Raw genomic sequence first — 57,671 nt, 5'->3', positions numbered from 1 at the left:
TTCATAAGCTGCGCAAACCCAGCCGCTTCCGAGTTGAGCCACGCGACAGCTATGCCGATCAAGCAGGCGGTTTTGAATTTGAGTGCCTGGCCTACCCAGAGCAGTTAAAGTTCAAGCGGCAGGTCGTCTTAGACAGTCTGGCCAAATTTAAGCCGCGGGGATGGCAAAACTATGACGTACGCCCAACGATTGCCGCCCCAGAACAATACGGCTACCGCAACAAGGCGCAATTCCAAGTTCGCGAACAAGACGGTCATTTGATTGCCGGCTTGTACCGCGCCAACAGTCATGACGTGGTCGACATGCCAACATGTGCCGTTCAGATGCCAGGGACGATGAAGGCCATGCGCGCAATCGTCAAGATGTTGGATGAACTAAAGATTCCCGCCTACGATGAAACCAGCAACAGTGGGATCATTAAAACGATCGCGATTCGGGAGTCATTGGCAACCGGTGAGCTGCAGGTGACCCTGATTACCAATACTGCCAAGCTGATTCATAAGGGACCGCTCTTGGCCATGATCGCTGAACAGCTGCCTGAGGTCAAATCGGTCGAGCAAAACGTCAACCCTGGCGATACGCCGCTGGTTTGGGGTGAGCAAACGATTCATCTGGCCGGTCAGGAATACATTACCGAATCATTGATGGGACTTGATTTTCATCTCAGTGCCCGTTCGTTTCTGCAGCTGAACCCGGCTCAGACCGAAACGCTCTACGAACAGGCAGCCAAAGCCATGGAGCTGGGACCCGATGACGTCTTGGTGGATGCCTACGCGGGGATTGGGACAATTGGACTTTCCCTGGCTAGCCGCGTCAAAAGCGTACGCGGGATGGAGGTCATTCCAGAAGCCGTGGCCGATGCCAACAGCAATGCCAAGCTTAACGACATCCAAAACGCCAGCTATGAAGTCGGTACCGCGGAAGAAGTCATGCCGCGCTGGCAGGCTGAAGGATTCCGGTTCAATGCTCTAGTCGTCGATCCGCCGCGCACTGGTCTGGATGAGGCCTTAATCGAACAGATTCTTAAAGCCAAGCCTGCCAAGTTCGCCTATGTTTCCTGCAACATGTCGACCATGGCCAAAAACCTGGCACGACTTTCCAGCGTCTATCGCGTCGACTGGATTCAGCCTGTCGATATGATGCCGCAGACGCCGCGCTGTGAAGCCGTCGTCAAGCTCAGTCGCCGCTTCTAAAGATAATAAAAAACATGCAGTCCAGCTGGTGGCTGCATGTTCTTTTGTTGATGAATAAGGCTTTTTACGCATCTATTATTTGACTGCCTGCCACTGTTTCCAGGTTACCGCGGCACTGATATTGTCCAGATCGTCATAGGCGTGATCGCTCAGTTGCTGGAGCTTAGCCGGACTGCTTAAAAGCTCAACAACGGCCTTAACCATGCTGGCAGGATGATTCAGCGCGATCAATCGACCATTTTCATAATTTGCAATCATCTCGTCTGGACCATACGAAAAGTCGTAGCTGACGACTGGAACGCCATGCCCCAGCGCCTCCCCCATTGCCAAAGGCTGCGCATCGATGCGACTGGTATTGAGCAGCAGCTGGGCTTGATCAAAAGCAGCATCCAGCGGATATTGATAATCGGCAAACTCAACTGCATCATCAATCTTAAGGTCTTTGGCCAGCTGCTTGAAGTTAGCCGTATCATTAGGTGCACCATAGCCATAAAGCGTTAATTTCGCGTCAGGCACAGCAGCTTTGATTTTGGCAAACACTTGCAGCAATTGATCAGTCTGCTTGTCATAACCCAGGCGGCCGACACTGATCAGTTGGTTAGGCCGCCGGTCAGTCATTTTGACGCGCTTGGCTGCCTTTTTGACCGGTGTACCGTTAATCGTCAAAACACGTGCCGATTTGCCCAAGCGCTGACTCAAGACGCGTGCCTGGGCCTGCGTCATCACGATAATGCCATCCCAGCGTTGCAGATTTTCCGTCAGAGCGTTTTGCAAAAGGCTGTTCAAAGGCGCCTTCAATGGATCCTGGCCATCATTGACGTGACTCATCGGCAGCCACAGATAGCGATGGACCTTGGAATGCATGTGCAGAATCGGATCAATGGTAACAGCCGGCCGATCCGCGATAAAGACGTTGTTCTCGCCATGAGCCCGATTCAATTCATCCAAAAAGAAGGCAAACATTTCATTTTCACTGGCAAACCAATAATCCTGGCCATGCCAGTTTTTTAAAATATTAAGCGAATTGATCGGCGTGTTCTGGACCGATTTGACAAAGTAACGCTCCAGATACAGCTGACCATCGGGGCGATAGTAGCGGGCATTGAACTCATGATCCTGACCAAAGAACTCGTCAACAGCCTTAAAGCCCCGAATGTCATAAGTATTGCGCAAAGTCAGGCTGCCAGTCTGATCGTACCAGTCGATGTGATGAATCTGACCAATCGTCCCACCGGCAAAATAGATCGTTGCTGCCAAGCGGCCCCCGTCTCTAACCTCGCGAAAGTTGTTGCCCGTGCCGATCTGATAGTCGACGGCCAGTTTCAGGTCCTCGGTATGCAGCGGCTGGCCCTGATAGTCAGTAGTCTGGGCAAAAAAATCATATAGATTGGTCAGTTGGTCATTAGTGACGCCAAAACGCTGCATCGTCCGGTGAAGCACTGGATCAAAATCGCGCGTAACCAGCTGAGCCGGCGTCTGATGATCCTTAAACAGCTGCAGACGCTTTAATTCGGCATGTTCGACACTGGAGTTTTTCCCCAGCAGATACTGATTAACAAAGAAATCCATCAGTCAGCGACCTCCTTTGGCATATCATCAAGCAGCTCGTTCCATAGTTTCATGACATTGGCTGCCGAGTAACGAGCACTGTCTTGATAGGCATGCGCGCTAAACTCAGCCAGTCTGGTCTGGTTGGTCAGTAAGCTGATAATTGCCTGTGCCAAACCGTCAATATCGCCATTTTCCGTTAACAGGCCATCCCGTTGATCAATCACGACATCGGCTGGACCGTACTTGATATCATTGGCCACGATTGGCAGCCCATGCGACTGCGCCTCCACCAAAGACAGCGGCAGGCCTTCCGCACGACTGGGCAAAATCAATAGCTGTGCCCGTTCATAGACTGCATTGACATCGGTCGTATAGCCGCAAAAGGTGACTGAGTTCTCAATCTGCTCGGCACTGACCTGAGCTTTGAGCTTCTGGTCAAAATTATCATTGGCGTATCCCCAAAGCTCCAGCTGGGCATCAGGAACTTGCTGCAAAATCTTAGGCCACGCCTGCAATAGATGATCCTGCTGTTTTTCTGGTGAGAGCCGCGCTACCATCACGACCAGATCGCGCTGTCGCTTAGCAAAATCAACATGCGGCGCTGCCAAGACCTCATCAGCCACGATTGGTCCTGGAATCCGATAGATCTTGACGCCCTGCTTGCCAAAACGATCCTGGACGTCAGCCTGCTGCTGCGGCGTTAGAGCAATAATGCCATCCCAGTCCTTCAGATGATCCAATCCCCATTGATAGTTGTAGTTTAGCGTTGAGTGCAGCATGTCGTTGGGGTTATTGACATGATCATTATGCAGCTGCATGACGCGGAAAACGCGATGATGCATGTTTAAGACTGCCCAGCCCAATTCATAGACGCGATCCACGACCAAGCCCAGCGGACCGTCACTATTCAAGGCAGGATCCACGGCCAACTGATCATAGAAAAAGCGCGTCAATTCGTCAAAATTGGCAAACTGCCAGTCCTGACCACGCCAGTTAAACAAATGATAGCTGGTTGCTTTTTGCTGGCGCCGATCCTTAAAGTTCACCTTCTGCAGCGCCAACTGGCCATCGGGACGCAGATAGTTTTCCACGGCAATCTGACCATTCCAGTCGTACAGCTGTTCAACCGATGCAAATCCCCGATTGTCATACCAGACTACTTTCAACAGCTTGCCGAAATGGTCAAAATACTGCAGATTGATGATACTGCGATCACGATCATTGCGACGGCGAACGTACATGACCCGTGTCTTCCCATCATAATAGTTATAGCTGATGCCGTCTGCCTTGCGTTTCCACTTTGGATTCAGATGCAGATCCTGAACCTTGACGATCCGATGCGGCACCAGGCAGGCATTTTGAAAATAATCGAATAGATTGATAAAATCCTGATCCTTAATCCCAGCTGCTTCCACGACCAGATGCAGCTCGTTGGAATACTGCCGCGTCACGATCTTGGCTGGCTGATTGAATTTTTTAAACAGATTGAGTCGCTTGATTTGGGCGTGCTCAATTCCTGATTGATTGCGCTGAAGGTTATCATTTAAAAATAACAGCATTTTTTCACCCTTTTCTTTGCTCGCACTTACTGCTTAAGTTTAACATTTGAATATGAAGAAAGCATGATTGAACTGTTGACATTATTAGGTCCGCATTCTCAGTTATGTTATGATTAGTGGATAAACGTACAAAGGGAGGCCTGGACGGATGCAGAATCCATTTGGCAATAACAATCAAAATAATCAGGATTTTTTTAATAATCTGCCAATACCGCCAAACTATGCCAAGATCAAAAATGATGAGGGCGAAATGCGCATTGCCAAGGTAGGCTTTTCTTGGACCGTCTTTTTGTTTGGCCCGTTTCCAGCTTTGTTTCGCAATGACTGGTACAACTTCTTTTTAATGATCGTCTTGGATCTGGACTATGTTTTGGTCGGCCTGTTTTTCAAATGGAACTGGATGCTTGATTTCCCATGGCCAACACTGTTCTTCTGCTTCTTTTACAACATGATGTACTTTAGACATCTGTTCACCAAAGGATTCTATCCAGCCGATGAGCGTTCAAAAGAGCTTTTGACCCAATCCGGCTATTGGAAAGAAAAATATCGGCAAAAATAAAAAACGATAGCGAATCTGGCTATCGTTTTTTATTTTTAATTTTTTTATTTTTAATGACGAGCTGACCAAGCGGCGGGATCCTTGCGCCATTCATGCAGATCCTTCATTTGATTGCGGTCGATTAAATCAGTCTTTTCAGCAGTCTCAATCAAAGTCGTATAGTTGGTTACCGAGTAGTATGGAATGCCAAACTGCTGGAAGTTGTCATCGGCAGCCGGCAGTTCATAGGTGAAGACGGAAACCACGCCTACCACATCGGCGCCTTCTTTTTCAACGGCTTTAACAGCTTTTAAGACACTGCCGCCAGTCGAGATCAGATCATCAATCACAACCACGCGCTGACCCTCATAAAGAACGCCTTCCGTCTGCTTGCCCTGACCATGATCCTTAGGCTTGGAACGCACGTAGATCATCGGCAGGCCCATTTCTTCGGCAACCCAGGCCGCGTGGGGAATCCCAGCCGTAGCAGTCCCGGCAATTACATCAACGTCTTTGAAATGTTCGTTGATCAGCTGGACCATGCCTTCATAAATATTGCGGCGAACAGCTGGATAAGAGATCGTCAGGCGATTGTCAGTATAGATTGGCGAGTGCAGTCCGCTGGCCCAGGTAAATGGCTTGTCGGGGCTTAAAGTGATTGCTTGAATGTCTAAAAGATCTTTAGCAACGATTTCGGCTTGTGTTGACATATTTTAGTTTTCCCCTTCCATAAATGCTTGACGAATCGTCTGGTAGGCACTGACTGGATCTTCTGCCAGCGTAATCGGCCGGCCAACCACGATCCCATTGCTGCCCAGCTCGCGAGCCTGCTGTGGCGTAACGACCCGCTTTTGATCATCATGAACCTGCAGATTAGGTCGAATCCCTGGTGTGACGCACAGAAAATCGGGACCGGTAACTTTGCGAATCGCCTTGACTTCTTGAGCTGAGCAGACGACCCCGTCCAGACCGTTCTTTTCCGAAAGCTGCGCGTAGTTCTGCACGGCTTCGATCAAGCTGAAGTCAACGTGCTGTTCTTCATGCAGAATCCGATCATCAATCGAAGTCAGTTCCGTAATGGCCAGCAATTTAGGCATTGGACAGCCGGCCGTTTTGGCACCTTCTGCCAGCCCCGCCTTGGCTGCCTGCAGCATCTCACCGCCGCCAGCCGCGTGCGTTGTCACAAAGGATACGCCCATCTTGCCAATTGCCGTCATCGCCCGCTTAACGGTGTTGGGAATATCGTAGAGCTTTAAATCCAAGAAGATCTTAAAGCCGCGCTGCTTAGCTTCCTTAACGATGCCAGGACCAAACGCGTAGTACAGCTCCATCCCAATTTTGACGATCGGCGTGTGATCCGTGTCGTTAGCGAGTTCATCAAAAAGCTTCAATGCGGCCTGCTTCGTGTCAACGTCAATAGCCACCATTGGTTCAAATCGTTCCATTAAAATCGTACCTCATTCAGATCTGTCAGTTTCTCAATACCATAATAATCCATCACCGTCGGCAGCTGGTCAATAATCTTAGGACAGGCCAGCGGATCATGGAAGCTGGCCGCGCCAACCTCAACCGCATTGGCACCAGCCATCATAAATTCCAAAACGTCTTCTGGAGTCTCGACCCCGCCAACGCCAATAATCGGAATGTTGGAGAATTGGCGAACCTGGTGAATCATCCGTAGTGCAATCGGCTTTAAGGCTGCTCCAGAAAGCCCACCCGTGACGTTGGCCAGTTTTGGCTTGCGCGTCTTCAGATCGATTGCCATGCCGGTTAAAGTGTTGATCATCGTCAAGCCGGCCGCGCCACCATTAATTGCGGCTTTGGCCAGCGGAACGATGTCGGTAATGTTTGGCGTCAGCTTAACGTAGACCGGCACGTTAGAAACCGCTACGCAGCGCCGCGTCAAGCGTTCCAGCAATTCCGGATCGGTCCCCATTGCCAGACCGCCATGCTTGACGTTGGGGCATGAGACATTAAGTTCCATGGCACTGACGTAAGGCGAGGTTCCCAGTTTGGCCGCTACTGCTTCATATTCTTCCTCGCTAAAACCGGCTGCACTGGCGATCACTGGCAGTTCAGGATAGTTTTGCGCCAGCCATGGCAGCTTTTCTTGGACCACGTTGTCAACCCCGGCATTGTTCAGACCATAGGCATTCAGCCAGCCGGCAGATGTTTCACAGGCCCGTGGCGCAGGATTGCCTTTGCGTGGCTGACTGGTGGTTGACTTGATGACCAAGGATCCTAATTTGTTTAAATCATAGTTGCGGGCAATCTCTTGACCATACCAGCAGGTTCCGCTGGCAGGAATTACCGGATTCTTCAAATGCAGGCCTGGAAGTGAAACTGATAAACGACTCATAATTTTCCCCTTTCGAAAAAAGCATCAGTTGCTCACTTCAGGAGAGCACTGATGCTTTTTAAGGTCGGTTAAAAACCTCACCGCACCGTTTGACCCTCTCTGGAGTTCATTAAATGGCAACGCTAAGTTAGACTATTCAATTGAGATATCTTCATGACCATCGTATTCTTCGACCGCCACGTGTACCGTTTCATTAGTTGACGTTGGAATGTTCTTGCCGACAAAATCAGGCCGAATCGGCAGCTCGCGGTGACCACGATCAACCAAGACCGCCAACGAGATGCGCTTAGGCCGGCCCATATCCATCAAGGCGTCTAAAGCAGCTCGTACCGTCCGCCCCGTGAATAAAACGTCGTCGACTAAGATAACGTGCTTATCGTTGATGTCGACGCCGAGGTTAGTAGTCTTGACTTCTGGCTCAACCTTATGATCTGGACGATGACGGTCATCACGATACAGTGTAATATCAAGCGTTCCTACTGGTACCTTGACCCCTTCCAACTGTTCCATGCGCTTGGCAAGACGTTGGGCCAGGTAGACACCGCGCGTTTTGATTCCAACAAAGACCAGGTTTTCGACACCCTTGTTTTGTTCGATAATTTCGTAGGTAATCCGGGTCAGTGCCCGTTGCATGCTTGAACCGTCAACGATTTCATGAGCCATGAAGTTCACTCCTTTATTTTATTTGCTGAAAGAAAAAACGTCTCTTCGCACCAAAACGAGGAGACGCAACATTTATCCGTTCCTTTTCAGCCTCACGGGACCAAGTTAAAGGTGCTCATACTTTATTTGTTAGTGTAACTGCCTCAATTAGCAGTGTCAACCGCCAGAACCAATTCTAATCAAACCATAATAAAAAGATCCAACCATCAGCGACGGCTGGACCTGATTGATTGATTTGCCAAGGTCTAACCCAGCCAAGGATCATGCAGAATAATCGTCTGTTCACGGTCAGGGCCGACTGAAATCGTAGCCAGTGGCGTTTGTGACAGTTCACAGATCCGCTTCAAGTAGTTCTTGGCGTTTTCTGGCAACTCATCATAGCTCTTGATCTGCGTGATGTCGCCTTCCCAGCCCGGCAGCTCTTCATAAACCGGTTCGCAGCGATCCAGTTCAGCCAAGCTGGCAGGGTAGTAGTCGATTTCTTGACCATCTAAACGGTAGGCCTTGCAGATCTTGACCGTCTTTAAGCCAGACAAGACGTCAAGCAGGTTCAGACTCAGGTAGGTCATGCCATCAACACGACGGGCATGGCGCATGGCAACCGAGTCAAACCAGCCAACCCGCCGTGGACGACCGGTTACGACCCCGTATTCATGACCAACTTCGCGAATGTGGGCGCCAATCTCATCGTGCAGCTCAGTTGGGAAAGGACCAGCCCCAACCCGCGTGCAGTAGGCTTTGCAGATGCCAACGACCGTATCGATCTGGTTAGGTCCAACGCCCGCCCCAGTTGGTGCACCGGCAGCTCCAGAATTAGAAGAGGTAACGTATGGGTAGGTACCATCGTCGATATCCAGCATCGTACCTTGCGCACCTTCAAATAGTACTTTTTTGCCGGCATCCAATTCATCGTTAACCAACAGCGAAGTGTCGGTAACGTATTTCTTCAGTTCTTGACCGTACTCGTAATATTCATTAAAGATGTCATCGAATTCGAGCGGTTCAACATGATAGATCATCGTAAACAGCTCGTTTTTAGCAGCCAGGTTAGCCCGCAGCTTTTCAGCAAAGACATCGCGTTCCAGCAGATCGCACATCCGAATCCCAGTCCGCGCAACCTTGTCCATGTAGGTTGGGCCAATCCCCTTTTGGGTCGTGCCAACCTTCTTGTCACCCTTGGCTTCTTCTTGGCACTTGTCAAGCAGCAGGTGGTAAGGCAGGGTAACGTGGGCGCGGTTAGAGATTCTAAGACCATCCGTGCTGATGCCATTATCGTTTAAGTAATGGATTTCTTCGAGCAGCGCCTTAGGATTTACCACAACCCCATTACCGATCACGGAAAGCTTCTTAGCGCCGAAAATCCCTGATGGAATCAAGCGCAGAGCAAATTTCTTGCCATCAAAGCTAATGGAATGGCCGGCATTGTTGCCCCCCTGCGAACGAACGACGACATCGGCTTCCTGACTGAGATAGTCGGTCATTTTGCCCTTGCCTTCGTCGCCCCATTGACTGCCGACGATTACTACTGATGCCATTAATTAGTCACCTCATCCAAAATTTCTTTATGAGCACGTACTTACTTAATGATATTATACGATTTACCAAAATTTTGCAAGATATTAACCGAACGTTTTCAAAAAGTCTAATTAAAAATGTGCGTTTTATGCTTGACGCCATGAATTTGTTTGTGCATAATAGCTAAGGTTTAACGTATTACATTTTTACCAAAAAGGAGCCTTGACTCATGGAAACTTTTGATTACGATGACATTCAACTGGTGCCTAACAAGTGCATCATCAAGAGTCGCAGCGAAGCCGATACCAGCGTTAAGTTTGGTCCCAAGACTTTCAAGATTCCCGTTGTTCCTGCCAACATGGAAAGCGTAATTGACGAGGATCTGGCAATCTGGCTGGCCCAAAACGACTACTACTATGTAATGCATCGTTTCCAGCCCGAAGACCGTGCCGACTTTATTAAGCGCATGCACGATCGCGGCTTGTTTGCCTCCATTTCGGTTGGAATCAAAGATAGTGAATACGATTTTATCGATCAATTAAAATCCGAACATTTAGTCCCAGAATACATTACGATTGATGTTGCTCACGGACACTCAGATTATGTAATTAAAATGATTCGCTATATTAAGCAACAATTACCTGAATCATTCTTAACTGCCGGCAACGTTGCCACTCCGGAAGCCGTTCGTGAACTGGAAAATGCCGGTGCCGATGCTACCAAAGTCGGCGTCGGCCCTGGTAAAGCCTGCATCACTAAGCTCAAGACCGGCTTTGGCACTGGTGGCTGGCAGCTGGCCGCACTGCGTCTGTGCAGCAAGGCCGCCAGCAAGCCGCTGATTGCCGATGGTGGGATTCGGCATAACGGCGACATTGCTAAATCAGTCCGCTTCGGTGCTTCAATGGTTATGATCGGCTCGCTCTTGGCCGGTCATCAAGAATCACCTGGTCATCTGATCACCATCGACGGCAAGCGCTACAAGCAGTACTGGGGATCCGCTTCCGAAGTGCAAAAAGGCGCCTACCGCAATGTTGAAGGCAAGCAGATGCTGGTACCATTCCGTGGTTCGATTAAAGACACGCTGCTGGAAATGCAAGAAGATCTGCAGTCATCCATCTCATACGCTGGGGGCCGCGACCTCAAGTCAATTACCAAAGTTGACTATGTGGTCGTTAAAAACTCCATCTTAAACGGCGACTACTAAATCAAAAGGATCAGTCCAGACAAGGCTGATCCTTTTTTGTTGCAACAATTAAAAACAGCTGGCAGCGGTCAGCAGCAGCATGTACTTTGTCTCCTGCTGCCTCAGCATGACAGCAGCCAGTTTCTCAATCGCCAAGCAGTCGCGATTAATTTTTCAATCTTCGCGAAACTTATCAGCAACTTAGGCAGCTTAACGTGAGCATCGTAGCAAGCAATTCATCCACGTGCCTCGTCAACCATTTAATCAGCAATCTTATTTGATTGGCGACCGTTATGCAAAAAATTCTGCATATCATTTATGACAAAAATATCATCACCTACTTTTAAAAAAAGCGATGCCTAGTAGGTAAAAATCAATGTATATCGAATTAGGGATCCCTAACACTACCTATAATTTAACAAAGGCCCCAAAAAAAGTCGCCCCGCGTTTTGCGAGACGACTCTTTTTGCTATTGGTATTAATGCTTGGGAGACTTACGTCAGTGGATTTAAGGAGTTATTTTGAACTAGCCATCAACGATAACCGTGCCCAGCTTGCCAGCCAAGGCATCCTTCAAACCGCTCAGTGAAGTGATGATAGCTTCACGGTCTGGGTGATCCTTAACAAATGACATGCAGGCTTCGATCTTAGGCAGCATACTGCCGGCAGCGAATTCCTTTTCGTCGATGTACTTCTTGGCTTCGGAAATCGTTAATTTCTTCAGCGTCTTTTGATCTGGTTGGTTGTAGTGAACATAGACATAGTCAACCGCCGTCAGAATGATCAGCTTGTCGGCATCGATGTTGTCGGCCAACAGTGCACTCGTCCGGTCCTTGTCGATAACGGCTGGCACGCCTTGCAGACCATCATCAGTAAAGATAACGGGAACCCCGCCCCCGCCACCTGCGATTACCAGGTCACCGGCTTCGATCAGCTTGTTGATACTGTCGATTTCCAAGATCCGCTTTGGCAGTGGTGATGGAACAACTTGACGATAGCCACGGCCAGCATCTTCAACAAACGTGTAGCCTTTTTCCTTTTCGATTGCTTCGGCTTGTTCCTTAGTGTAGAAATCACCAACTGGCTTCGTTGGATTCTCAAAAGCCTGGTCCTTTGAGTCAACGGCGACTTGCGTAACCATCGTAACCACGTTCTTGTTCATCCAGCGACGGTGCAGTTCGTTTTGCAGACTCTGCTGCAGGTGGTAGCCGATGTAGCCTTGGCTCATCGCACCACATTCTGGGAATGGGAAGGCAGGTGCCTTGCCATTTTCAGCGGCATAGTTCATCCCCAGATTGATCGCCCCAACCTGTGGACCATTCCCATGACTGATAACTACTTGATTGCCTGAAGATACCAGGCTGATCAAAGACCAAGCCGTATTTTTAACCAATTCAAGCTGTTCTTCAGGTGTCTTGCCTAAAGCATTGCCCCCTAATGCAACTACTACTTTAGCCATATGCAGTTCCCCCTTGGTAATAGAATCAATTAATGATGTGGATGTTTAATTATTCACCAAGAGTGGCAACCATAACGGCTTTGATGGTGTGCATCCGGTTTTCAGCTTCGCGGAAGACAACGGAGTGCTTGCTTTCAAAGACTTCGTCAGTAACTTCCATTTCCTTAAGGCCAAACTTCTTTTCGATTTCACGACCAACTTCAGTGTCCAGGTTGTGGAATGCAGGCAGACAGTGTTCGAAGATAACGTTAGGGTTTTCAGTAGCCTTCATAACGTCCATCGTTACTTGGTAAGGCTTCAGCAGCTTGATCCGCTTTTCCCACATGTCGTCGGATTCACCCATGGATACCCAAACGTCAGCGTAGATAACGTCCATGCCCTTGACACCTTCCTTGATGTCGTTGGTTACGACGATCTTGGCACCAGTTTCCTTGGCAATTTCGTTAGCCTTGTCCAGCGTTTCCTTAGTTGGTTCAAGTTCCTTAGGCGTTACAACGTGGTATTCCATACCCATAACAGCGGCACCCAGCATCAGAGCGTTGGATACGTTGTCTTGACCGTCACCAACAAAGGCAAACTTGATGTCTTGGTAGTTCTTCTTCAGAACTTCCTTAGCAGTCAGAAAGTCGGCCAGAACTTGGGTTGGGTGGTCTTCATCAGTCAGACCGTTCCAAACTGGCACACCAGAGTACTTAGCCAGAATTTCAACGTTGCGTTGGGAGAAGCCACGGTATTCAATACCATCGAACATCCCACCCAATACGCGAGCCGTGTCCTTAACGGATTCCTTGTGGCCAATGTGAGAACCAGATGGACCAAGGTAAGTTACGTGAGCACCTTCGTCTTTGGCACCAACTTCAAATGAACAACGAGTACGAGTAGAACTCTTTTCAAAAATCAGAGCAATGTTCTTGCCTTCCAGACGCTTGCCTTCATTGCCCGTGTACTTAGCCTTCTTCAAATCTTCGGCCAGGTTCAGCATGTATTCCATTTCACGGGTGTTAAAGTCAGCCAGGGTTAAGAAACTGCGGTTACGTAAGTTAAATGACATTTTTAAGTTCCTCCTTCTTAATTACAGTCTCTATCATAGAAACCGTTTTCAGTAATCTTCACATTGATTCAAAATACTTCAAAAGAAAAATTTATTTTTTAGGTTATCTTAATCTTGATATATCAAGGAATGTAAACGCTATCTTATAAATATGCATTAAATCGGTGCATAAAACATCACCGCTCAAAAAGGGATGTTGCTGGTTAAATAAAAATGTTAAAATTCAAGAAGCATCAAAAAGTTTCCAAAAACTTCAATTTGAGAACGTTTATGCTTTAGGAGGTATTTTTATGAATTTTTACATTGCTGACGATGATCCAGATACCATTGATCTGCTTAGCGATTTGATTGAAAACGACTTTAACAATTCAATCGTTGGGGTCGCCGATAATCCTCAGCAGGCCTATGATGACCTTTTAAGGCTGCGCGTCGACATCATGCTGGTCGACTATGGCATGCCAGTAATGTCAGGAATTCAGCTGATTGAAAAGCTTAAAGCCGCCAACAGTCAGCCGCATTTTATCATGATGTCTTCGGTAAGCGATGCTAAGACGCGGACGGCTGCCTACCAGGCTGGCATTGACTTCTTCTTAGAAAAGCCAATCAACCTGGCCGAAACCAAGCATATTATTCGACTCATTGCCGGCTATACGCTGATGACCGACAAGCTCAACCGCATCTTTGAGCTGGTTGGCAGCAGTGCCCCCTATCATCTGCCACAGTCTCAGCAGCGGCAGCAGGTTGACCGCATCAAATCGATTCTGCGCTTTTTGGGCATCACGGCAGAAACCGGTTGCCAAGACATCATTCGCATTATTTCATTAATGGTGGATCAAAAACTGGGCTTCAGCGACATTGATTTTGCCAGCGTGCTGCATTTTGACGCCCACACCAAAAAAATCGTCTTTCAAAGAATTCGCCGGGCTTTAAAAGTCGGCCTCAACAATCTTGCCAATATGTTTTTGGACTATCCGGAAAACGAGATCTTAATGGAACATGCCAACAACCTTTTCGGCTACAAAAACGTCCATAATGAAGTACTCAAGCTTAAAGGCGTTCAAAACAATGGCGGTCAGATCTCGCTGCAGCACTTTTTTGACGGTCTGCTGCAGGAAAGCATCATTGAAAAATAGCCAAAATGGGACTCGACAGCTGCCGAGCCCCATTTTTTAGATCTCTTTTAATTCACGCGTAGCCACCAAATACAGCCACCGGTGCGCAACCTTTTGCCGTTCGACATTCTGCAGTGCGCCGGCGTACAAGTTCAGCTGCCCGCTGTAACGATCAACGATACGCTGCTCAGAACGTTCCTTAAGCGCTGCCGTTGATTGATCAACATGATCGGTCTTATAGTCAAATAGTTCCAAGCCATCATCACCGACAAAATAGCCATCAATAATCCCGTGAATCAATACGGGAGCATCCTCTTTTTCATCTGCCAGATTCTTAAAGAGCTGGGCGGCATTGATCAGCATGGAAAAAGGAGCCTCACGCCGCAGACTGGCCGCGTGCGCCAAAACCCGCCGACCAAGCTCAGTTTGATAAAAGGCCACGATGCCGTCAATATCAATGGCATCAGCCAGTTCATCGGTGCTTAGCAGCTGATCCATTCTTAGTTGAGCGATCGTTTGGCTAACCAGTTTGGCATCTACCTGACCACTGCTCAGATCAAGTTTTTGAAAGACCAGGTGCGTTGCCGTTCCGATTTCAGTTGCCGAGGGCTGATGTTTTTGAGTCGTCATAAACTTAGGCTGGGCAAAATCATCGCTGTGATACCAACCGCTTGTCTTGACCTGCTGCTGATCAAACGTCAGTCGGCCCATTTCACGATCATCAGGGTCCTGGACGGCAAACAGCTGCTTGATGTCGCTGACCGCTTGATAGGCCGTCGTCAACACTGCTTCAGGATGCGGATATTCCATTTCCACGACCTGCTTAAAGGCCTGCTGCTGGTTAGGCGTCAGCTGGGTTGCCGGCGCGGTCGTCTCCTTAGCCTGTTCGCCACGTTGCGCCGCCAGATCATCAAGCTGTTTTTGAACCTGCGTCTGGTTATAGCGCTGGGCAAAAAAATCACCTGCGCTGGTCTGCCAGGCGGCTTCATCATCGTTGGCTTCCATCCCCAGATCAGCCAGGTCAAAATCAGCTGCCCGCACCATTCCCATGCCGATCCAATCCAAAAACGAATGGGCATTGAGCCGAGCCTGGGAACCAATGACGGCAGTACTGCTCTGCAGGGCTTTTTGCCAAGTCTTGGCGGCCTGCTTCAATCCTGAGCGGCCAGTGCCTTCTTTGTTTTCATTGACTGAGCCTGTAATGATCAAACGCTGCTGAGCTCGTGTCAAGGCAACGTACAAGACCCGCAGATCCTCTGCTCGGCTGCTGGCTCTTTGGGCTTCAATAATCAGGTTGCGCTGCGGCAGGTCATAGAGAATCTGCGGCAATGCATCAGGTGCCTGATCCGCGGCCCGGCCAAGATACTTGATTCCCAAACCCGCGTTGGCATCAATAATCGCCTTGCCGTTTTCATCCTTAAAGCCATGCGCCGTGTCGATCAAAAAGACCACGGGAAATTCCAGCCCCTTGGCACCATGGATCGTCATGACGTTCACGGTATCGCTGGCAAGCTGCGTGGGAGCCTCGCCAAGATCCTGATTGCGTTTTTGCATGCGTTCGACAAACCGAATGAATTGATAAAGTCCTTTAAAGCTGCTTTCTTCATAGCCATGCGCTCGTTCATACAAGGCATGCAGATTGGCCTGCCGCTGCTGTCCCCCTGGCATGCCGGCCACATAGTCCAGATAGCCAGTTTCTTGATAGATCGTCCAAATCAATTCAACCAATGAACGTCGCTGGGCAATGTTATGAAACTCATGCAGCTGGTCCAAAAAGCGGGCCGTCTTTTGATGCAGCACGGCCAGGTCAATACCATATGGATGATCATCAGGCAGCTTTAAGTCATGGTAGGTCGTCACGAAACGCTCCAATGCCTGGAAATACTGATCATGCCGGTCATTGATGCGCAGATAGGCCATTTCCGGTTCTGTAAGCCCAACGATTGGCGAGCGCAGAACGGCAACCAGTGGAATGTCTTGGTATGGATTGTCGATAATCTTCAACAATGAAACGATCGTCCGTACCTCGGTCGACTTAAAGTAGTTTTCCACGCCATGAACGGTCAATGGAATATTCAATGAGGCAAACTCGTTGACCAGCGTGTTGTTGATTGACTTGGCCCGTTCCAAAAGCACGATATCGCCTGGTTTGATGTCACGATGACCGTCGGGAGCGTCGGGATCAAAAATCTGTTCATGATTGTCCAGCATTTGACGAATCCGCATGCCGACCATCCGCAGCTCGCCTGACTGACGATCAGCTTCATGACTGGCATTGGCGTCGTTGTCCTCAGCATTGGCATCATAGAGCATCACCTCAACTGGCTTGACCTGCTCTTTAGGATACCATTGCGCGGCAAATTTCAAATGAGCAGCCTCATCATAGTCCATCTCACCAACTTGATGATCCATCAGCTGACTGAACAGCAGGTTGGTAAAATCGGTCACGTTAGGCATGGAGCGGAAGTTTTCAGCCAGATTGATCAGCTCGCCTGGTGAATCCGGCTGCAGCTGATCTTCGCTGACAAACGTTTCATATTTATGCAGAAACATCGTCGGGTCGGCCTGCCGGAACCGATAGATCGACTGCTTGACGTCGCCAACCATAAACAGCCGGTTGACGCTTGGATCATGGAGCTGCTGGAGGATCTTTTCCTGCAGCGGATTGGTGTCTTGATACTCATCAATCATAATTTCGCGATAGTGCCGCTGCAGATTCTTTAAAGTCTGCTTACCGGCATTCGTATCAACCGTCAGAATCTGGTAGGCATAGTGCTCCAAGTCGGAAAAATCAAGCAGGTGCCGCTGCAGCTTGATCTGCTGATAGTTTTGGCGATACTGCCAGGCTACCTGAACCAACTCATCAACGACTTTCTTGGCCCCTGCCGACAGCTTGATCAGCAGCTTGGCATCCATAAAGTAGTGATCATGCAGGCTTTGAATCTGTTCGCGCAGCTCGTTGCGTGAATCCTTGATTGCATCGTATGCCGCCAATGCAGCCGTTTCATCTTTTTTGGGCCGGCCTTTGATCGTTGGAAACATTTTTTTGGTCAGTTGAGCGCTGATTGCGTCCCAAGTACCGGTTTCGGTCAGTTTCAGCAGCTGCTCTACCCGTTCGGCATCGTCAGCCAGCATCTGCGAAGTCGTCGTCAAGTCTGCTGCCTGAGCCTGATGAGTCAGCGTGACAAAATCAGCATGGATCTGCTTTAGTTCACGCTGCAGAACCGGCAGCAGCTGTTTTTGGTAAAAGTTTGATTTGGTCAGCTCTTCATCATTCAGCTCATATAATTTAGGCAGCTGCCAAAGCCAGGCATGCGGGTCGGCCTGCGCATTGGCAACTCGATCCAGTTCCATCACGATATCGCTCAATGCGTCATCACTGCGGTCGTTGACGAAATTCATCACCAGCCGCTCAAATGGTCGCTGGCTGGGATCTTCAATCAGCGCGTCTCTGGCATACAGTTCTTCTCTAAGATCATCCCAGACTTGATCTTGCAGCAGCGTCGTCTCGGTTTCATCAGTCAGCAGGCGAAACTGTGGGTCCAGATCAATCAAGTAGTAGTAGCGCTTGATCAGCTGTTGGCAAAAGGCATGAATCGTACTGATGTGGGCAATCGCCAGCCGGTTGATCTGATCGCGCAGATGACGGTTGTTGGCCTCTTTTTCCAAACGGCGCCGAATCCGCTCGCGCATGTTATCGGCGGCTTCGTTGGTAAAAGTAACCATCAGCAGCTGATCGATATTGAGATTCGGATCCTCTTTCAGCATTTTGATAACGCGGTCAACCAATACCGTTGTCTTCCCCGCGCCAGCTGATGCCGACACCAAAATATCATGGGTTCTGGCATCAATGGCTCGCTGCTGCTGTGGCGTAAACCTGGTATCACTCATGTTTTTCCCCCCGTGATTCTTGTTTCAGCTTTTCCTGCACGTCGCGCTCAGTTAGCAAAACGTCGCGATAGTTCTTTTGATCCAGCATTGGGTCGAAGCGGTAGATGTCTTGATAGTCGCTGTATTGCAGGCCGTCGCGCTTATCAAGCCGATATGGCCGCAAAGACGTGTCCCCCGCAAAAATCTGCGTCGCCGCGTTGACGATGCGTTCCTGATTACGCTGCAAAAGAGCGGCCAGTTGTGACTCATCAACCAGTGCCATGCCGCTGTTGGCCTTGATATTGCCGTTCTTAAAGGCACGCAGGCTCAGAATCTGCGGTTTGAAATTGTCAAAGCCCTGATCCAGATCATTCAGCAATTGCCGATCGTTCAGCAGGACCCCTCGATAGCGATGACTCTTTAATTCTTCAGATGCCAGACTGCCGCTGAGATCCTCCCATTTAAAGACAGGATTCTGCAGGTGCAGGTACAAAGCCCCGGCAATCTTGGCCGACTGCTGCTTCAGCTTGAGCTGGTGGCTGAGGCTGTTTAGATATGACAGCATCTGCAGTGCCAAGCCGTCGTAGGCCTCGACCAGATTAAACTGCTGATTGCCGGATTTATAGTCAACCACCATTAAATAAGGCTCCTGATTCAGCTCAACGGAATCAATCCGATCGATCCGGCCACGCAGATAGACCTTGTGACCATGATCAAGCGGATAGATCAATGGCGCAAAGCTCTGCTGCCCTTGATCGCTCAAGTCCATCACGCCGAATTTCTGTTCCGTTACCACGTTTTTGGCGCGCGTCAGCTTAGACTGATCACGCAAAACCTTCGTCATCGTTTCGACCAGACGTTCCAGCTGCCGCTTGCGAAAGGCCAATCGCTGATAGTTCTGCGTTAATTGAATCAACTGCGGCTGCTGATCAAAAGCCCAGGCCATTGCTTGATGGGTGAGACGCTGCAGCTGATCATCGGTCAATTGACGGAGTGCTAAGCCTTGCTCACTAAGCAGCCGCATGAAGCGATCCAGACTGTCATGGAAAAACGTCCCGGATTTATCGGCCGAGATTTCCAGCTCTTCTCGTTTTTGAATGCGCAGGCCATATTTAAGAAAGTATTCATATGGGTTGCGATAATAGTCCTGCAATTGAGAAATTGAGGCATACAGCGTGTCATGCTGCAGTGCGGGTGCTATTTTTCCTGGCCGTTCACCATTCTGCAGTGCCTGCGTTCGTGCATCCAGTGCTTCTGGATCCCATTGACCATACAGCCGTTCTGCCAGATCAGCCGGCAGCGGCGTCGTTTCATTGGTATAGTCAAGACTTTGCGCCGTCCAGTCGTAGCGCTTGACCTTTCGCGCCATCAGTTCGCTTAAAAAGTTCCAGGCCGCGCCCAATGGCTGATGATCATCCAATGCCTGCCGCTTAACCTGCATCAGCGTACCCAATACGGCAAATGGCGCACTGACAAACGGCCAGGCTGCGGTCGCGGTATCCTGTGGCTGAGCCATAAACGGCAGATCATCCTTGAGACGTTTCTTGTCGGCATCCCAGCGATCAAACGCCATCGCCAGATCAATCATATAAGGCGACATACTAAGCGGTTTTTCATCATTGCCGATCTGCGGTGCCGAAATGATCAAACGCTGGCGGCCGCTCATAAAGCCCAGGTAGTTTAAAAACGGCTCGTTGCTCATTTTTTCAACACCGCTGGCTGGCAGAAACTGTTCGTCATCCAGACAGGCATTGAGCAGCTCACGGTCCGGATCGCTAAGCAGTCCCGTAGCTGACTTGGCTTCCGGCATGACGTCGCTGGTTGCGCCCATCATAAAGACGACCTTGCGCGTAGTGGTTTGCACGATCCCGGTTTCCGAAATCACGACTTGATCCAAAGTTGATGGAATCTGCGAGTATTGCGCGGCCTCAAAACCAGCCATCAATAAATCGGCAAACTCATCAATTAAAAATGGCTGCTGCTGACCCAAGATCTGCACGTACTCATCCAGCAGATTACAAAAGACCTGCCAGACCTGCTGAGGTTCCTGCGCCCTTGCCAGATCAGACCGGCTGTCGGCAATCGACCATTCCTCCAGCCGCTTGACAACGCCGGCATTGACCAAAAAGCCGTACAGTGCCTTGGCTGCCGCCGCGCCGTTTTCTGCCTGATCAAGCTGGCTGAAAAATTTTTGCAGTCCGCTGACGTAATCCTTGACGACGTTTAATGGTGCCGAGGCATACTGATCTCGTTTCTGCATATCCGGATGGTGCCGCAGCTCTTCAGCATCTACGTTGGGATCAAAATGCCACCGCTGACTGCTCAGCCAATCATCACCCGTGCGGCCATATTGGAGACACCAGTTTTCCGTTTGATAGACGGCCTTTTGGAAATATTTTCGGGTAACCAGCCGGCCCAGATCATCATGCATTTGTTGCGGAATCAGCAATCCTGTCTTCAAAAGGTGCATCACGTCACTGGTTGCAAAATGACGCTGATAGACCTTAAACAGCGCCTCAATCAGATTTACCAAGGGATGATTGTTCATCAAGCGCTCAAGGTCATTAAAAATCGGCACCTCATGCGCTTTAAAAACCGATTCAAGCATCGTGGCATAACCGTCCAGATGGCGCGTCAAAATCAAGAAGTCCCGATAGCGGTATTTACCCGTGCTAACCAGCTGACGAATCTTGGCTGCGATCAGATTCAGCTCCGCCACGCGATTGGGGGCCGTAAAGAACTGAATGCTTTGGGAATCTTGAAGCGGCGCGCTCGGCAGCTCATTCAGCATCTGAGCCTGAGCCGCCAAGACCCGATCCAGCACCTGCAGATCCGCAGTAACGCGCGGCTGGTCGGCCATCACGTCTGCCAGCTGCTTGACGCCCGGCGTTTGCTTGGCGAATTTTGCCAAGCGATAGTACTGACGCCCTGATTCATAAAACAGATTATGCTCATCTGGCAGCTGATTTTGGTATGGGCGATCCAAAACCAGCGCGATCGTGGTCGCCTGGGCATTTTTGATCAGCGCTTGTACGATCTGCAGCTCACGAGCCGTAAACTGCGAAAACCGGTCCAGATAAAAATAGGCGTGCGACAGATCCTTTTGCTGCAGATACTTCACCAAAAGCGCGTCAATCTGACTGATATCTTGATAGTCGCCCAGAGCCTTCACGAATTCGCCATACACCAGAAAAATGACTTTAAGCTTAGCCTGCCAGACATCATCTAAGATCTGACGATTGTCTTTGGCCCAGGTCTGTGCACGTTCCATAATGGCCGCATAGTCAGTCGGTGCGATCCGAGCCGTCTGCAGTTCAGTCAGCTGCTGTGTCAGTTCCTTGATAAAACCTGGCCGCTTGATTTCGCCGGCAAACATCTGCATTTCATTTTGATGCTGGTTGACGATCTGGGCCGTCAGCATCGTCAGCCCCGTTGGCGAAAGCCGTGGTGCCTGAAAAGCCGGCGTGTCGCGCAGCAGATACCACGCCAACCGACTGAACGACAGTACCTGCACCTTCATCTGAGCATATGGCTGATCCGGATCCTGGTCAGCGGTATTTTTCAGCCGATTCAGTACTTCGATTTCGGTTGCAAACTTAATATGGTTGGGAACCAGGTAGAAGAACTCGCCTTTAGGATCAGCGGCCAGCTGCTGTTTCATTTCAGCCAGCAGCCCAGCCTGATGATCATCCGCGGCTGTCCCCAAAATAAACTTTAAGCTGCTCATTAAATCGCTCCTCCGTTTTGATTGATTGACTTAATTTTATCATGCACCCCCGCCGTTAAAGACCGCGACTGTCAATTCTATTTTTAATTATAATCAACAAAGATTGTGATTTTATGATCAATAATACCTCGTGTTAAGAATCCTTTTGATATCAACATTTCAAGCCGTTTTAAAATAAAAATCGCAAATTTTGATTTCTTGGTTGTCTTTGTCAGATAAAAGTGGTTTAATGTAATTGTTACTTAGTGAGCAATAACTAAGTCAAGGTTAGGACTTCCATCCCAATAAAGTCATCTTTTATCTCAAATTCAAATCTCTCTACTCCATACTTGGTGGTTTTTAATCGCCTCAATGATAACTTTTTTGATGTGTCAGTCCAGCTGACGTCCTAACCCGTTGAAATAAAAAACACGATGGCCAATCCCTGGTCATCGTGTTTTTTATTGTACCGCCCATCCAGCATTACAGAATCGGTGAAAACAGGCGCGATAACGTTTGCTTAAAGCGCAGCCATACTGGTTGAGCCGCGAACATTTCCGGCGTCATTACCTTACAGTTACGAATATCATTAACAAAGATCTGTTCTAGTTGATCCGTGATGTGATGGTCATACATAAAGGCATTGATTTCAAAGTTAAGCTTGAAACTGCGAAAATCGAGGTTGGCCGATCCAACTGAAGCCATCTTGCCATCTACGACCATGGTTTTGGCATGCAAGAAGCCATTTTGATAAAAATAGATCGTTGCCCCTTCGTTAGCCAATTGATGAGCATAGTACTGCGTGGCCCGGTAGACAAAGGGATGGTCCGGCTTGCATGGAATCATGATGCGAACGTCGACACCAGAATGAATGGCAATCCGCAAAGCATCCAAGACACTGTCGTCAGGAATCAGATAAGGCGTTTGAATCCAGATATGATCCTGGGCCGCGTTGATTAGCCGCAGATAGCCAAGCTTGATTTTTTCCAACGGCGATTCAGGACCATTGGAAACGATCTGCAAAGCGGTGTTGCCCTGTTTAACCGTAATCGGCGGAAAATATGGCCGATAGTGGATGATCTTGTCCTGGACGTGGCGTTGGGAGGCATTCCAGTCACGAATAAATCGCTGCTGCAATGAGTAGACGCCGCCGCCAATCACACGCAGATGCGTATCGCGCCAATAGCCAAACTTAGGCAGTCTTCCCAAGTACTGGTCACCTACATTAAAGCCGCCCACGTAGCCGATTTTGCCGTCAATAGTGACGATTTTTCGGTGATCACGATAGTTCAGCCGAAAATCAAACAAGTTGCTGTGCGTCATCAAGAAAGGTTCCGCCAAACCGCCATTTTGTCTTAAAGCATCATAAAAACTGCGCTTAACGCCCATCGATCCCCACGAGTCATATAAAACCCGGACCTCAACGCCTTCTGCTGCCTTCTGTTCCAACAGCGTACGCAGCTGATTGCCGATCTGGTCGTTATAGATCGTGTAAAACTCAATATGGATGCTTTTTTGTGCATTGGATAAATCATCAAACATCTTTTGAAACAGCCTTTGCCCATCCGTATAGATATCAACCTGATTATGCCGGGTCAAAAATGCGTTGTCGATGCTTTGAAACAGCATGATCGTCCGCCGATACATACGCATGGTCTGTTTTTTAGGCCGCGGCATATCCAAAAACTGCTTTTTCTGTTCTTCTAAGGCCGCGCTCAGTTCCAGTTCCGTTTGCGATTGGATCCGCTCCATCTTGTCCTGCGGCAGCTTGCGTCCCAAAAATGCATATAGGATAAAGCCCAGCACCGGGATTAGGGTTAAGACCAGCAGCCATGCCCAGGTCGCGGCAATATCGCGCTTTTCACGAAACACCGTATAAAGCGCGGCAATTTCATTGATTAAGATGATTCCCCAAATAATCAACTTGATAATCTGCCACGTCGTTAAAAGCATTGTTCTACCTTCCTTTCGCTTGCTTTTTTATTCTAACGCACCTTTTGATTCGAACCAACAACTTAATTGCGCTATAATTTTTCGAAATATAGTTAAATCTGGCAGTTATTGCTGAAAGGTTTAAAAAGGAATGAACAACCATGTTTGACTCAATGCCATTGGGAATCGGCCAGTATCATCTGTTTCATGAACTGTTCAAGACCAATCCGCGACTGGCGATTATCGTCTTGGCGCTGATCGTCGTTTTGGCCATCTACTTGAATCAACGCCGATAAAAAAGAGCTGGCTTTTTGGCCAGCTCTTTTTGATTTGCTTATTCAGCTTTTGGTGTCTGATAGTCTTTGTTTTCACTGATAACCAGCTTGCCATCCTGCATGTCGGCGCGCAGGTGCTTAACGTCCAGATGATCCAGATAGTAGTCGGTAACCTGGTCGCGAATCTGCTGTTCAACGACCCGCCGTAATGGACGAGCCCCCATTGCCTCATCATAGCCTTGGTCGATCAAGAAGTTCTTGGCTTCCTCGCTGACTGCAACGTCCATGCCCTTCTTAGCCAGGGTCTTGTTGACGTCTTTAAGCATCAGGTCAACGATTTGCTTAAGATCTTCTTTAGTCAGATGGTGGAATTCGACAATGGCGTTGAACCGGTTGAGAAATTCAGGACGGAAATATGGCTCCAGCCGCTTGGTCAGGCTTTCTTCCTTATTGTCGGCTGCCTTGATCATAGCATCGCTGGAGTAGCCGGCATTGGAGGTGGCAATAATGATCGTGTTCTTAAAGTCGACCGTATTGCCTTGTCCATCCGTCAGCCGACCATCATCCAGCACCTGCAAAAGCAGCGTAATGACTTGTGGATCAGCCTTTTCAATTTCGTCAAGCAGCACGATTGAGTAAGGATGACGACGAACCTTTTCCGTCAGCGTGTTGCTGTTGTCATCGTAGCCAACGTAGCCAGCCGTAGTCCCAATCAGCTTGGAGACGGCTGTCCGGTCAGCATATTCAGACATGTCCAGCCGAATAATATCGTCTTTATTGCCAAACATATCCAAAGCCAGCTGCTTAGCCAGTTCAGTCTTACCGACCCCCGTTGGCCCAACGAACAGGAAGCTGCCGATCGGACGATTGCCTTCATCAAAGCCGGCCCGGTTCCGCCGAATTGCGCGGGCAACGGCATCAACGGCTTCATCTTGACCGATGACCTTGCTCTTGAGGCGCCCAGCCAGGCCTTTAAGTCGTTCAATATCGCTGGCGCCCATCTTAGAAACCGGAATGCCAGTCAGCCGTTCTACCGAGTCAGCGACATCACTAGGCGTTGCCGTAACTTTCTCGGAAGCCGAGTGATCAGCCAGTTCTTTTTTCAGTTCGGCAATTTTGTCTTTGCATTCTTGAGCCTTTTGATAGTCTTCTTTTTCAGCGGCTGCGGTCTGTTCTTGTTCAATCCGCTTGATCTCAGCTTCAATCTCCTTGGCATCCTTGACTGGGTGCTTGGCTGCCAGGTGCGCGGCCGTCATGTCGACCAGGTCAATAGCCTTGTCCGGCAGACTGCGCTGTGGAATATATTGAACCGAGTAGTCAATAGCAGCTTTTAAGACGTTGTCAGGCAAGGTTACGTTATGGTGCTTTTCATACAGGCCCCGAATTCCCTGCAGGATCTTAAACGTGTCTTCCTTGCTTGGCGCGTTGACGACCACTGGATTGAACCGCCGCGACAAGGCTGCATCCTTCATGATCGTGTTGCGGTATTCATCCTGCGTCGTAGCCCCGATAATCGTAATCTCGCCTCTGGAAAGGGCAGGCTTCAAAATGTCAGACATCCCTTTTGAGCCATTGCCATCGCCAGAGCTGCCGGCACCAATGATCTGATGAATCTCATCAAAGAACAGGATCACGTTGCCGGCTTTTTTGACTTCATCGACCAGCTTTTGCATGTTTTCCTCAAAGCTGCCCCGGTATTGCGTCCCGGCTTCCAGACTGGAAATGTCGATACTGATGATCTGCTTGTTTTTAATTGCGGCTGGCACGTCGCCGTTGACGATGGCCTGGGCCAATCCTTCAACAACCGCCGTCTTACCAACCCCGGCATCACCGACCAAGACTGGATTGTTCTTGATCCGGCGGCTGAGGATTTCTGCAGTTTCTTGAATTTCTTTGTTACGGCCAATCACTGGATCCAATTTGCCAGCCTTGGCTTCTTCGGTTAGATTGCGCCCCAGCTTGGCCAGCATGCCGCCTTTTTTAGGTGCCTTCGCAGTTGGCTGCTTGACATCTGCTTGCGGCAGCTTGCCGGTTCTTCGATACTGAGCGTACTCTTCTGGGGTCACTTCACGTCCATTGATCAGATAGCGGCGATTTTCGGTATTAAAACCGTTCAAGCCGCCCATCATCTGGTTAAAAATGTCATTCATGTCATCGAATGGATCTACTGGAATTTGTGCCATAAGCTATTCCCCCTATTGTTAATATTCAATTGTACTTCGCTAAATCAGTGGTCAATAAAAGGCCTAATGCTGTTACACTCGACCTCCTACTGCTACACTATGCGATTATCGCTCTAGGTAATGCTCTTCCAGCTCTTTTAGCACTTCCCACATCTTGCGGTGCCGTGCTCGAGCCAAAGCATCCAAGTCGCGCAGATTCAGCGGCGTGGCACTGGTCTGCTCCTTGTTGAACGATTTGTGCAAGGTCGTGTAGCCGTAGCCGGATCGTTTGGACACTTGATAGATCGTCAAGTGATTCACGTCCAAATAATGCTTGATGTCGATTCGCACCATGCTCACTTCCTTTACGTTTTTTATTATATCACATCCGTGTTATAACACAAGTGTAAAATACCACATTTGTGAAATATTTTTATCAAATCAAAAAGGTTCTCTTCCTTTTATATGCTTCGTTTTGAGATCGCTTTCAAAAACATTGAATCAATAGCCAAGCAAGCTGGCTGATGACGGCCTGCTTGGTGCATAGAAAAATGGATAAAAATTTTTAACCATTTTCTCACTTTAGTTCCCAAGGACGTGAAATACCATGCTGCAAACGTTTGACGCAATTATGCAGCCTTTGATTACTCGTGTTTATCTTTTGCATAAAACTAAAAAATATAAAGGATTGTTGACTTTTTATTCGTTTTTCTGTATATTTAATGACAATTTATAAATCAATTATAAATTAAGAGCAATCAGAAACAGAAATATCGGAGGAAGAACTTATGAAACAAGAAAAGGAAAAAATCGTTTTAGCTTATTCTGGCGGCCTGGATACCTCAGTCGCTATTGCCTGGCTTAAGAACAAAGGCTACGACGTAATTGCATGCTGTATTGACGTTGGTGAAGGCAAGGACCTGGAAGCCATCAAGGCCAAAGGAAGCCAAGTCGGCGCCTATGCATCCGTCGTTATCGATGCCAAAGAAGACTTTGCGGAAAACTTTGTCCTGCCCGCTCTGCAAAGCAATGCCATGTACGAACAAGAATATCCCCTGGTTTCTGCTCTTTCCCGACCTCTGATTGTTCAAAAGCTCGTTGCCGTTGCCAAGGAATACGGTGCTACCGCCATCGCCCATGGCTGCACTGGGAAAGGCAATGATCAGGTTCGTTTTGAAGCTGGCATCCATGCACTGGCTCCCGACATGAAGATTGAGGACCCGATTCGTGACTGGCACTGGTCACGGGAAGAAGAAATCGACTACGCCAAGAAGAATGGCATTCCCGTTCCAATCACCATGGAAAGCCCCTACTCGATTGACGAAAACCTGTGGGGCCGTGCCAATGAATGTGGGATTCTTGAAGATCCATGGGCCAGCGCTCCTGAAGATGCTTATGACCGGACCAACCCAATTGAAAAAACGCCGGACACGCCAGAAATCATGGAGATTCAATTCGCACACGGCAAGCCGATTGCCCTTAACGGTGAAGCCATGCCACTGGCCGAACTGATCATGAAGCTCGACAAGATTGCCGGCAAGCACGGAATTGGCCGGATCGATCACGTTGAAAATCGGCTGGTCGGTATCAAGTCGCGTGAAATCTACGAATGTCCCGCAGCTACGGTTCTTTTGAAGGCGCACAAAGATCTGGAAGACCTGACTCTGGAACGTGAAGCAGCTCACTTCAAGCCAGTCGTTGAACTGAAGATGGCCAACCTGATCTACAATGGTCTGTGGTACTCGCCATTAATGAAAGCCATTCAAGCATTCATTAAAGAAACGCAAAAAGACGTCAACGGCACGGTTCGGGTCAAGTTGTTTAAAGGCAACGTTGTCTGTGAAGGTCGGAAGTCACCTAATTCCTTATACGACAAGAATCTGGCTACCTACACCTCTGCCGATGAATTTGATCAGGAAGCTGCTGGTGGCTTCATCAAGCTTTGGGAACTGCCTGACAAGGTCTATGCTCAAGTGCAGGCCAATGCTGCCAAGAACCAATCTGAACCTAGCGTAAAGGGGGAAACCATCAGTGCCGATTAAGCGGATGTGGGGTGGACGGTTTGAAGAGTCCGGCTCCGATTTGGTAAATAAATTCGGGGCTTCAATCACCTTTGACCAAGAGATGGCCCAAGAAGACATTCAAGGATCATTGGCCCACGTCAAGATGCTTAAGGCAACCAAGATCCTTGACGCTGCCGACGCCGATGCCATCATTAAAGGACTGGAGACGCTTGCTGAAAAGCTGAAGCAAGGCAAACTGTCTTTCAATATTGAAAATGAAGACATTCATATGAACATTGAGGCACTCCTGACGGCAGAAATCGGTCCGGTAGCCGGCAAGCTGCACACTGGGCGGAGTCGAAACGACCAGGTTGCCACCGATCTGCATCTGTACGTCAAAGAGCGGCTGCCTCAAGTAATTGCGGCCATCAAGCAGCTGCAGCAGGTCCTGGTTGACAAGGCCAGTGACAATGTTGAAACCATCATGCCGGGCTATACTCACATGCAGCATGCCCAACCGATCTCATATGGTCATTATCTGATGGCATATTTCCAGATGCTGCAGCGTGACGCTGAACGATTCAAATTCAACATGCAGCATACCGATGTCTCTCCGTTGGGCGCGGCGGCTTTGGCGGGAACGACCTTTCCAATCGACCGTCAATTGAGTGCGAAGTACCTTGGTTTCTCAGATATTTATCACAACTCGCTGGACGCGGTATCTGATCGTGACTTTGTCTTGGAATTTCTCAGCAGCGCCAGCATTTTGATGATGCACCTGTCGCGGATGTGCGAGGAATTGATCTACTGGTGCAGCTATGAATTCGGTTATATTGAGCTTTCCGATGCCTATTCCACGGGCAGCTCGATCATGCCGCAAAAGAAAAATCCTGATACGGCCGAACTGATTCGGGGCAAGACTGGCCGGGTCTATGGCGACTTGATGGGACTTTTGACCACCATGAAGGGCCTGCCGCTCGCATACAATAAGGACATGCAAGAGGATAAGGAAGGCGTTTTTGATGCCGTCAAAACCATCATCCCCAGTCTCAAGATCATGGCTGGCATGGTTGAAACGTTGAAGGTCAATCAAGATAAGATGGAACATGCCGTCCACAATGATTTTTCAAATGCTACTGAGCTGGCGGACTATCTGGCCAGCAAAGGTATTCCATTTAGACAGGCTCACGAAATCGTTGGCGAGCTGGTCTTAAAGGGATTGAAGACCGGTAAGAACCTTAGCGATATCAGCCTGGCGGAATATCAAAAGATCAGTCCTTTGATCACTGAAGACGTTTATCACGTGCTGCAGCCAAAAGTAGCCGTTGAACGACGGAATTCAGCAGGCGGAACCGGCTTTGCTCAAGTCGAAGCCCAGATTAAAGCTGCCAAAGAACTATTAAAAGATTAAGCAAAGTCCTGCAAGACTCATGAAGTTTTGCAGGACTTTTTATATTTTGGCGATCATTGGCAAAAAAACAAGGCATCGTAGGTAATTTCAGCCCTCTAGCCAGTCAAAAGCTGCTTTTCTTCACAAAGCCATCCTTCAGCAGGCTCCCTAATCACCATCCAATAATACCTAACCACCATTTCATCTGTTATGTAGAAACATTAAACGTTTTAAATACTCTAGTAAGACACATATTGGGGCTTTGTCGATTGATTTTTACTGCCTAATCCGTTTCGATATTATATGGGAATACTTGAAAACGTTAGGAAGATTAAAATTGAAGTTAAAAAAATTAACTATCAACTGGTTCAGCATACTTTGGCTGACGGTCCTTTTGCTCATAACAACCGCAGTCAGCACTACCGCACGCCAAATGCTCTCTCATGCTGCTGGCCAGTCTTTTTTGTTTTTATGGCTGATTAAAAACGCGGCCGCTTTGAGCGTGTTGATTCTGCCAATGATGCTGGGAGCTTTTGACATCAAGATTCCGCATCGGCAAACCGCCGTGATTCTATCAGCGGGAACCGGCCTGATCTTATTTGGCTTGGCCAATCATCTTACGCAGCCGGCCGTTTTGGAAAGCGTCCCTTCTGCTGAGCGCTATGTCGTCCAAAACATCTTTGTGACCTGGTTAGCCTATTTGGTGCTGCTGCTTTTCGCTCCCCGACTGAAAAAGCGGCTGCATCAATTCACGATCAAACAGCGCCGGCGCACTTTAATTATCTTGACGCTGGCGATTTGGCTGCTCAATCTCAACCATGCCGTGGGGGTCTTAGGACTGGCAGGCGGCAGCAGCTTTTTATGGTTCGGCTACCTTTTTGCCATGGGCGATTGGCTGGGCAGCGATCAGGCACTGCTGCAGTCATTGAAGACCGGCTGGCTGATGATTGGCGATTTGCTGGTCTTTTTGGCAATGTGTCTGGCTGCCTGGTTCAATATCAATCAGCTGAGCTATAATCCGCATGATGGTCTGCTTTTGACCACTCACTATCAGGTCGCCATCAACGCCTTTCAAAACACCTACCTGGCAATGGCAATCCTGGTCATCATCACGCTGGTCAAGCTGCTGTCATCACGATCGTTAAGCAGCTTTTATGCCATTTTGGGCGGTTTGATGCTTAATTTGCTGGCCATCCCCAAACTATTCGTGCCGTTCTTAAAATATCAGCCGCGCTGGCACCTGCTCATTGCCATTGCAGCAGGTTGGGCCGTCAGCTGGAGCCTTGCCGTTTTGCTCAGTCAGTGGACGACCCGCTTTGACTGGCAGCTTAAGTTTGATTTAGGTGCTGGCTGGGACGTTTTAAAGAAAACCTTTGCCAAATGCTGGCCGTTTCTATTGACCGCCGCCGTTATCTGGGGAATGACGATCTGGTCGTTTGGCTACCTTTGGAACTGGCAGCTCAACATGCTGCAGTGGATCATCACAGATCATAATGCCATCGTCTGGGCCAATGTAATGATCATGATGGCCCTGGCCGGAATTTTAATGGCCTTGACCAATCGCTGGTGGCTCAGCAGTGCTTTAACGATCATTATCTATGGTGGCTGGCTGACTGCATCGCTGCTTAAGATTCAAGCACGGGCTGAGCCGATTCTGCCAACTGACCTGGCTACGCTAACCGCACCTAAGGAAATGCTGGGCATGGTCGAGCCAACGATTCTGCTGGCCGCAGGGGGTGTCGTCATCGTTCTGCTTGGCTTTGCCGTAGCAATCGAGATTCGCCATGGTCGAAAATACCGTCTTAAGATTCAGTGGCGCTATTTGATTGGCACGGCTGCCATCCTTTATCTAAGCGGTTTTGCCTTTATCAATCACACCAATTCACCAACCTATCGCTGGGCTGAGAAAGTCGACGACACGCCTTATTTTTACGCGCAGCTGCGTGGTGCCAAGGTTAACGGTACGCTCCTACAGTTTGCCAATAACGTTGACGTTCGCGTAATGGACAAACCCAAGGGATATTCAAAAGACCGCATGGAAAAAATCGGTCAAAAATATCAACAGCAGGCTAAAATCATCAACCGGCAGCGAACTCACGCCAGCGTTGGCAATCAGCGCCTCGTCTTTATCTTAAGCGAGAGTTTTGCTGATCCGCGTCGCGTGCCGGATCTAAAAGTCAGCGGCAACCCACTGCCTTATCTGGACCAGCTCAAGCATCGCACGACCAGCGGCTTGATGCTCAGCACTGGTTATGGTGGCGGGACGGCTAATATGGAATATCAAGCCTTGACCGGACTTTCAATCGTCAACTTTTCGCCAACCATGCCAACGCCATATTCCCAACTGGTTCCCTACCAAAAACGCGCCGTATCCATTAATCAGCTGTTTTCTTACAGTGATGGAATTCATCCGTTTACCGCCAATCTATACAGCCGGGTAAAAGTCTATCGCAAATTTGGTTTCAACCGTTTCTATCATCTTGATGGCGGCAGCCGACTTTCCTATACGCATAAGATCGACAACAGTCCCCGCATTGATGACTGGTCGGCCTATCAGCAGGTATTGTTAAATCTTAGGAATCATCATGGCAACCAGTTCATCCAATTGGCCACCATGCAAAACCATATGCCATACGACAATTTTTATCATCACAACAACTACAAGGTCAGCGGAACGGCCTACCGAACTCCTCAGGCTCAGCAGCAGATCGAGACCTACACGCAGGGCATCCACTATACTGACGAGGCACTGAAAAAATTCATCAGCCGGTTAGACCAAAGCAGCCAGCCGACCACCGTTGTCTGGTATGGCGACCATCTGCCCGGTATCTATAATGGCGTTTCGATGGCTGAGCATGGGCTGGTGATGCACGAAACCGACTACTTTATCTACAGCAATCCAGCTGCTCAAAAAATCAATCACAGCTGCGTTGACAAAGCCAAGATCGTCAGTCCAAACGAGTTTATCCCAATGGCAATGGCGCAGATGGATCTCAAGGTTTCACCATACTACGCGCTCTTGACACAGGTTCATGAAAAGCTGCCGGCCATTACGCTGGATACCAACGTTCACAGCCACAGCAACCGTCCGCACAGCACGGCCGTTGAATACGTTGATCAAGACGGCCTGCAGACGACGCTTTCTCTAAAGCAGATGCGGCTGTTTGACGACTACCGCATGGTTCAGTATGATCTGACGGCCGGGCATCATTATCTGCTGCATGACTGGTTCATGTTTAAGGTGCCGCATTAATCTGACTGCTCAACCATTACCAAATCATATAAATCATATCAAGACAGATCATCGCCTAGAAAACGCGTTTCCGCTCTTGATAAAAAAGACGCTCAACAATTGAGCGTCTTTTTTATTTGATTCGATCAGCCACCTCGTCAACGACATCCTGCAGCGTAATCTGCTTCATCATGGCTTCTGCAGCTGCCTGGATCTGATCATAGGCCTTGCCTAGTACCGGCTGAATGTTTTTACTGACTGGACACTGCTGATTAGTCTGTTCATCGACATGCAGCAGATGGTGATTTTCTTCAACTGCGTAATACACATCCAGCAGCGTGATCTCAGCGGCCGGGCGACTCAGCTGTGGTGCCGGCGCGTCTGACTTTGGCTTGAGAATGCCGGCCTTGACCATTTTGGCAATTAGACTGCGAATCAGGCTGGGATTGGCATCCGCGCTGGCGGCCAGATCCTGACTGCTGATTTTTTGCCCGTGATAGATCTCCAGATAGGTCAGAATATGCACGGCATCACTTAAACGATGAGAATATTTCATAATTCAGCGCACCTTTATTTATGATAGGGAAGACCATTGATAATCGTAAAGGCCCGGTAGATCTGTTCAGTCAAAACCAGCCGCATCAATTGGTGAGGCAGCGTAAAGCGTCCAAACGAGATCTGCTCATTGGCCCGTTTTAAGACAGCCGGACTCAGCCCCAAAGATCCGCCAATCACAAACGTAATGTCGCTGTGACCGTAAGTTGCCAACTGATTAAGCGTCTGGGCAAATTCTTCCGAGCTGCGTTCCTTGCCGTTGATTGCCAGGGCAAAAACGTACTCGCGATCCTTAATCTTGCTTAGGATACGTTCGCCTTCCTTAGCCATAACCTCATCCATCTCGGCTTGGCTTAGTGATTCGGGTGCTTTTTCATCCGGGACCTCCACGATCTCAAACTTGCAGTATCTCCCCAAGCGCTTGGCATATTCAGCAATTCCGGCCTTAAAGTATTTTTCCTTTAATTTGCCAACCCCAATTATCTTAATGTTCATTTAAAACTCCTTCTAATCAATTGTTCGGTAATTATACCAATTCTTCTCCCAACTGACCACGACTAGTTATCCACAGTTCAAAACCAAAACAGCCGTTTGTATTCAACGGTCAAACCCATTGATATAACTGTGTTTATCAATCATCAATAAATATGATAAAGGGTTTTCCACAATTCTGCAATCTTTACTTGTGGATAACTAAAAGTACTGATATTAAGGAATTTGATTCTTATTTTTTAAATCGCAGTCTTTTACACGAAACGTGGCGGCAAAGCCAGCTAATTTAAAGTTATCCACCGTTTTTGGAACATTTATCCACAGAAATTGTGGATAATTCGTCAAATAAAAAACGTGATCTTAACAATCAATTAATCATTAAGAACACGTTTTTAAGCTACTGGTTGTTTGATGAGCTGCTGCTGTCGGCGCTGGCAGACTGAGTCAGCTTAACCGATACCGTCTGCTGTTTGCCTTGCCGATACAGCGTCAGCTTAATCGTGTCGCCAACCTTGTACTTGTAGAGCTGAGTCTTCAGATCACCGCCATCATTAACTTTTTTATTGTTGATCTTGGTAATTACGTCATACTTTTGAATTCCCGCCTGATCAGCTGCCGAGCCGCTCTGAGCCTTCATAACTACGACCCCTTTGGTAATGCTCTTTGGCAGCTTCAGGATGTCTTGCTGGTCTTGACCATCCACATTGCTCAGATCGATCATCTCAATGCCAAGCGATGGCCGCGTAATCTTGCCATTGGCTACCAATTGATTGATGACCCGCACGACCTCATTGCTTGGAATCGAGAAGCCCATCCCTTCAACGCTGGTTCCTTGACTGTCGCTGGCCAGCTTCATTGAGTTGATACCGATGACCTGCCCAGCCATGTTGACCAGCGGACCACCTGAATTACCGGCATTGATCGCCGCGTCGGTTTGAATGACCGTGGTATTGGTGCCTGAGTTGCTTGAGCTGGCACTGATCGTCCGTTTTGGCGCCGAAATGATCCCTTTCGTAACCGTGTTGGCATATTCGCTGCCCATTGGCGAACCAATTGCCAAGACGTCTTGACCAGCCTTGATCGAGTTGGAATTGCCGAACTTGGCAACCGTCGTTACGTTAGCGGCACTGATCTTTAAAACGGCCAGATCAGTCGTTGAGTCCGTACCAACCAGTTCAGCCTGGACCTTCTTGCCGTTGCTCATGATCACCTGCAGCGCGCTGGCCCCAGAAACCACGTGATTGTTGGTAACGATATAGGCGGCGTTGCCTGACTTCTTATAGATTACCCCTGAACCTTCACTGGCCGTCTGCAGCGAACTGGAATTGGAGCTGGATGAATCAGAGTCTGCACCAAATATCGACAGAATATCATTGTCGTCAGAAGAGCTGGCCTGCTTGTTGATGACGCTGACCACGGCCCCCTTGACCGCATTATAGGCCTCGGTTGACTGGTTGCTCTTGGTATCTTCATTTTTATTGATCTTAGTGCCCCCAGACTTGTTTGATCCAGATGGCACTTTGGTAGCTGCGTTTTGCTGATGAGTGACAATCGCATTACCCACGCCATACGAAACACCGCCACCAATCAAGCCCGCTAAAAGTCCTACCCCTGCAACTTTGACGATTAACTGCTTGCCTGCCATAATCTAATACTTCCTTTGTTTTTTTTCAGTATAACAAAAAAGTATGAATATTAGTTGAAATATTTACAAAGCCAGCAGCTTGCTTGGCTGATCGGGTTCGGCATCCTTTAAGTCAAAATCCTGATCCACACCCAGATCATGCTGCTCTAAAATCGTGGCAACCGTTAGATGAGCCAGCGAGCGAATATTGTTGTGCTGACTGCGATGCCCCAAAAAGACCTGTTTCGTGTTGGTGCCGATTACGTCCAAAAGTGCCTGGGCACTCTCCTCATTGGAAAGATGCCCCTCATCGCTTAGGATCCGCTGCTTGAGCGGCCAGGAGTATGGTCCCATTCTAAGCATTTCAGTGTCATGGTTGCACTCCATCAAATAGGCATCCGCATTTTCAATCGTTTTAGCCACGCGCTGCGAGACATAGCCCGTATCCGTTAAAATACAGAAGGTCTGATTATCGTGGTGCATCTGGTAAAACTGAGGACAGGCAGCATCATGCGAAACGGCAAAGCTTTCGACTTCCAAATCACCAAAGTCCTTCACCTTGCCGGGCTCAATAATGTTTTTTTGAGCCAGCGGGATCTGGCCCACTTTTTTAGCCATTGCCTGCCAGGTTTTAGCATTGGCATAAACGTCCATGCCATAGCGCCGAGCCAAAACGCCGACGCCTTGAACGTGATCGCTGTGCTCATGGGTTACAAACAGCGCTTCAACGTCCTTAAGCGAGCGGCCAATCGCCTCCATGCGCTCTTCTAAACGTTTGCCGCTAAGCCCCGCGTCAATCAGAATTCGATGATGAGCGGTCTCTAGATAGGTGGCATTGCCTGAGCTGCCACTGGCTAAAATACTGTAGTAAAGCTTGTCATCCGAATTTGTCACTGCTGTTTTTCCTTCTTTTGGTTATTGATTCAGCTGCGTCGTATCAATTTCTTCTGGCGTATTGCGCATCAGCGTACTGTTGAATGCATTGACCCTGAGGCGTTGGACGTCATCAGAGTTCTTGGTCTTGATCTCAACGTACCAGGTTGGCACATAGACTGTTTGATCCTTAGTCAGCAAGGTTTTCGTATAGCCAAGTTTTGCCCAGCGAATCTTTGAGTTGTTGGGAATATAGTTATGCTTATACAGCCAGGTCACGGCTTCCTGCTGACTGATCGTGACTGAGCGCGGTCTTAAGACTTGAATGTTGTTCAGATAAGTCTGCGTATAGGCATAGACTTTATGATTCCTGCTGACCTTAAAGCGCAGCTGCCCTTCACCGCCAAACACCGGCCGGCCTTCCATCATCTGGGTATAGACGATCGTGCTGGAACTGGACAAGGCCTTGTTGTAGACATAGTGCGACCCGTATAAAACGTGACGCGAATTTTTGATGTAGTCGTTCAGCTGCCGTTCTGGATTCAGCACGCTGACTTTAATCGGCGTGTTTAGTTCACTGATTAAGGTTCCATTGCTCAAGCGCACCGTCTGATCGTCAAGCTTGGCAGCAGCATTGGTCAGCTGACTGTTGGCCCGGTTGGCGGAAATATAATATCCCATTGGCTGTTTGGTGGAAAGTTCAGCAAAACTGATCTCGTCATTATGCATTTCCTTTAAGATCAGCTGCTGTTGACCCTGCTGCTTGACCATCGCCGTAAAGTGAGTGCCGATTAAAAAATAGCTGGCTAAGACGATATCAAAGATCGCAAAGGCAATCACGAAGATCCATTGAATTCGTTTAAAATTCATGCCGCGTCCTCCTATTTATCGTCGATCAGCGTCTGGTAGGCAACCCACTTGCCATGATAGTAGGCATAGTAGGTTGGCTCCAGTTTAACGACTTTACTGTCCGCATTCTGATCATCCCAGCGATAGCCGATTCTCAAGCCAGTAACATCCTTATCCTTGCCAGCCTGCCGCAGCTCATTATAGACGACTGAAGAAGGCGGCAGTTTGACTCGCGACTCCTTGATCGGCAACGGTATGCCAAGTCCAAACAATGACAACTGACCGCGTTCGACGCCATCCGCATTGGCCTGCAGCTTAACCGCGCCATAGCCATGCTCATTAAAGATCGGGAAGCCTTCGACATAGCTGCGGAAAACGATGGTCTGCTTTTTTTCATTAACCGAGTCAAAACGCATCCAATCAAGATTCGTCCCCGTAGCCGTCAAGCGTTTATACAGATGACGATACAGGCTGGCTCCCTGATAGGTGCTGTCCTTGCCCAGATAATTGTTGAAACTGACCGTATGCGTATCGCGATGATAGTCAAGCCGTTTGCTGGCCCCATCCATATAGGTCGTATCATTGCCCTTTTTCTTGACGGTGAACGCTGAGGAATTGGTCGACCGCAGCAGATTCTGCGTCAGATTGTCAATATTCTGCGTTGACAACTGGTAGGCAAAGACCGGCAGCTTAATGGCATGTGGGTAGGTCACGGTTGGTTGATTATCAACGATTTTATGATCAACGTCGATCCGCTGACCCGAATTTTGGATCAGCTTTTTGAGCTTAGACCGATTGGCGTTTTGAGTAATATTCAATCGATAGACCGTAAAATCATCATCATCAAGCAGATAGACCACATCGCGACCCTTAAGCGGAATCACGATATGGTTGATGTGCGACATTTTTTGAGTATCGATTGATTTTGAAAACGTCTGATTAAAGATCCCCGTTGCCATGGCATCTGAATAAGACAGCATGATTGAATCATCATTGCGCAGATAGTTCAGATAAGCTGACGAATCATTGCGAGCAACGCGGCGGAAACCGGCCAGCTGCCATTTTTGCATCTCCTTGCGCAGCGTCAGCACCAGATTCTTTTTTTGTCCATACAAAAGCTTTTGCGACTCATCAGAATTGGTTAGGATCACCTGCGTTGGCAGATAGATATCGCCGACTGACTGCAGGGCCGTCTGCTGTGAGGCGCCTTTTTCCGAGTCATTATTGGCAATCCATTCATAGCCAAGCGAGTTCGTCCACAGCAAAGCCGAAAAGATCATACTGAGAATGACGACCACGGCTAATAGAATGCTCAGCCAGTTTTCTTTGATTTTGGCCATTAATCCCAGTCATCTCCTTCATCATCATAAGGTACGTAAGGCAGTGAGATATAAAACGTTGAGCCCTTGCCTTCCACACTGTCGACCCAGATCTGACCACCCAGCATGTTGACGACTTCCTTTGAGATTGCCAGGCCAAGTCCGCTCCCGCCTTGCTTGCGGCTGCGGGCCTTGTCAACCCGAAAGAAGCGATCGAAAATATGGTTCAGATCCTTTCTTGGAATCCCCAGGCCTTGATCACTGATGCTTAAAATCACATGATTATGCGTTTCCAACAGGCGCGCCGTAATCACGCCACCATCCGGCGAATATTTAACGGCATTGTTCATAATATTGTCCACGACCTGCGTAAACTTATCCGGATCGATCTCAACCCAGAGATCCTTGCGTGTAAAGTGCCGCTCAATGGTATAACGCTTCTTTTTGGGATCCTCTTCTTTTTTGATAATCATATCAAAGCGATCCAGAATATAGCTGAACAGCTCGTTGATGTTTACATATTCCAAATTCAGCTTGGCCGTTCCCGAATCCATGCGCGACAGGCTTAATAGGTCATTGATCATCCGAATCATGCGCTCGGTCTCATCCTGCACGACCTTCAAAAACTGGGGCGCAATCTCAGGATCTTTCCAGGCGCCATCGCTTAACGCCTCAACGTAGCTCTTAACGCTGGTCAGTGGCGTCCGCAGCTCGTGTGAGACGTTGGAAACAAACTCCTTGCGCTCACGTTCTTCTTTTTGCTGGCTGGTAACGTCATGCAAGACGCATACCAAACCAGAGACAAAGCCTGATTCGCGTTGAATTGGCGAAAAATAGGCACTCAAGATCATGTCATTGCCATCAACGTTTAAATCAAACAACGTCTGCTGCTGCGAATTGTCGATCAGCTGACGCACCGTATAGTCGCGCCGCACGTCTAAGACATCCAGAATCGACTTGCCCAAGACATCATCTTCTGAATCAATGTCCAGCATCTGCAGGGCCATGTTGTTGATGATCGTTACGTTGCCGCGCCGATTGGTTGCCAGCACCCCATCACTCATATGCGACAAGACGCTGTCCAAGCGCCGCCGCTCAGAATCGGTTGACTCTTGAGCCTCTTCTACGCGGACGGACAGATTGTTGACCGCTCCCGCCAACTGACCAAGCTCATCGTTTCCCATGACCTTGACCTGACCAGAATAGTCGCCTCGCGCGATTCTTAATGCCTGTTTGCGCATCTCTTCAATTGGCCGCGTAATCTCGCGCGAAATCAAGACCGCCAGTCCAAGCCCAAGCACCACAGTAACCAGAGCGGCAGAAAGATAGATCAATGAAATACTATTGATGCTGTCATAAACGCTCTCCAGATTGGCCCGCAGATAAACGGCGCCCACGACGTTATTGGTCGCTGCGCCAACTAAAGGAATGACGTTGACATAGTAGCGATTGCGACTGGAGTTGTCGTATATGTTTTCAGTATGGGAACGATTGTTGAGCAGCGTATTCTTGACGGCTTCATCGGTCGTTCGTTGTCCAACAACGTCTTGATTACTGGCATTGCTGGTACCGCGCACGATTCCCTTAGCATCAACTACGCGAATCTCAGAAATGTTGTTGTTCTTGACTTCAGAGAGAATCTGCTTGATTTGCCGGTTAGCAGCCTTTTCATTGGTGCGGCTCAGCTGTTTGGCCAATGAACTGTCAACATAGGTCGGCAGCTCGATCTGCTGCTTGAAGGTATTGAGGTTTTCCTGCTCTAACTGACGCACAAAAACCGCCCCGACGACTTCCAAGGTCAGCATCAGCATTAAAGCAAACACCAGGGCGATTTTAAAATGAATGGTTTGATAAAATTTGATTTTGCTGTTCAAAACTAACGAACCTTTTTAGTTTTGGCTTGGGTTGGCCAAATAGTAGCCGACCCCACGACGAGTAATCAGCCATTGCGGATGACTTGGATTATCCTCGATTTTTTCGCGTAGCCGCCGAACCGTCACGTCAACCGTCCGTACGTCGCCAAAATAATCATAGCCCCAAACCGTCTGCAACAAATGCTCACGATTGATAACCTGACCGATATGCTGTGCCAAATAATACAGCAGTTCAAACTCACGGTGCGTCAGATTGATATTTTCGCCGCGCTTGGTAACCGTGTAGGCATCAGGATGAATCGTCAAATCGCCAACCTGAATATCGGCATTCTGGGCTTCGGCTGCTGGCGCTGCGGCAGCTTCTTGACGGCGCAGGTTGGCCTTGACTCGTGCTACCAGCTCACGGTTGGAAAATGGCTTGGTAACATAGTCATCGGCCCCCAGCTCCAATCCTAAGACCTTATCCAGTTCGGAATCCTTAGCCGTTACCATGATAATCGGCGTCGTATGCTTAGCCCGAACCCGCTTGGCAACTTCCAAGCCATCGATCTTAGGCAGCATCAAGTCTAAAACGATCAGATCCGGCTGCTCGCTTTCAACTTTTTCCAGGGCTTCTTCGCCATCATAGGCAACCACGACTTCATAGCCTTCTTTTTCCAAATTAAATTTAATGATATCCGAAATCGGTTTTTCGTCATCAACTACCAATATCTTTTTAGCCATTAATTATTCCCCCATGGAGTTGTTAATAAGATTAAAATTCATTTGAATCGAGTCGCAGAGGTTATTTTTTACCATGAATTGCGGTTCTATTATAGCATAGTCGCATCAAGGCTTTTAAATCTGATTATTTTTTTTGCTAAAACCGTTGACAAATTACCTCAATGCATTTAATATATATAACTGTTGTTGATGTTCAACAGCAATTAAAAATTTGGGCAGTTAGCTCAGCTGGCAGAGCAACGGACTCTTAATCCGTGGGTCCAGGGTTCGATCCCCTGACTGCCCATCAGAGGTTTACAAAGCGATTGGTCATTTGGTCAATCGCTTTTGTTTTACCGTAAAACAGTATTTTAGGCAGTTTGACGATTAATTGCAAATTTTTTCAATTTTTTATTGGGAAAAGGATTGCATTAGCCTAATATATCTGATAATATAATACCTGTTGTTAAGGACATGGGCAGTTAGCTCAGCTGGCAGAGCAACGGACTCTTAATCCGTGGGTCCAGGGTTCGATCCCCTGACTGCCCATCATGTCGCCATCGGCTGTTAGTCGGTGGCTTTTTTGTTACCCAAATCCACCCATCAAAAAAGATCGCGTCACCTAAAACGCGATCTTTTTTGTTTAATCTGCTAAATCTGCCGTGGTCGGAACAACCTTGGCATGTTTAAGCCGACTGATTTTATTTTCCTGGCCGGCGTTGACCTCAAACTCATCCACAAAGCCGCAGTTGGCGCAGGCCACTATGATCTGATAGCGTTGTGAATGATCCGGATTGGTTGCTTCCCAGTTGCGCTCGGCAATTACCAGCGGCTTTTGATGACACTTGCTGCAGGCAATCTTTAAACTACGATCTTCGCGAAAGGGATCACCAACCTTGCCAACCATTCCCCAGCGATCCTCACCATAAACCTGATCAAAGTTATTGTAAAACATAATCTCACCTTGAATTATCAGAACTGTTCGGTAGCATGCTGGCGAGCCATTACCACTGCAATGACTACGGCCTCAACTACCAAAATCGAAACCGCACAAATAACAAATAATGGCCGATATGAAAATCTTTCAATGATCAAACCGCCAAACAACGGTCCAATTGCCTTGCCAGTCGAAGCAAAGGCGTTCAGCATTCCTTGATACTTTCCCTTATCGTCAACCGGCGACAAAAGGTTGATGATTGCGGGAATCGTTGGAAAGGCGGTTGCTTCGCCCAAAGTCAGAACAACCATTGCCAAAACAAACATCCCATAGCTTTTGGCAAACAGGAGCAGAATAAACGACAGACCGCACGTCAGAATGCCAAAATAGACAAAATAATAGTCGTTGGTAATTTTTTTGGTCAGCCAGCTGATAACGGCCTGGAACAAAACGATCAAAATCCCATTGATCGTCCACAACATACTGTACAGCGTCATTGAAATCCCCATATCCGTCATGTAAACCGACATGTTGCTTGACCATTGTCCATACATGATCCAGATGATGGCAAATGAGATGAAAAGCGTCCAGATGATCTGCGCGTTGGCAGCTGGCAGCTTGCCTTGGTGCGGACCGAAATCGACATCGACCGTATGATGCTGCCGTGGCTTGATCGGCGTGATCTGGAAAAACATAACTACGACCAGCAGGAAAAAGGCATACATGACCACCGTAATGGCAAATAGAGGCGACACGCTGTTATGTGCCAATTGATAAAGCGGTCCGACAATCGTAGTTCCTAAAACCATGCCCAAGTTGTTGGCAAAATACAGCATGTTAAAGACGAAGCGGCCGTCATGACTGCGGACACGGGTACCAAATGAGTTGACCATCGTAATGATCCAGCCATTAAAAAAGCCGATGATCGTCAGCATTACCGGATAGATCGGCCAGCCATTGCTAAAGATCAAGACTGCCATCGAAATCATCGCCAAAATCAGGCCGCCAATCATTAAATGACGTGGATTTTTTCGGTCAAACAGCAATCCTGCGATATAGCTGCCCACAACATTGGCGCCAGAATAAAAAAGCAATACGACCCCTGAAACGGTCAGCGACTGATGCAGCTGATCGTGAATATAGATCGTTGTCAACGGCCAGACAAAACTGTTGCCGATACTCCCCAAAAACGATCCCAAAAGCAGCCACTGCAGTTTAAAGCCGGTTTTTTTCATTTATCTGCTCCTTTCCTTCTCAATAATCCTCTCTTAATTTTAGTGCGAATTTACTGCAAGACAACAAACAAGCAGCTGCTGATCACTCAACTGCTGCTTGTCTTTTAAGCCGGTTCGGTGTGTTGATAGTCAACCGCCGCGAACTTGTTATAGGCTTTGTTAAAGAGCAGCTTGACGGTTCCCCGTGGGCCGCTCCGGTTTTTTTCAATAATGATCTCGACTTCGCTAAGGCTTTGATCGGGATCATTAAAGGTTTTCTCTTCTTTTTCGTCATCATCATCGGCGCCTTCTCGTTCATAGTAGTCGGCTCGATACAAAAAGCTGACGATATCGGCATCCTGTTCGATCGATCCTGACTCACGAATATCAGAAAGCACCGGCCGCTTGTCCTGACGCTGCTCAACGCCACGCGAGAGCTGCGAAAGAGCAATTACCGGCACGCTGAGCTCCTTGGCAAGCTTCTTTAGCTGCCGCGAGATCTCAGAGACTTCCTGCTGCCGATTTTCCGGGTTGCTTCCTTCAATCAGCTGCAGATAGTCGATCACAATCAGACCCAGATTGCCGTTTTCCTTAGCCAGCCGCCGACACTTGGCGCGAATTTCCGGAACCTTGATGCCCGGCGTATCGTCAATGTAGATGTTGGCCTGCGCCAAGACACTTGAGGCAACCATAAAGTTGTTCCATTCATCCTGATTCAGCTGACCGGTTCTTAAATGATTGGCATTGATGTTTCCCTGTGCACAAAGCATCCGGTTGACCAGCGATTCAGCACCCATTTCCAGACTGAAGATCGCTACCGTTGCATCGGAGCTGGTTGCTACGTTTTGTGCGATGTTAAGCGCAAAAGCAGTCTTACCCATGGCTGGACGAGCAGCAATAATTACCAGCTCATCATCATGCAGCCCCGTTGTCATTTCATCCAATTGCGGATAACCAGTCGGCAGGCCTGTCACATCGCTTTCGTTTTTGGAAAGCTCATAGACATGATTGATCGAATCGTTTAAGACAGTATCAATACGCTGAAAGCCAGCCCGATTGCTTGATTCAGAAACGCGCAGAATCGAGGTTTCGGCTTCATCCAACAGCTCATTGACGTTTTCTTGACCGTCATAGCTTTTTTGAACGATTTCCGTTGCCACATCAATCAGACGTCTGGCCGTTGCCTTATCGTGAACGATTTTGGCATAGTAGCCGACATTGGCCGCGGTTGGCACCGAGCCAGCCAGCTCCGCCAAATACTCAGTGCCGCCAATGTTATCCAATTGATGTTCGCTTTCCAGCTCAGACTGCATCGTCAAGACATCGATCGGCTTTTCTTGGTCGTTAAGCTTAACCATCGCCGCAAAAACGATCTGATGCGCGCGCTGATAAAAGTCATTGGAGGAAACAAACTCCATTGCCTCTTCAATCGCGCCATGTGACAAAAAGGCCGCACCCAAAACGGCTTTTTCCGCGGCCAGATCGCGCGGTGCGGTACGCGTTGAACTTAAACTGGCATTGTCCATTTATTGACGGCCTTTCATTTATTTAGCAGCCACATGCACGTCAATGGTTGCTTCAACGTCATGATGCAGTTTGATCGGCACGTGGACAAAGCCAGTTGCCTTGATTGGTGCCGGCAATTCGATCTTGCGCTTGTCGATCTTCAAGTTGAATTGATCCTCCAAAGCCTTGGCAATCTGCTTAGAAGAAACGGAGCCAAAGATGCGGCCATCAGTACCAGCTTTGGCACTCAGCTCAACTACCGTATCTTCGCTTTCCAGTACTTCCTTTAACCGCTTGGCTTCAGCAAGTTCTTCAGCCTCATGCTTTTGAGCGGCCCGCTGCTGCCCCTTTAATTCGCTCATGGCGGCTTTGGTAGCTTCCTTGGCCAGGCCGCGCTTGATCAGGTAGTTTTGAGCGTAGCCATCTGGGACTTCTTTTAACTCACCGCGCTTGCCACGGCCACGTACGTCTTTAATAAAGATAACCTTCATAGTTTAGTACTCCTTTTCTGTTTCATCTTCTGACTGATCACCAGTCGTCAGCAGCCTGATCAGCTCAGCTTTTACCTCACTGACGGTTTTACCAGCAATCTGAGTTGCAGCATTAGCCAGGTGACCACCGCCGCCCATCTTCTCCATAATGATCTGAACGTTGATATTGCCCATCGAGCGAGCCGAGATCCCGACCTTATCGTTAGCACGCTTGGCAACAACGAATGAGGCATCGACCCCATCCATCTGCAATAAGGTATCGGCTGCCTGAGCAACAATGACTGGATCATAGGTACGATCATCCTCACCGGCACATAACGCCATTTTATCATTATTCAAAAACTCAACGGTAGCAATCAGGTGATTTCTTTCCATAAAGCTATGGACGTTTTCTTTCATAAAATATTGAATCATCAGGCCATCTGCCCCCGCTGAGCGCAGATAGCTGGCTGCCTCAAACGTTCGGGTCCCAGCCTGCTGCGTAAACGATTTGGTATCAATCTGAATCCCCGTCAGCATGGCAGTGGCTTCCAGCTTATTTAGCGACTCGCTTTCCCGCGGCTGATACTCAAACATTTCCGTAATCAGTTCACAAGTCGAGCTGGCATAAGGCTCAATGTAGACTAAAAGCGGATTTTCAGGGAATTCCTCGCCGCGGCGGTGGTGATCGATAATGATCGTGCGGTCCGCCAAGCGCTCATAAAGCTGTGGCGAAATCGACATGCTTGGCTTGGAATGATCGACCATTACCAAAAGACTGCTGTCGGTTGCCTTATTGATTGCTTCATCTGGAGTAATGATCCGATCGCGAATGCTTTGATAGTCATTGATCTCCATCATCAAACGAGCAATATCGCTATGAACCTTCTCTTTGTCCAAAACGATCCAGCACTCGTGACCATTCATTTCAGCAATTCTTCTGATCCCCAGACAGGCCCCCAAAGAATCCATATCTGGGTTGGAATGCCCCATTACAAAGACTTGATCGGCCTGGGTCATTAATTCCTGCAGTGCCTGACTGATCATCCGAGCTCTGACGCGAGTACGCTTTTCCATTGGATTGGTACGGCCACCATAGAAACGGGCCCGGTGATCTTCTTCTCTGACCACGACCTGATCGCCACCACGACCCAGTGCCAGGTCAAGGTTGCGCTGCGCCATGTCGGCCAGTTTGATCAAATCGCTTTGACCATATGCAATCCCCACACTGAGCGTTACTGGTGAATTCTGCTTGGAGGTATTTTCGCGAATAACGTCTAAAATCTTAAACTTCTGCTTTTCCAGTCCAACCAGCGATTGATAATGACCGATTACAAAATAGTTGTCTTCATTGATCACGCGCAGCAGCAGATGATTATCCTTTGCCCAGTGACTCAATTCCGAAGTAACGTAATTATGCAGGTTGGAGACGGCCGAATCGTTCATTCCCTGAGTCAGTTCAATATAGTTGTCCAAATAGATATTTCCCAGGAAAATCTGCTCATGCTGATAACGCTCGCTGATCTGCTCATATTTGGTAACATCCAGCAGGTAACAGACATGATAACGGTCCTGCACTAAAAACTCAAATCGATGATCGCGCCACGAAACGACTGCTGGTCCCTTATCATGACGATGCTCATCAATCAATTTAGCCAATTCATCATCAGCCTGCGTCAATGGCTTGCCGACAACGTACTCAAACTGAAAATAGCGCGCCATATATGGATTGATCCAACTGACGATGCCACGATGGTTCAGCATCACCATTCCAATTGGCATCTCTAAAAGCGCCTCTTGCTGGCCTCGTTGAACCTGATATGTCAGATTATTGATATATTCTTCAGTATCAACTACCAGACGACGCAGCTGATGAGCACTGATCCAGATCCCCACAAAGGCAATTGCCAATAATACCGTTCCTAGAATCCAGCTGGTTTTAAAAGCCAGCATCAGACAGATGATCGTCATCAAAGCCAGATAGCAGAAATTCCAGCGAACTGCGTGATTCTTAATTAAAAAATTCCAATTGTTATGTCGAAAGAAATTACCCATATTTTTCTCCTGTAACGACAATCTAGATATCCCTATCTTATCACAATCGGTTCGGCAACTCACCGTTCACGTTTTTCATCATTGTTTGAATAAAGGCAAAAAAAAACATGATGACACTGGCCATCATGTTTTAAATTATCAGCTGAATTAGTCTTCAGCAACGAATGGCAGCAGACCCATGATCCGTGCACGCTTGATAGCGACCGTCAGACGACGTTGGTTCTTGGCGCTGGTACCCGTTACTCGACGTGGCAAAATCTTGCCCCGTTCAGAGATGAAACGCTTCAGCAAATCAGTGTCTTTGTAGTCAATGTATTCAATGTGGTTAGCGGCGATAAAGTCGACCTTGCGACGACGACGACCGCCACGACGTTGTTGAGCCATGAAATTACCCTCCTTAAATCATGTATTTGGTTTTAAATTAAAATGGCAAATCATCTTCAGCCGTGCTGTCAGCAGACTTAGTGTCATTTGACTTTGGTGCTGCACTGGCATTGGTTGAATCAGCGGCAGGCTGGCCATTGGTTGGCAGAACGCTGTCGTTTAGATCAAACGTAGCGGCATCATTGTTTGATGGTGCAGCTGGCTGAGAATCTTCATTGCCGAATGGAAAATCATTGTGGACTGGTGTTTCTTGACCAGGCATTGGTGCATTTTCAAAGGGATTGTTGAATCCGCCTTGATTGCCAAATGATGAATTTCCCATTGGTTGAGAAGCACGACCGTTGTCAAAGCCTTGCTGATAACCACCGCCATTATACTGTGACTGATTGTTGTTCCAGTTGCCTTGACCATTGCCAAAGTTTGACTGAGAACGACCGCCACTGTAGGGCTGACCGCCATTGCGACGCGGTTCCAGCAATGCAAAGTTATCAACCTGTACTTCCGTTACGTAGACGCGCTGGCCTTGATTGTTTTCGTAGCTGCGTGTCCGTAAAGAACCGTCAATTCCTACCAAGGCACCTTTATGGGTGAAGTTGGCAAAATTTTCGGCTGGCTTTCGCCAGATAACACAGTTGATAAAGTCGGCATCACGCTCACCTTGAGCATTCCGAAACTGACGATCAACGGCCAGCGTGAAGGAGGCCACTGATGTGCCGCCTTGAGTGTAGCGCAATTCAGCATCTCTTGTCAGACGACCGGTTAATACGACGCGATTAAGCATGGACCTCGTACTCCTCTCTAAAACTTATTCAATTTGGATTGCAACGCGACTTAGGCTTCGCGCTTAACAATCATGTGACGCAGAATATCGTCGCTGAACTTAGCCAGACGGTCAAATTCGTTCAGAGATTCGTCACTGTCAGCAGTCAGGTTGACTACATGGTAAGTACCTTCAGTGTACTTAGCGATTGGGTAGGCAAACCGACGCGTTGACCAATCCTTTGAATCGATGATGTTGGCACCATTGTCCGCCAGAATCTTGTCGAAGCGAGCTACCAGTTCGCTCTTAGCAGATTCTTCGATGTCTGGACGAATGATGTAAGTAATTTCATATTTGCGTGTTTCCATGAATGTTACACCTCCTTATGGACTCTGGCTCTTATTTTCAAGATTAATAAGAGCAAGGAGAGCAGACGTCTTTACGTATACTCACAGACAAAGATATTAGCATAAATAAAAATCAATTACAAGCGATTCAATCATCTAATCAAAAAAGCTGAATTGCGGCCCTCTGATTAAACTATATGCCTTAATTCAGCTTTTGCATTTTATTTAGTTGTTTTCTGTTTCAGATGCTGCGGAATCTTCTTCAGCAGGTAAAGCATCATCATCTTGATCCGTCTGATCTTCCTTGGCCACTTTAGCCATCGTAGCTACCTTGGAATCATCATCCATTCGAATCAGGTGCACTCCCACGGCGGCACGACCAGTCTGTGAAACGGTCTCGATGCCAAAACGAATGATCACGCCTTTATCGGTTACCAGCATGATGTCCTCATCGCCCTTGACCGTCGTCAAACCAGCCAATGGACCATTCTTTGCCGTTACGTTGACGGTCTTGATTCCTTTACCGCCACGACCCTTAATTGGGTATTCAGTAGCTGGCGTCTGCTTACCAAAGCCATTCTCGCTGATTACGAAAACATTGCTGTCCGAATCAAGCGGTGCGGCGCCGATAACACAGTCGCCTTCCCGCAGCTTGGCTCCCCGTACACCGGCAGCCGAGCGACCCATCGAACGAACGTCTTCAGCATTGAAACTGACTGCATAGCCAAGTCGCGTCCCTAAGATCATGTTCTGCTGACCATCAATAATGTTGACGTGAATCAGCTCATCGCCATCATGCAGCTGGATTGCCTTCAGACCATTGCTGCGAATATTACGAAAGTCATCAACTGGCGTCTTCTTGACCGTCCCCTGCTTAGTAACAAAGAACAGGAACTTGTCGGTATCATCGGCAGCATTCGAAACGTTGATCACCGCGGTAATCTTTTCGTGATTGTCGATGCCAAGCAGGTTGATGATTGGAATTCCCTGAGCTGAACGGCCATACTCTGGAACCTCGTAGCCCTTCATAGAGAAGACCTTGCCTGAATTGGTAAAGAACAGCAGAATATCATGCGTGGAACTGGAGATCAGATGCTCGATAAAGTCATCTTTGTGTACGCCCATTCCTTTAACGCCGCGACCACCACGATTTTGCGACTTGAATTCGTCAACCGGCAGCCGCTTGATGTAGCCATTATGAGTCAGCGTGACGACGATATCTTCTTCTTCAATCAGATCCTCGTCTTCAATATCGGTAATATCGCCGACCTGCAGCTCAGTCCGACGTGGATCGCCAAACTTGCGCTGAATCTCTAACAGTTCATCGTAAATGATCTGATTGATGCGTTCTTCATGCGCCAAGATGTCTTGGTAGTCGGCAATTGCCTCGGTAAGCTTTTGATGCTCGTTTTCAATCTTTTCACGTTCAAGCCCGGTCAGCCGCACCAGCCGCATGTCCAAAATCGCTTGCGCCTGACGATCATCCAGCGTATAGCGGTCAATCAGCTGCTCCTTGGCAATCTCGCTGGTCTGCGCCTCGCGAATGATTTTAATGATCTCGTCAATATGATCAAGGGCAATCAAAAGTCCCTGCACGATATGATCGCGACTCTGCGCTTTTTTCAGGTCAAATTCCGTCCGCCGCCGAACCACGTTGATCTGATGTTCAAGGTAGTGCTGCAGGATCTGCTTAAGGCTTAAGACTTTCGGCGCTCCGTTGACGATGGCCAGCATATTGAAATTGAAAGTCGTCTGCATCAGCGTCATCTTGTACAGATTGTTTAAGATGACCTCAGCACTGGCATCACGCCGAACGTCAATCACGATCCGCATCCCTTCACGGTCGGTTTCGTCATTGATATCGGTAATCCCCTCGATTTCTTTTTCACGAGCCAATTCGGCAATTCGCTCAATCAAGCGTGCCTTGTTGACCATGTAAGGAATCTCATGAACGACGATACGCTGACGACCATTCTTGGCCTCTTCAATGTCAACCTTGGCGCGGACAATAATCGTTCCACGTCCCGTTTCATAGGCCTTACGGATTCCAGACTTGCCCATGACTACGCCGCCGGTTGGAAAATCAGGTCCCGGCAGCACCTTCATCAACTCTTCAGTCGTAGCATCCGGATTCTGCATCAGCAGATGAATGGCGTCAATTACCTCGCCTAAGTTATGCGTGGGAATATTGGTTGCCATCCCGACAGCAATCCCAGAGGCACCATTGACCAAAAGATTAGGGAACCGATCCGGCAAAACGGTTGGCTCCTTTTCGCTGCCATCATAGTTGTCTTGAAAGTCAACCGTATTCTTATTGATGTCACGCAGCATCTCAACGGCAATCTTGCTCATTCTGGCCTCGGTATAACGCATGGCGGCTGCCCCGTCGCCATCAACCGAGCCAAAGTTACCATGGCCGTCAACCAGCATGTAGCGATAGCTGAAGTCCTGCGCCATCCGCACTAAGCCTTCATAGATCGAGGAATCGCCATGGGGGTGAAACTTACCCATAACGTCACCAACGATACGTGCGGATTTTTTATATGGCTTGTCTGGCGTCACGCCCAGTTCATTCATCCCATAAAGGATTCGCCGCTGAACTGGTTTCAGCCCATCTCTAACGTCTGGAAGGGCCCGGGCAACGATGACGCTCATTGCATAATCCAAAAATGAATTTTTCATCAATCCAGTCAGATTGACATCGGTAATGCGCCCTGGCATATCTTGATCTGCCACGTTTTTTCCTCCTTAGCTGATTTTACAGGTCCAAGTTCTCGACAAACTTGGCATTTTCTTCAATAAACTCGCGCCGCGGACCGACTTTGGTTCCCATCAGCATTGGGAAGATCTTTTCCGCTTCAGCAGCGTCATCCAGGTCAACTCGCAGCAGATGGCGTTTTTCTGGATCCATCGTTGTTTCCCAGAGCTGTTCGGCATCCATTTCACCCAGCCCTTTGTAGCGTTGAATTACTGGCTTAGGGCTTGGCTGCAGCGTGTTCAAGACGTTTTGCAGCTCTTCGTCTGATTCGACGTACTTGACGAATTTGCCCTGCCGAACTTGATACAGTGGCGGCTGTGCAATATAGACATAGCCATTGGTGATCATTGGCTTCATATAGCGATAGAAAAGCGTCAGCAGCAGCGTCCGAATGTGCGCACCGTCCACATCGGCATCGGTCATGATGATCAGCTTGTGGTAGTTGGCCTTGGTAATGTCAAAATCACCGCCAAAACCAGTCCCTAGAGCAGTAAACAGCGAACGAATCTCATCATTGGCCAGAATGCGGTCCATCCCAGCTTTTTCAACGTTGAGAATCTTACCACGAATTGGCAGAATCGCCTGCGTCAAGCGGGAACGGCCCTGCTTGGCACTACCACCGGCCGAGTCACCCTCGACGATGAACAATTCCGAAATTTCTGGATCCTTGCTGGTGTTGTCGGCTAATTTCCCGGGTAATCTTGAAATTTCCAAGCCGCTCTTCTTACGCGTAACTTCACGAGCCCGTTTGGCGGCTACCCGCGCTTTGGAAGCCAGCATTCCCTTTTCAACGATCTTGTGCGCTGTGTCCGGATTTTCCATCAAAAAGCGCGCAAACATCTCGCTGAAGATGTGGTCGGTTGCCGTCCGTGCATCCGAGTTGCCCAGCTTGGTCTTGGTCTGTCCTTCAAACTGTGGATCAGGGTGTTTGATTGAAACGACTGCCGTCAATCCTTCACGCACATCATCACCGGAAAGCGTCGTATTCCCCTTCAGCTGACCGCTCTTTCGGCCATAGTCATTGATAACGCGCGTCAAAGCGGTTTTAAAGCCGGTTTCGTGCGTTCCGCCTTCATAAGTGTGAATGTTGTTGGTAAAAGTCATCAGCGTGCTGCGGTATCCCGTCGTATACTGCAGGGAAACCTCAACCGTGATGCCCTTGTCCTCGCCTTCCACATAGATTGGCGGGTCAAACAGGACTTCTTGGCCTTCATTTAAGAATTCAACGTAGTGCCGAATCCCGCCTTCATAATGGAACTCTTGCCGGGTTGGCTTTTCTTCTCGCTTGTCCTCAATCGTGATCTTTAGGCCCTTGTTCAAAAAAGACAATTCGCGAATTCGATCCGTCAGCGTCTTGATGTTGTAGACCGTCGTTTCACGGAAGATTTCTGGATCTGGCTTAAAGTGAACCCGGGTGCCGTGTTTTAATTCCGAGACGCCTTCTTTAACGACTTTCATCGGCGTCTTAACGTGGCCATGGTCAAAGTCCATATAGTATTCCTTGCCTTGCCGCGTTACGTAGACATCCAGCTCGGTTGACAGCGCGTTGACGACTGAGGCCCCAACCCCGTGCAGACCACCAGAAACCTTGTAGCCGCCGCTGCCGAACTTACCACCGGCATGCAGAACGGTAAAGACCGTTTCCAGTGCTGGTTTGCCGGTTTCTTTTTGAATATCGATCGGGATCCCCCGTCCGTTGTCGGTTACCGTAATGCTGTTGTCTGGTTCAACAACGACATTGATCTCATCACAAAATCCGGCCAAGGCTTCGTCAATACCATTGTCGACGATTTCCCAGACCAGGTGATGCAGCCCTTGAGCACTGGTGGAGCCAATGTACATCCCAGGGCGCTTCCGGACTGCTTCCAGCCCTTTTAAGACTTGAATCTGGCTGGCATCGTACTCACTGGCCAGTTCCGCTTTCTTTTCTGCTTCAAGTTCTTTATCGCTCACTTTTTATCCTCCTTGTCAATCGTTCCATGGGCAATCTGAAAAATCGTTGGGCGATTGATCAATTGTCGTGCTACGCCGCTTAAGCTGGTCGTTGTCAAAAACGTCTGAACCTTATCCTGAATGGCAGTCAGCAGATGGGTCTGGCGATCATTATCAAGTTCGGACAAGACGTCATCCAGCAGCAGTAATGGGTACTCGCCGGTCTGTTCATTCATCAGATCGATTTCTGCCAGCTTGACCGCTAATGCCGTTGTCCGCTGCTGTCCTTGCGAGCCAAAGCGATGAACGTCCTGCTCGTTGACCAAAAAACGAATATCGTCGCGCTGTGGTCCATAAAGCGTCGTCCCCAGCTTGATCTCTTGCGACTGATGCTCGTGATACAGCTTCTGCAGCTGCTCGGCAATTTCATTTTCAGCCGTTTTTTCATCAATCATAACCTGGGAAATATATTTCAGCTTTAAGACTTCCTTTTGTTGGGAAATATGCTCATGCAGCTGAGCCGACCATGTCTCCAGCCGCTTAAGCAGCTTAAAGCGCATCGCCATTACTGCCGCGCCGCTTTCTGCCAGCTGATCGGACAAGACCTCCAACAATACCTGATCGACCTGGCTGCCATACTTCAACTGTTTCAAATATTCATTGCGCTGCTTTAAGAGACCTCTAAACTGACTAATGGCATACAGATAGCGGCTGCTCATCTGACTGAACTCCGTATCCATAAACTGACGCCGTTCCTGAGGGGCTCCTTTAACCAGTGCCAGGTCTTCTGGAGCAAATAAGACTACGTTTAGATTGCCGATATAAGTCGACAGCCGCGATTGAAAAAGATGATTAACCTTGACTCGTTTGCCACGCGTACCCAACAGCACTTCCAACGGTACCCGTCCCGTCTGCTTGATAACCGTGCCCTTAACCATGGCTTCCTTAGCCTGCCAGTTGATCAGCTCACGATCGTTAGCGGTTCGGTGGCTGCGCGTCATTGCCAAGACATAGATGGCCTCCAGCAGATTAGTCTTGCCTTGGGCGTTTTCTCCAATAAAGACATTGATGCCTGGGGAAAACTCAACTTGACGGTCCTCATAATTTCTAAAATTCCGCAGCTCGATTTCCGAAAGATACATTGATTATTCAGCTACGATCTCAACGTTTTCAATACCGCTGATCTCGATCTGATCGCCAACCCGCAGCTTGCGACCCCGACGAGCCTCTGATTCGCCGTTGACTTTGACTTCATGTTCACGCAAAAACCATTTGGCAGCTCCTCCAGTGGGAATAATGCCTTCTTCTTTCAGCAGCTGGCCAAGCGTAATGAATTCACTGCTGATTGCGACTTTTTTTGAATTTTGCATACTTTTCACCTACTTTATGCTTGCTGTTCTATTATAGCTTTTATAAGACGCAAAAACAAATTAAAGGGCATTTTTAGGCCGTATCAGCAAATCTTATCCCAATTAATCATTTTTATCTAAAACAGGTTATCTTTGCTCAGAAGGCAAATTTCAGCGATTTAAGCGCTATCTTAAACTAGCGAATGATTTATCCACCAAATTCCGCTAATTTAATCACTTTTCCACAACAAAAAAGCATCCACTGTGGATAAGTGGATGCTTTTTCAACAGTTTTATTTGAATCAGTAAGTCCGAACCGGCGTAATCAGCTGAACAAAATTGGCTTTTTCTTCAGTTGGTACCAGGGTAAATGGCCGCAGCGCCGTCGTAAATGAAATCAGAATCTTGGTTTGACCAAATGACTTTAAGGCATCACGCATATAGTCAGGGTTGAACGAGATTTCCAATGGGTTGCCTACGATCTGGTCAGCATTGATTTCTTCTTCAACGTTACCAACATCAGCTGACGTGCCCGAAACCGTTGCAATCTTGTTTTCTGGGTTGACGCTCAGCTTAACGACATTGTTGCGGCTTTCATGAGACAGCAGCGAGGCCCGTTCGATCGAAGCCAACAGATCGCTGGCCGTGATCTCCAAACGCGTATCGGATGATTCTGGAATCAAGCGGCTGGTTTCTGGATAGTTGCCTTCCAGCAAGCGCGAGTAGAAATGCGTATTGCCAAAAATAAACAGGGCTTGATTTTCGGTAATCTGCATCTTAACGCCATCTTTTTCATCGGCAATCATTTTAGCCAGTTCCGTCATTGAGGCCCCTGGCAAAACGATGTCAAAATCACGATCAGCCGTTTCTGGCAACTCAACCTTGCGTTGTGCCAAACGGTGACTGTCGGTAGCTACTGCCGTTAAGATCCCATTATTTAAAGTTACGTGAATCCCAGTCAAAATTGGCCGACTTTCTTGTTTAGAAACGGCAATCCGTGTCTGGTCAATAACTTCACGCAGCATGTCAGAAGCCAGTTCAACCGTATTTTCACTTTCGACTTCTGGCAGGTGTGGATAATTGTTGGCATCCTGACCGTTGATCGTAAATTCAGCCGTCCCTGAGGTAATCCGCACCTGCAGACCATTAAAGACCTCAATCGTTGCCTGCTTGTCTGGCAGCTTTTTGATTACTTCATTAAAGAAACGAGCCGGCAAAACGATTGCCCCCGGTTCTTCAATTGACAGGCCATAGCTGCTATCACTGGCATCCAGAGTTGATTCGATCGTAATATCAGCATCACTGCCAGTCAAGATGACGCTATGATCAGTTACAACCATTTTCAGACCAGTCAGAATCGGAATCGTAGTTTTAGATGAGATGGCTCTTAAGACGTTGTTAAGCTGATTAATGAATGCTGGGCGATTAATGGTGAATTTCATAAATGAATCTCTCCTTGTTGCTTTATATATATATTATATAAGTTTAGTAGTAGTAATAGGACCTGTGGATAATGTGGAAAAATGGCCTGGACCCAACAGCTATAAGTTTTCATAACTGTGGAAAAGCTGTGGATATCTTGGGGATAACTTTTTAGTTTTCCACAATCAAGGCTGCAGCTCCATTCTAAGGTTGCGGATGTCGTCTTGTAAATTATCATCCTCGGCCAGCTGTTTTTCAATCTTATCGATGGCATGGAGAACCGTGGTATGATCCTTGCCGCCAAATTCCTTGCCAATCTTAGGTAGTGAGCTTTCGGTCAGCTCTCGGGCAAGATACATGGCAATCTGGCGCGGAAAGACGATCTGCTTGACGCGTTTTTTCCCCACGATATCAGACTGGCGGATATTATAATAAGCCGCAACCTTTTTTTGAATCAAGTCAATCGAGATTACCGCCTCATCGGCAGCTTCCATGCCCTTGAGCGTTTCATTGGCCAGTTCAATCGTGATGGGCGCGTGATGAAGCTGGGCGGCTACGCGAACTCTCAGCAGCGCGCTTTCCAACTCGCGGACGTTGGTGTCGACCTTGCTGGCAATAAAGCTTAAAACGTCATTGGGAACGTTGATCTGCTCTTCTTCGGCCTTGCTGCGCAAAATGGCGGTTCGTGTTTCTAGATCTGGCGAGGTGATCTCGACTGGAACTCCCCAGACAAAGCGTGAGACCAGCCGATCAGTCAAATCAGGGATCTGCTTGGGATTTCGGTCAGCGGTCAAAACGATCTGCTTGTTGTTGTCATGCAGCGAATTGAAAGTATTGAAAAATTCCAGCTGGGTGCCTTCCTTATTGGAAAAGAACTGGACATCATCGACCAACAAAGCGTCCAGATCACGATACTCGCGCCGGAACTGCTCTTGGTTGTTGTTTTTGATCGAATTGATGTAGTCATTGGTGAAGGTTTCGCTGGTAACGTATTTGATCTTGGCGTTGGGATTATGCCGTAGCATGTTGTTAGCAATGGCCTGCATCAAATGCGTCTTGCCAAGGCCAACGCCGCCATAGATCAAGAGTGGATTATAAAGTCCGCCAGGCTGTTCAGAGGCAGCATAGGCAGAAGCATAGGCCATCTGATTGCTGCGGCCTTCAACGAAAGCTTCAAATGTATATTCTGGATTTAAGGGTGTCTGGTTGGTCATGATTCCACCGGCTGGCGAAGATGGAGTCATGAGCTCTCTCTCAAGCGTGTAGCGTGGCTCAATATGAACCAGGGTTTCGTTGAACAGCAGGTCCTTGAGCTTAGCAGTCATCTCGTTTTGCCAAAAGTCCCGGTGAGATTTGGTTGGCAGCTCAATGGTCAGCTGATTGTTTTCGAGAGAAATTGCTTTGGCTGGTGCAATCAGGTTGTTATAGGTTACGCTGCCAGTGGTCTTGCGAAACTCTTTTTGAACCGATTCCCAGAGCGAGTTTAGCTCAATCAA

Annotated in this window: 44 protein-coding genes and 2 tRNA genes (1 of these 46 running past the window's edge); 10 read left to right on the top strand and 36 right to left on the bottom strand. The window is 48.3% G+C overall.

Going from position 1 to position 57,671, the window contains the following annotated elements:
* Positions 1-1,193, top strand: partial view of a 23S rRNA (uracil(1939)-C(5))-methyltransferase RlmD gene (gene rlmD / locus H0G69_RS00225; protein ID WP_180304887.1) — the 3' portion only. The gene continues 238 nt to the left of window position 1, outside the view; only the last 1,193 of its 1,431 coding nucleotides appear in the window; the start codon falls outside the window, past its left edge; it ends in the stop codon at positions 1,191-1,193.
* Positions 1,194-1,268: 75 nt separating this feature from the next.
* Here rlmD and asp1 read toward each other — a convergent pair whose 3' ends face one another.
* Complete coding sequence (gene asp1, locus H0G69_RS00220; protein WP_180304886.1) at positions 1,269-2,762, bottom strand: accessory Sec system glycosyltransferase Asp1; 1,494 nt, start codon at positions 2,760-2,762, stop codon at positions 1,269-1,271.
* A complete protein-coding gene (locus H0G69_RS00215) occupies positions 2,762-4,303 on the bottom strand; it encodes a glycosyltransferase (protein WP_180304885.1) in 1,542 nt (513 codons plus the stop codon). Before H0G69_RS00215 ends, asp1 begins: the two co-directional genes overlap by 1 nt.
* Before the next feature lie 148 nt (positions 4,304-4,451).
* Between H0G69_RS00215 and H0G69_RS00210 the strand changes: the two genes are divergently transcribed.
* Positions 4,452-4,862 carry a hypothetical protein gene (locus H0G69_RS00210; protein ID WP_056968123.1) on the top strand — a complete coding sequence of 137 codons (411 nt, stop codon included), beginning with the start codon at positions 4,452-4,454 and terminating at the stop codon, positions 4,860-4,862.
* Between the two features lie 50 nt (positions 4,863-4,912).
* On the opposite strand, the gene pyrE is transcribed toward H0G69_RS00210, so the two are convergent.
* The 5 genes from pyrE to H0G69_RS00185 form a co-directional block, all read right to left on the bottom strand.
* Positions 4,913-5,551, bottom strand: coding sequence for an orotate phosphoribosyltransferase (gene pyrE / locus H0G69_RS00205; RefSeq protein ID WP_180304884.1), 639 nt, complete (start codon positions 5,549-5,551; stop codon positions 4,913-4,915).
* Positions 5,552-5,554: 3 nt separating this feature from the next.
* Positions 5,555-6,286: an orotidine-5'-phosphate decarboxylase gene (pyrF, locus tag H0G69_RS00200; RefSeq protein WP_180304883.1), complete on the bottom strand. Its 732-nt coding sequence runs from the start codon at positions 6,284-6,286 to the stop codon at positions 5,555-5,557.
* Positions 6,286-7,200, bottom strand: coding sequence for a dihydroorotate dehydrogenase (locus H0G69_RS00195; protein ID WP_034541096.1), 915 nt, complete (start codon positions 7,198-7,200; stop codon positions 6,286-6,288). Before H0G69_RS00195 ends, pyrF begins: the two co-directional genes overlap by 1 nt.
* A 132-nt stretch (positions 7,201-7,332) precedes the next feature.
* A complete protein-coding gene (pyrR, locus tag H0G69_RS00190; protein WP_180304882.1) occupies positions 7,333-7,863 on the bottom strand; it encodes a bifunctional pyr operon transcriptional regulator/uracil phosphoribosyltransferase PyrR in 531 nt (176 codons plus the stop codon).
* A gap of 245 nt (positions 7,864-8,108) precedes the next feature.
* Entirely contained in the window at positions 8,109-9,398 is a 1,290-nt protein-coding gene (locus tag H0G69_RS00185) for an adenylosuccinate synthase (protein WP_180304881.1), read from the bottom strand.
* Positions 9,399-9,607: 209 nt separating this feature from the next.
* Here H0G69_RS00185 and H0G69_RS00180 point away from each other — a divergent pair, with 209 nt between their 5' ends.
* Complete coding sequence (locus H0G69_RS00180; protein WP_180304880.1) at positions 9,608-10,582, top strand: GMP reductase; 975 nt, start codon at positions 9,608-9,610, stop codon at positions 10,580-10,582.
* 505 nt (positions 10,583-11,087) lie between these two features.
* On the opposite strand, the gene arcC is transcribed toward H0G69_RS00180, so the two are convergent.
* Both arcC and argF read right to left on the bottom strand, forming a co-directional pair.
* Positions 11,088-12,020, bottom strand: a complete 933-nt coding sequence (gene arcC / locus H0G69_RS00175; protein WP_180304879.1) for a carbamate kinase — start codon at positions 12,018-12,020, stop codon at positions 11,088-11,090.
* Positions 12,021-12,069: 49 nt separating this feature from the next.
* Positions 12,070-13,071: an ornithine carbamoyltransferase gene (gene argF, locus H0G69_RS00170; protein ID WP_006500908.1), complete on the bottom strand. Its 1,002-nt coding sequence runs from the start codon at positions 13,069-13,071 to the stop codon at positions 12,070-12,072.
* A gap of 290 nt (positions 13,072-13,361) precedes the next feature.
* Here argF and H0G69_RS00165 point away from each other — a divergent pair, with 290 nt between their 5' ends.
* Positions 13,362-14,204, top strand: coding sequence for a DNA-binding domain-containing protein (locus tag H0G69_RS00165; RefSeq protein WP_180304878.1), 843 nt, complete (start codon positions 13,362-13,364; stop codon positions 14,202-14,204).
* A gap of 36 nt (positions 14,205-14,240) precedes the next feature.
* On the opposite strand, the gene addA is transcribed toward H0G69_RS00165, so the two are convergent.
* The 3 genes from addA to cls form a co-directional block, all read right to left on the bottom strand.
* Entirely contained in the window at positions 14,241-18,074 is a 3,834-nt protein-coding gene (addA, locus tag H0G69_RS00160) for a helicase-exonuclease AddAB subunit AddA (protein ID WP_180304877.1), read from the bottom strand.
* The gene (locus tag H0G69_RS00155) at positions 18,067-21,780 is read right to left on the bottom strand and encodes a PD-(D/E)XK nuclease family protein (protein WP_180304876.1); all 3,714 of its coding nucleotides are present in this window, start codon (positions 21,778-21,780) and stop codon (positions 18,067-18,069) included. Before H0G69_RS00155 ends, addA begins: the two co-directional genes overlap by 8 nt.
* Positions 21,781-22,242: 462 nt before the next feature.
* Positions 22,243-23,712, bottom strand: a complete 1,470-nt coding sequence (gene cls / locus H0G69_RS00150) for a cardiolipin synthase (protein WP_180304875.1) — start codon at positions 23,710-23,712, stop codon at positions 22,243-22,245.
* 140 nt (positions 23,713-23,852) lie between these two features.
* Between cls and H0G69_RS11030 the strand changes: the two genes are divergently transcribed.
* Complete coding sequence (locus H0G69_RS11030) at positions 23,853-23,987, top strand: hypothetical protein (RefSeq protein WP_275691264.1); 135 nt, start codon at positions 23,853-23,855, stop codon at positions 23,985-23,987.
* A 38-nt stretch (positions 23,988-24,025) separates the two neighbouring features.
* On the opposite strand, the gene H0G69_RS00145 is transcribed toward H0G69_RS11030, so the two are convergent.
* Positions 24,026-26,149 (bottom strand): ATP-dependent Clp protease ATP-binding subunit, encoded by a 2,124-nt coding sequence (locus tag H0G69_RS00145; RefSeq protein ID WP_056968135.1) that lies wholly within the window; start codon positions 26,147-26,149, stop codon positions 24,026-24,028.
* 105 nt (positions 26,150-26,254) lie between these two features.
* Positions 26,255-26,479, bottom strand: coding sequence for a transcriptional regulator (locus H0G69_RS00140; protein WP_180305356.1), 225 nt, complete (start codon positions 26,477-26,479; stop codon positions 26,255-26,257).
* Between the two features lie 437 nt (positions 26,480-26,916).
* Between H0G69_RS00140 and H0G69_RS00135 the strand changes: the two genes are divergently transcribed.
* From H0G69_RS00135 to H0G69_RS00125, 3 genes are all read left to right on the top strand, one after another.
* Positions 26,917-28,170, top strand: a complete 1,254-nt coding sequence (locus H0G69_RS00135) for an argininosuccinate synthase (protein WP_180304874.1) — start codon at positions 26,917-26,919, stop codon at positions 28,168-28,170.
* Positions 28,160-29,542: an argininosuccinate lyase gene (gene argH / locus H0G69_RS00130; protein ID WP_180304873.1), complete on the top strand. Its 1,383-nt coding sequence runs from the start codon at positions 28,160-28,162 to the stop codon at positions 29,540-29,542. Before H0G69_RS00135 ends, argH begins: the two co-directional genes overlap by 11 nt.
* A 316-nt stretch (positions 29,543-29,858) precedes the next feature.
* Positions 29,859-32,774 carry an LTA synthase family protein gene (locus H0G69_RS00125; RefSeq protein ID WP_180304872.1) on the top strand — a complete coding sequence of 972 codons (2,916 nt, stop codon included), beginning with the start codon at positions 29,859-29,861 and terminating at the stop codon, positions 32,772-32,774.
* 112 nt (positions 32,775-32,886) lie between these two features.
* Here H0G69_RS00125 and H0G69_RS00120 read toward each other — a convergent pair whose 3' ends face one another.
* The 8 genes from H0G69_RS00120 to yycF form a co-directional block, all read right to left on the bottom strand.
* Entirely contained in the window at positions 32,887-33,309 is a 423-nt protein-coding gene (locus H0G69_RS00120; RefSeq protein WP_180304871.1) for an Rrf2 family transcriptional regulator, read from the bottom strand.
* A gap of 14 nt (positions 33,310-33,323) precedes the next feature.
* Positions 33,324-33,803, bottom strand: a complete 480-nt coding sequence (gene rlmH / locus H0G69_RS00115) for a 23S rRNA (pseudouridine(1915)-N(3))-methyltransferase RlmH (RefSeq protein ID WP_056968141.1) — start codon at positions 33,801-33,803, stop codon at positions 33,324-33,326.
* A 394-nt stretch (positions 33,804-34,197) separates the two neighbouring features.
* Positions 34,198-35,445 (bottom strand): S1C family serine protease, encoded by a 1,248-nt coding sequence (locus H0G69_RS00110; RefSeq protein ID WP_143112511.1) that lies wholly within the window; start codon positions 35,443-35,445, stop codon positions 34,198-34,200.
* Positions 35,446-35,508: 63 nt separating this feature from the next.
* A complete protein-coding gene (locus tag H0G69_RS00105; protein WP_033934564.1) occupies positions 35,509-36,318 on the bottom strand; it encodes an MBL fold metallo-hydrolase in 810 nt (269 codons plus the stop codon).
* A gap of 21 nt (positions 36,319-36,339) precedes the next feature.
* The gene (locus tag H0G69_RS00100; RefSeq protein ID WP_180304870.1) at positions 36,340-37,167 is read right to left on the bottom strand and encodes a two-component system regulatory protein YycI; all 828 of its coding nucleotides are present in this window, start codon (positions 37,165-37,167) and stop codon (positions 36,340-36,342) included.
* Positions 37,168-37,178: 11 nt separating this feature from the next.
* A complete protein-coding gene (locus tag H0G69_RS00095) occupies positions 37,179-38,486 on the bottom strand; it encodes a YycH family regulatory protein (protein WP_180304869.1) in 1,308 nt (435 codons plus the stop codon).
* Positions 38,486-40,339 (bottom strand): cell wall metabolism sensor histidine kinase WalK, encoded by a 1,854-nt coding sequence (gene walK, locus H0G69_RS00090; RefSeq protein ID WP_143112513.1) that lies wholly within the window; start codon positions 40,337-40,339, stop codon positions 38,486-38,488. The genes H0G69_RS00095 and walK overlap by 1 nt, the downstream gene beginning before the upstream one ends.
* Before the next feature lie 15 nt (positions 40,340-40,354).
* Positions 40,355-41,062, bottom strand: a complete 708-nt coding sequence (gene yycF, locus H0G69_RS00085; protein ID WP_006500887.1) for a response regulator YycF — start codon at positions 41,060-41,062, stop codon at positions 40,355-40,357.
* 213 nt (positions 41,063-41,275) lie between these two features.
* Between yycF and H0G69_RS00080 the strand changes: the two genes are divergently transcribed.
* Positions 41,276-41,348, top strand: a tRNA-Lys gene (locus H0G69_RS00080).
* Between the two features lie 169 nt (positions 41,349-41,517).
* Positions 41,518-41,590: transfer RNA gene (locus tag H0G69_RS00075), tRNA-Lys, on the top strand.
* Positions 41,591-41,684: 94 nt separating this feature from the next.
* Here the strand turns inward: H0G69_RS00075 and H0G69_RS00070 are convergent.
* The 14 genes from H0G69_RS00070 to dnaA all read right to left on the bottom strand — a co-directional run bounded on the left by H0G69_RS00070 (position 41,685) and on the right by dnaA (position 57,671).
* Complete coding sequence (locus tag H0G69_RS00070; protein WP_033934560.1) at positions 41,685-41,996, bottom strand: hypothetical protein; 312 nt, start codon at positions 41,994-41,996, stop codon at positions 41,685-41,687.
* 17 nt (positions 41,997-42,013) lie between these two features.
* On the bottom strand, positions 42,014-43,213 hold the full coding sequence (locus tag H0G69_RS00065; protein ID WP_180304868.1) for an MDR family MFS transporter: 1,200 nt from the start codon (positions 43,211-43,213) through the stop codon (positions 42,014-42,016).
* A gap of 104 nt (positions 43,214-43,317) precedes the next feature.
* The gene (gene dnaB / locus H0G69_RS00060; RefSeq protein WP_143112515.1) at positions 43,318-44,718 is read right to left on the bottom strand and encodes a replicative DNA helicase; all 1,401 of its coding nucleotides are present in this window, start codon (positions 44,716-44,718) and stop codon (positions 43,318-43,320) included.
* Positions 44,719-44,736: 18 nt separating this feature from the next.
* Positions 44,737-45,189, bottom strand: a complete 453-nt coding sequence (gene rplI / locus H0G69_RS00055; RefSeq protein ID WP_006500883.1) for a 50S ribosomal protein L9 — start codon at positions 45,187-45,189, stop codon at positions 44,737-44,739.
* A 3-nt stretch (positions 45,190-45,192) separates the two neighbouring features.
* Positions 45,193-47,223, bottom strand: coding sequence for a DHH family phosphoesterase (locus H0G69_RS00050; protein WP_180304867.1), 2,031 nt, complete (start codon positions 47,221-47,223; stop codon positions 45,193-45,195).
* A gap of 147 nt (positions 47,224-47,370) precedes the next feature.
* Complete coding sequence (rpsR, locus tag H0G69_RS00045) at positions 47,371-47,607, bottom strand: 30S ribosomal protein S18 (RefSeq protein ID WP_006500881.1); 237 nt, start codon at positions 47,605-47,607, stop codon at positions 47,371-47,373.
* A gap of 37 nt (positions 47,608-47,644) precedes the next feature.
* On the bottom strand, positions 47,645-48,388 hold the full coding sequence (ssb, locus tag H0G69_RS00040) for a single-stranded DNA-binding protein (RefSeq protein ID WP_006500880.1): 744 nt from the start codon (positions 48,386-48,388) through the stop codon (positions 47,645-47,647).
* Between the two features lie 50 nt (positions 48,389-48,438).
* Positions 48,439-48,735 (bottom strand): 30S ribosomal protein S6, encoded by a 297-nt coding sequence (gene rpsF / locus H0G69_RS00035; RefSeq protein WP_006500879.1) that lies wholly within the window; start codon positions 48,733-48,735, stop codon positions 48,439-48,441.
* Positions 48,736-48,939: 204 nt separating this feature from the next.
* Positions 48,940-51,450 (bottom strand): DNA gyrase subunit A, encoded by a 2,511-nt coding sequence (gyrA, locus tag H0G69_RS00030; RefSeq protein WP_180304866.1) that lies wholly within the window; start codon positions 51,448-51,450, stop codon positions 48,940-48,942.
* 22 nt (positions 51,451-51,472) lie between these two features.
* Positions 51,473-53,425 carry a DNA topoisomerase (ATP-hydrolyzing) subunit B gene (gene gyrB, locus H0G69_RS00025; protein ID WP_056968422.1) on the bottom strand — a complete coding sequence of 651 codons (1,953 nt, stop codon included), beginning with the start codon at positions 53,423-53,425 and terminating at the stop codon, positions 51,473-51,475.
* On the bottom strand, positions 53,422-54,546 hold the full coding sequence (recF, locus tag H0G69_RS00020) for a DNA replication/repair protein RecF (protein ID WP_180304865.1): 1,125 nt from the start codon (positions 54,544-54,546) through the stop codon (positions 53,422-53,424). Before recF ends, gyrB begins: the two co-directional genes overlap by 4 nt.
* Positions 54,547-54,549: 3 nt before the next feature.
* Positions 54,550-54,774 (bottom strand): S4 domain-containing protein YaaA, encoded by a 225-nt coding sequence (gene yaaA / locus H0G69_RS00015; RefSeq protein ID WP_006500875.1) that lies wholly within the window; start codon positions 54,772-54,774, stop codon positions 54,550-54,552.
* A gap of 281 nt (positions 54,775-55,055) precedes the next feature.
* Positions 55,056-56,195 carry a DNA polymerase III subunit beta gene (dnaN, locus tag H0G69_RS00010; RefSeq protein WP_006500874.1) on the bottom strand — a complete coding sequence of 380 codons (1,140 nt, stop codon included), beginning with the start codon at positions 56,193-56,195 and terminating at the stop codon, positions 55,056-55,058.
* A 165-nt stretch (positions 56,196-56,360) separates the two neighbouring features.
* Complete coding sequence (dnaA, locus tag H0G69_RS00005) at positions 56,361-57,671, bottom strand: chromosomal replication initiator protein DnaA (RefSeq protein ID WP_180304864.1); 1,311 nt, start codon at positions 57,669-57,671, stop codon at positions 56,361-56,363.

This window comes from Limosilactobacillus mucosae (assembly GCF_013423865.1).
Classification (GTDB): Bacteria; Bacillota; Bacilli; order Lactobacillales; family Lactobacillaceae; genus Limosilactobacillus; species Limosilactobacillus mucosae.
Note: the sequence above shows the minus strand (reverse complement) of the source record. Positions and strands in the feature narration are given on the sequence as shown.

Excerpts from the sequence above, each read along its gene's own strand:
- pyrE (WP_180304884.1), bottom strand. The coding sequence starts at position 5,551 with ATGTCAACACAAGCCGAAATCGTTGCTAAAGATCTTTTAGACATTCAA.
- H0G69_RS00120 (WP_180304871.1), bottom strand. The coding sequence starts at position 33,309 with ATGAAATATTCTCATCGTTTAAGTGATGCCGTGCATATTCTGACCTAT.
- H0G69_RS00100 (WP_180304870.1), bottom strand. The coding sequence starts at position 37,167 with ATGAATTTTAAACGAATTCAATGGATCTTCGTGATTGCCTTTGCGATC.
- recF (WP_180304865.1), bottom strand. The coding sequence starts at position 54,546 with ATGTATCTTTCGGAAATCGAGCTGCGGAATTTTAGAAATTATGAGGAC.
- dnaN (WP_006500874.1), bottom strand. The coding sequence starts at position 56,195 with ATGAAATTCACCATTAATCGCCCAGCATTCATTAATCAGCTTAACAAC.
- yaaA (WP_006500875.1), bottom strand. The coding sequence starts at position 54,774 with ATGCAAAATTCAAAAAAAGTCGCAATCAGCAGTGAATTCATTACGCTT.
- ssb (WP_006500880.1), bottom strand. The coding sequence starts at position 48,388 with ATGCTTAATCGCGTCGTATTAACCGGTCGTCTGACAAGAGATGCTGAA.
- H0G69_RS00065 (WP_180304868.1), bottom strand. The coding sequence starts at position 43,213 with ATGAAAAAAACCGGCTTTAAACTGCAGTGGCTGCTTTTGGGATCGTTT.
- rplI (WP_006500883.1), bottom strand. The coding sequence starts at position 45,189 with ATGAAGGTTATCTTTATTAAAGACGTACGTGGCCGTGGCAAGCGCGGT.
- H0G69_RS00185 (WP_180304881.1), bottom strand. The coding sequence starts at position 9,398 with ATGGCATCAGTAGTAATCGTCGGCAGTCAATGGGGCGACGAAGGCAAG.
- H0G69_RS00210 (WP_056968123.1), top strand. The coding sequence starts at position 4,452 with ATGCAGAATCCATTTGGCAATAACAATCAAAATAATCAGGATTTTTTT.
- dnaB (WP_143112515.1), bottom strand. The coding sequence starts at position 44,718 with ATGGACAATGCCAGTTTAAGTTCAACGCGTACCGCACCGCGCGATCTG.
- H0G69_RS00165 (WP_180304878.1), top strand. The coding sequence starts at position 13,362 with ATGAATTTTTACATTGCTGACGATGATCCAGATACCATTGATCTGCTT.
- arcC (WP_180304879.1), bottom strand. The coding sequence starts at position 12,020 with ATGGCTAAAGTAGTAGTTGCATTAGGGGGCAATGCTTTAGGCAAGACA.
- pyrF (WP_180304883.1), bottom strand. The coding sequence starts at position 6,286 with ATGGAACGATTTGAACCAATGGTGGCTATTGACGTTGACACGAAGCAG.
- addA (WP_180304877.1), bottom strand. The coding sequence starts at position 18,074 with ATGAGTGATACCAGGTTTACGCCACAGCAGCAGCGAGCCATTGATGCC.
- rlmH (WP_056968141.1), bottom strand. The coding sequence starts at position 33,803 with ATGAACATTAAGATAATTGGGGTTGGCAAATTAAAGGAAAAATACTTT.
- H0G69_RS00155 (WP_180304876.1), bottom strand. The coding sequence starts at position 21,780 with ATGAGCAGCTTAAAGTTTATTTTGGGGACAGCCGCGGATGATCATCAG.
- asp1 (WP_180304886.1), bottom strand. The coding sequence starts at position 2,762 with ATGGATTTCTTTGTTAATCAGTATCTGCTGGGGAAAAACTCCAGTGTC.
- argF (WP_006500908.1), bottom strand. The coding sequence starts at position 13,071 with ATGTCATTTAACTTACGTAACCGCAGTTTCTTAACCCTGGCTGACTTT.
- H0G69_RS00095 (WP_180304869.1), bottom strand. The coding sequence starts at position 38,486 with ATGGCCAAAATCAAAGAAAACTGGCTGAGCATTCTATTAGCCGTGGTC.
- H0G69_RS11030 (WP_275691264.1), top strand. The coding sequence starts at position 23,853 with ATGTTTGACTCAATGCCATTGGGAATCGGCCAGTATCATCTGTTTCAT.
- cls (WP_180304875.1), bottom strand. The coding sequence starts at position 23,712 with ATGCTTTTAACGACGTGGCAGATTATCAAGTTGATTATTTGGGGAATC.
- H0G69_RS00135 (WP_180304874.1), top strand. The coding sequence starts at position 26,917 with ATGAAACAAGAAAAGGAAAAAATCGTTTTAGCTTATTCTGGCGGCCTG.
- H0G69_RS00110 (WP_143112511.1), bottom strand. The coding sequence starts at position 35,445 with ATGGCAGGCAAGCAGTTAATCGTCAAAGTTGCAGGGGTAGGACTTTTA.
- H0G69_RS00195 (WP_034541096.1), bottom strand. The coding sequence starts at position 7,200 with ATGAGTCGTTTATCAGTTTCACTTCCAGGCCTGCATTTGAAGAATCCG.
- H0G69_RS00070 (WP_033934560.1), bottom strand. The coding sequence starts at position 41,996 with ATGTTTTACAATAACTTTGATCAGGTTTATGGTGAGGATCGCTGGGGA.
- rpsR (WP_006500881.1), bottom strand. The coding sequence starts at position 47,607 with ATGGCTCAACAACGTCGTGGCGGTCGTCGTCGTCGCAAGGTCGACTTT.
- H0G69_RS00145 (WP_056968135.1), bottom strand. The coding sequence starts at position 26,149 with ATGGCACAAATTCCAGTAGATCCATTCGATGACATGAATGACATTTTT.
- pyrR (WP_180304882.1), bottom strand. The coding sequence starts at position 7,863 with ATGGCTCATGAAATCGTTGACGGTTCAAGCATGCAACGGGCACTGACC.
- H0G69_RS00215 (WP_180304885.1), bottom strand. The coding sequence starts at position 4,303 with ATGCTGTTATTTTTAAATGATAACCTTCAGCGCAATCAATCAGGAATT.
- H0G69_RS00050 (WP_180304867.1), bottom strand. The coding sequence starts at position 47,223 with ATGGGTAATTTCTTTCGACATAACAATTGGAATTTTTTAATTAAGAAT.
- rpsF (WP_006500879.1), bottom strand. The coding sequence starts at position 48,735 with ATGGAAACACGCAAATATGAAATTACTTACATCATTCGTCCAGACATC.
- H0G69_RS00180 (WP_180304880.1), top strand. The coding sequence starts at position 9,608 with ATGGAAACTTTTGATTACGATGACATTCAACTGGTGCCTAACAAGTGC.
- yycF (WP_006500887.1), bottom strand. The coding sequence starts at position 41,062 with ATGGCTAAAAAGATATTGGTAGTTGATGACGAAAAACCGATTTCGGAT.